51 protein-coding genes and 2 pseudogenes (2 of these 53 cut by a window edge) are annotated in these 56,731 nt (G+C 71.0%); 35 read left to right on the top strand and 18 right to left on the bottom strand.

The annotated features are described in order from the left end of the window. The 3 genes from AC6F7H_RS04060 to AC6F7H_RS04050 form a co-directional block, all read left to right on the top strand. Positions 1-707: the 3' portion of a TIGR02679 family protein gene (locus AC6F7H_RS04060; RefSeq protein ID WP_500755252.1), read on the top strand. The gene continues 661 nt to the left of window position 1, outside the view; 707 of the gene's 1,368 nt are visible here — the last part of the coding sequence; its start codon lies beyond the left edge, outside the window; it ends in the stop codon at positions 705-707. Positions 708-1,090: 383 nt separating this feature from the next. Beyond that, a complete protein-coding gene (locus AC6F7H_RS04055) occupies positions 1,091-2,035 on the top strand; it encodes an SDR family oxidoreductase (RefSeq protein WP_500755251.1) in 945 nt (314 codons plus the stop codon). 109 nt (positions 2,036-2,144) lie between these two features. After that, the gene (locus tag AC6F7H_RS04050) at positions 2,145-2,468 is read left to right on the top strand and encodes a hypothetical protein (protein ID WP_500755250.1); all 324 of its coding nucleotides are present in this window, start codon (positions 2,145-2,147) and stop codon (positions 2,466-2,468) included. Between the two features lie 284 nt (positions 2,469-2,752). Here AC6F7H_RS04050 and AC6F7H_RS04045 read toward each other — a convergent pair whose 3' ends face one another. Together AC6F7H_RS04045 and AC6F7H_RS04040 are read right to left on the bottom strand one after the other, a co-directional pair. Then, entirely contained in the window at positions 2,753-4,741 is a 1,989-nt protein-coding gene (locus AC6F7H_RS04045) for an ABC transporter ATP-binding protein (protein WP_500755248.1), read from the bottom strand. Positions 4,742-5,193: 452 nt separating this feature from the next. Next, on the bottom strand, positions 5,194-6,327 hold the full coding sequence (locus tag AC6F7H_RS04040; RefSeq protein ID WP_500761644.1) for a glutathione-independent formaldehyde dehydrogenase: 1,134 nt from the start codon (positions 6,325-6,327) through the stop codon (positions 5,194-5,196). 162 nt (positions 6,328-6,489) lie between these two features. On the opposite strand from AC6F7H_RS04040, the gene AC6F7H_RS04035 reads away from it, so the two are divergent. Continuing rightward, positions 6,490-6,681, top strand: coding sequence for a hypothetical protein (locus tag AC6F7H_RS04035; protein ID WP_109378217.1), 192 nt, complete (start codon positions 6,490-6,492; stop codon positions 6,679-6,681). A 27-nt stretch (positions 6,682-6,708) separates the two neighbouring features. Here AC6F7H_RS04035 and glpK read toward each other — a convergent pair whose 3' ends face one another. The 5 genes from glpK to modA all read right to left on the bottom strand — a co-directional run bounded on the left by glpK (position 6,709) and on the right by modA (position 12,141). Next, positions 6,709-8,226, bottom strand: coding sequence for a glycerol kinase GlpK (gene glpK, locus AC6F7H_RS04030; RefSeq protein ID WP_500755247.1), 1,518 nt, complete (start codon positions 8,224-8,226; stop codon positions 6,709-6,711). A 63-nt stretch (positions 8,227-8,289) separates the two neighbouring features. After that, positions 8,290-9,180 (bottom strand): MIP/aquaporin family protein, encoded by an 891-nt coding sequence (locus AC6F7H_RS04025; protein WP_500755246.1) that lies wholly within the window; start codon positions 9,178-9,180, stop codon positions 8,290-8,292. Between the two features lie 188 nt (positions 9,181-9,368). Next, entirely contained in the window at positions 9,369-10,469 is a 1,101-nt protein-coding gene (locus tag AC6F7H_RS04020; protein WP_500755245.1) for an ABC transporter ATP-binding protein, read from the bottom strand. Then, positions 10,466-11,329 carry a molybdate ABC transporter permease subunit gene (gene modB, locus AC6F7H_RS04015; RefSeq protein WP_500755244.1) on the bottom strand — a complete coding sequence of 288 codons (864 nt, stop codon included), beginning with the start codon at positions 11,327-11,329 and terminating at the stop codon, positions 10,466-10,468. Before modB ends, AC6F7H_RS04020 begins: the two co-directional genes overlap by 4 nt. Continuing rightward, on the bottom strand, positions 11,326-12,141 hold the full coding sequence (gene modA, locus AC6F7H_RS04010) for a molybdate ABC transporter substrate-binding protein (RefSeq protein ID WP_500755242.1): 816 nt from the start codon (positions 12,139-12,141) through the stop codon (positions 11,326-11,328). Before modA ends, modB begins: the two co-directional genes overlap by 4 nt. A gap of 342 nt (positions 12,142-12,483) precedes the next feature. Here modA and AC6F7H_RS04005 point away from each other — a divergent pair, with 342 nt between their 5' ends. The 4 genes from AC6F7H_RS04005 (at position 12,484) to AC6F7H_RS03990 (ending at position 16,570) form a co-directional block, all read left to right on the top strand. Beyond that, positions 12,484-14,013 (top strand): pectate lyase family protein, encoded by a 1,530-nt coding sequence (locus AC6F7H_RS04005; protein ID WP_500755241.1) that lies wholly within the window; start codon positions 12,484-12,486, stop codon positions 14,011-14,013. 128 nt (positions 14,014-14,141) lie between these two features. Further along, a complete protein-coding gene (locus AC6F7H_RS04000) occupies positions 14,142-15,365 on the top strand; it encodes an MFS transporter (protein ID WP_500755240.1) in 1,224 nt (407 codons plus the stop codon). Positions 15,366-15,418: 53 nt separating this feature from the next. After that, positions 15,419-16,000 (top strand): sugar O-acetyltransferase, encoded by a 582-nt coding sequence (locus AC6F7H_RS03995; protein WP_500755238.1) that lies wholly within the window; start codon positions 15,419-15,421, stop codon positions 15,998-16,000. 12 nt (positions 16,001-16,012) lie between these two features. Beyond that, entirely contained in the window at positions 16,013-16,570 is a 558-nt protein-coding gene (locus AC6F7H_RS03990; protein ID WP_109378225.1) for a TetR/AcrR family transcriptional regulator, read from the top strand. Between the two features lie 79 nt (positions 16,571-16,649). Here AC6F7H_RS03990 and AC6F7H_RS03985 read toward each other — a convergent pair whose 3' ends face one another. Continuing rightward, positions 16,650-17,423, bottom strand: a complete 774-nt coding sequence (locus AC6F7H_RS03985) for a GntR family transcriptional regulator (protein WP_500755236.1) — start codon at positions 17,421-17,423, stop codon at positions 16,650-16,652. A gap of 379 nt (positions 17,424-17,802) precedes the next feature. Between AC6F7H_RS03985 and AC6F7H_RS03980 the strand changes: the two genes are divergently transcribed. From AC6F7H_RS03980 to AC6F7H_RS03965, 4 genes are all read left to right on the top strand, one after another. After that, a complete protein-coding gene (locus AC6F7H_RS03980; RefSeq protein ID WP_500755235.1) occupies positions 17,803-19,077 on the top strand; it encodes an extracellular solute-binding protein in 1,275 nt (424 codons plus the stop codon). Positions 19,078-19,165: 88 nt separating this feature from the next. Continuing rightward, the gene (locus AC6F7H_RS03975) at positions 19,166-20,152 is read left to right on the top strand and encodes a carbohydrate ABC transporter permease (protein WP_500755234.1); all 987 of its coding nucleotides are present in this window, start codon (positions 19,166-19,168) and stop codon (positions 20,150-20,152) included. After that, a complete protein-coding gene (locus tag AC6F7H_RS03970; RefSeq protein WP_500755233.1) occupies positions 20,149-20,979 on the top strand; it encodes a carbohydrate ABC transporter permease in 831 nt (276 codons plus the stop codon). The genes AC6F7H_RS03975 and AC6F7H_RS03970 overlap by 4 nt, the downstream gene beginning before the upstream one ends. Positions 20,980-20,988: 9 nt before the next feature. Then, the gene (locus tag AC6F7H_RS03965) at positions 20,989-22,479 is read left to right on the top strand and encodes a glycoside hydrolase family 3 protein (protein ID WP_500755231.1); all 1,491 of its coding nucleotides are present in this window, start codon (positions 20,989-20,991) and stop codon (positions 22,477-22,479) included. Between the two features lie 97 nt (positions 22,480-22,576). Here the strand turns inward: AC6F7H_RS03965 and AC6F7H_RS03960 are convergent, their stop codons facing one another. Beyond that, the gene (locus AC6F7H_RS03960; protein ID WP_500755230.1) at positions 22,577-23,164 is read right to left on the bottom strand and encodes a YdeI/OmpD-associated family protein; all 588 of its coding nucleotides are present in this window, start codon (positions 23,162-23,164) and stop codon (positions 22,577-22,579) included. A gap of 64 nt (positions 23,165-23,228) precedes the next feature. Then, the gene (locus tag AC6F7H_RS03955) at positions 23,229-24,878 is read right to left on the bottom strand and encodes an MFS transporter (protein ID WP_500755229.1); all 1,650 of its coding nucleotides are present in this window, start codon (positions 24,876-24,878) and stop codon (positions 23,229-23,231) included. Positions 24,879-25,222: 344 nt separating this feature from the next. Between AC6F7H_RS03955 and AC6F7H_RS03950 the strand changes: the two genes are divergently transcribed. Further along, positions 25,223-25,864, top strand: a complete 642-nt coding sequence (locus tag AC6F7H_RS03950; RefSeq protein ID WP_500755228.1) for a TetR/AcrR family transcriptional regulator — start codon at positions 25,223-25,225, stop codon at positions 25,862-25,864. A gap of 29 nt (positions 25,865-25,893) precedes the next feature. Here the strand turns inward: AC6F7H_RS03950 and AC6F7H_RS03945 are convergent, their stop codons facing one another. Further along, on the bottom strand, positions 25,894-26,670 hold the full coding sequence (locus AC6F7H_RS03945; protein WP_500755226.1) for an IclR family transcriptional regulator: 777 nt from the start codon (positions 26,668-26,670) through the stop codon (positions 25,894-25,896). Positions 26,671-26,767: 97 nt separating this feature from the next. On the opposite strand from AC6F7H_RS03945, the gene AC6F7H_RS03940 reads away from it, so the two are divergent. The 4 genes from AC6F7H_RS03940 (at position 26,768) to AC6F7H_RS03925 (ending at position 30,861) form a co-directional block, all read left to right on the top strand. Continuing rightward, positions 26,768-27,937 (top strand): cupin domain-containing protein, encoded by a 1,170-nt coding sequence (locus AC6F7H_RS03940; protein WP_500755225.1) that lies wholly within the window; start codon positions 26,768-26,770, stop codon positions 27,935-27,937. Next, positions 27,934-28,779, top strand: a complete 846-nt coding sequence (locus AC6F7H_RS03935) for a fumarylacetoacetate hydrolase family protein (protein ID WP_500755223.1) — start codon at positions 27,934-27,936, stop codon at positions 28,777-28,779. Before AC6F7H_RS03940 ends, AC6F7H_RS03935 begins: the two co-directional genes overlap by 4 nt. Then, positions 28,779-29,489 carry a maleylpyruvate isomerase family mycothiol-dependent enzyme gene (locus AC6F7H_RS03930; RefSeq protein WP_500755222.1) on the top strand — a complete coding sequence of 237 codons (711 nt, stop codon included), beginning with the start codon at positions 28,779-28,781 and terminating at the stop codon, positions 29,487-29,489. Before AC6F7H_RS03935 ends, AC6F7H_RS03930 begins: the two co-directional genes overlap by 1 nt. A gap of 64 nt (positions 29,490-29,553) precedes the next feature. Beyond that, a complete protein-coding gene (locus tag AC6F7H_RS03925) occupies positions 29,554-30,861 on the top strand; it encodes an FAD-dependent oxidoreductase (RefSeq protein ID WP_500755221.1) in 1,308 nt (435 codons plus the stop codon). Between the two features lie 133 nt (positions 30,862-30,994). Here the strand turns inward: AC6F7H_RS03925 and AC6F7H_RS03920 are convergent, their stop codons facing one another. The 3 genes from AC6F7H_RS03920 to AC6F7H_RS03910 form a co-directional block, all read right to left on the bottom strand. Then, on the bottom strand, positions 30,995-32,014 hold the full coding sequence (locus tag AC6F7H_RS03920) for a hemolysin family protein (protein ID WP_500755220.1): 1,020 nt from the start codon (positions 32,012-32,014) through the stop codon (positions 30,995-30,997). Further along, positions 32,011-33,357, bottom strand: a complete 1,347-nt coding sequence (locus tag AC6F7H_RS03915) for a hemolysin family protein (protein ID WP_500755219.1) — start codon at positions 33,355-33,357, stop codon at positions 32,011-32,013. The genes AC6F7H_RS03920 and AC6F7H_RS03915 overlap by 4 nt, the downstream gene beginning before the upstream one ends. Positions 33,358-33,579: 222 nt before the next feature. After that, on the bottom strand, positions 33,580-34,065 hold the full coding sequence (locus tag AC6F7H_RS03910; RefSeq protein ID WP_500755217.1) for a tellurite resistance TerB family protein: 486 nt from the start codon (positions 34,063-34,065) through the stop codon (positions 33,580-33,582). Positions 34,066-34,300: 235 nt separating this feature from the next. Here AC6F7H_RS03910 and AC6F7H_RS03905 point away from each other — a divergent pair, with 235 nt between their 5' ends. From AC6F7H_RS03905 to AC6F7H_RS03870, 8 genes are all read left to right on the top strand, one after another. Then, positions 34,301-34,717, top strand: coding sequence for a cell division protein SepF (locus AC6F7H_RS03905; protein WP_500755215.1), 417 nt, complete (start codon positions 34,301-34,303; stop codon positions 34,715-34,717). A 112-nt stretch (positions 34,718-34,829) separates the two neighbouring features. Beyond that, on the top strand, positions 34,830-36,089 hold the full coding sequence (locus AC6F7H_RS03900; protein WP_500755214.1) for an AAA family ATPase: 1,260 nt from the start codon (positions 34,830-34,832) through the stop codon (positions 36,087-36,089). A gap of 55 nt (positions 36,090-36,144) precedes the next feature. After that, the gene (locus tag AC6F7H_RS03895; protein ID WP_500761642.1) at positions 36,145-36,450 is read left to right on the top strand and encodes a nucleotide pyrophosphohydrolase; all 306 of its coding nucleotides are present in this window, start codon (positions 36,145-36,147) and stop codon (positions 36,448-36,450) included. A 191-nt stretch (positions 36,451-36,641) separates the two neighbouring features. Next, positions 36,642-37,118, top strand: a complete 477-nt coding sequence (locus AC6F7H_RS03890) for a DUF6099 family protein (RefSeq protein WP_500755213.1) — start codon at positions 36,642-36,644, stop codon at positions 37,116-37,118. A 75-nt stretch (positions 37,119-37,193) separates the two neighbouring features. Next, on the top strand, positions 37,194-37,904 hold the full coding sequence (locus tag AC6F7H_RS03885; RefSeq protein WP_500755212.1) for a VanZ family protein: 711 nt from the start codon (positions 37,194-37,196) through the stop codon (positions 37,902-37,904). A gap of 68 nt (positions 37,905-37,972) precedes the next feature. Further along, positions 37,973-38,668, top strand: a complete 696-nt coding sequence (locus AC6F7H_RS03880) for a response regulator transcription factor (protein WP_500755210.1) — start codon at positions 37,973-37,975, stop codon at positions 38,666-38,668. After that, positions 38,661-39,740, top strand: a complete 1,080-nt coding sequence (locus tag AC6F7H_RS03875) for a sensor histidine kinase (protein ID WP_500755209.1) — start codon at positions 38,661-38,663, stop codon at positions 39,738-39,740. Before AC6F7H_RS03880 ends, AC6F7H_RS03875 begins: the two co-directional genes overlap by 8 nt. A 174-nt stretch (positions 39,741-39,914) precedes the next feature. Beyond that, positions 39,915-40,838, top strand: coding sequence for an LLM class F420-dependent oxidoreductase (locus AC6F7H_RS03870; protein WP_500755207.1), 924 nt, complete (start codon positions 39,915-39,917; stop codon positions 40,836-40,838). A 32-nt stretch (positions 40,839-40,870) separates the two neighbouring features. Here AC6F7H_RS03870 and AC6F7H_RS03865 read toward each other — a convergent pair whose 3' ends face one another. Both AC6F7H_RS03865 and AC6F7H_RS03860 read right to left on the bottom strand, forming a co-directional pair. After that, positions 40,871-42,175 carry an IS630 family transposase gene (locus AC6F7H_RS03865; protein ID WP_500755205.1) on the bottom strand — a complete coding sequence of 435 codons (1,305 nt, stop codon included), beginning with the start codon at positions 42,173-42,175 and terminating at the stop codon, positions 40,871-40,873. Between the two features lie 191 nt (positions 42,176-42,366). Then, positions 42,367-42,666 (bottom strand): ATP-binding protein, encoded by a 300-nt coding sequence (locus tag AC6F7H_RS03860; protein WP_500755203.1) that lies wholly within the window; start codon positions 42,664-42,666, stop codon positions 42,367-42,369. A gap of 316 nt (positions 42,667-42,982) precedes the next feature. On the opposite strand from AC6F7H_RS03860, the pseudogene AC6F7H_RS03855 reads away from it, so the two are divergent. From AC6F7H_RS03855 to AC6F7H_RS03840, 4 genes and pseudogenes are all read left to right on the top strand, one after another. After that, a pseudogene (locus AC6F7H_RS03855) lies at positions 42,983-43,836 on the top strand (IS5 family transposase). After that, positions 43,833-44,231, top strand: coding sequence for a hypothetical protein (locus AC6F7H_RS03850; RefSeq protein WP_500755201.1), 399 nt, complete (start codon positions 43,833-43,835; stop codon positions 44,229-44,231). The pseudogene AC6F7H_RS03855 and the gene AC6F7H_RS03850 overlap by 4 nt, the downstream one beginning before the upstream one ends. A 270-nt stretch (positions 44,232-44,501) precedes the next feature. Next, a complete protein-coding gene (locus AC6F7H_RS03845; RefSeq protein ID WP_500755200.1) occupies positions 44,502-45,299 on the top strand; it encodes a DUF5707 domain-containing protein in 798 nt (265 codons plus the stop codon). Positions 45,300-45,774: 475 nt separating this feature from the next. Continuing rightward, positions 45,775-46,188: a hypothetical protein gene (locus AC6F7H_RS03840; RefSeq protein ID WP_500755199.1), complete on the top strand. Its 414-nt coding sequence runs from the start codon at positions 45,775-45,777 to the stop codon at positions 46,186-46,188. A gap of 325 nt (positions 46,189-46,513) precedes the next feature. On the opposite strand, the pseudogene AC6F7H_RS03835 reads toward AC6F7H_RS03840, so the two are convergent. Then, positions 46,514-46,852 (bottom strand): annotated as a pseudogene (locus AC6F7H_RS03835) (UTRA domain-containing protein); the annotation flags it as partial. A 31-nt stretch (positions 46,853-46,883) separates the two neighbouring features. Here AC6F7H_RS03835 and AC6F7H_RS03830 point away from each other — a divergent pair. The 4 genes from AC6F7H_RS03830 to argF all read left to right on the top strand — a co-directional run bounded on the left by AC6F7H_RS03830 (position 46,884) and on the right by argF (position 53,460). Further along, the gene (locus AC6F7H_RS03830) at positions 46,884-48,359 is read left to right on the top strand and encodes a 3' terminal RNA ribose 2'-O-methyltransferase Hen1 (RefSeq protein WP_500755198.1); all 1,476 of its coding nucleotides are present in this window, start codon (positions 46,884-46,886) and stop codon (positions 48,357-48,359) included. Then, on the top strand, positions 48,356-50,920 hold the full coding sequence (locus tag AC6F7H_RS03825) for a polynucleotide kinase-phosphatase (protein WP_500755197.1): 2,565 nt from the start codon (positions 48,356-48,358) through the stop codon (positions 50,918-50,920). Before AC6F7H_RS03830 ends, AC6F7H_RS03825 begins: the two co-directional genes overlap by 4 nt. Positions 50,921-51,141: 221 nt before the next feature. Beyond that, positions 51,142-52,365: an arginine deiminase gene (locus AC6F7H_RS03820; protein WP_500755196.1), complete on the top strand. Its 1,224-nt coding sequence runs from the start codon at positions 51,142-51,144 to the stop codon at positions 52,363-52,365. Positions 52,366-52,452: 87 nt separating this feature from the next. Then, positions 52,453-53,460 (top strand): ornithine carbamoyltransferase, encoded by a 1,008-nt coding sequence (gene argF / locus AC6F7H_RS03815; RefSeq protein WP_500755194.1) that lies wholly within the window; start codon positions 52,453-52,455, stop codon positions 53,458-53,460. Positions 53,461-53,481: 21 nt separating this feature from the next. Here the strand turns inward: argF and AC6F7H_RS03810 are convergent, their stop codons facing one another. Continuing rightward, entirely contained in the window at positions 53,482-53,916 is a 435-nt protein-coding gene (locus AC6F7H_RS03810) for an ATP-binding protein (protein ID WP_500755193.1), read from the bottom strand. Positions 53,917-54,135: 219 nt separating this feature from the next. Here AC6F7H_RS03810 and AC6F7H_RS03805 point away from each other — a divergent pair, with 219 nt between their 5' ends. Both AC6F7H_RS03805 and AC6F7H_RS03800 read left to right on the top strand, forming a co-directional pair. After that, positions 54,136-54,963, top strand: a complete 828-nt coding sequence (locus AC6F7H_RS03805; protein ID WP_202280823.1) for an enoyl-CoA hydratase family protein — start codon at positions 54,136-54,138, stop codon at positions 54,961-54,963. Between the two features lie 2 nt (positions 54,964-54,965). Continuing rightward, on the top strand, positions 54,966-56,731 hold the 5' portion of the coding sequence (locus AC6F7H_RS03800) for a bifunctional salicylyl-CoA 5-hydroxylase/oxidoreductase (protein WP_500755192.1). 538 nt of this gene lie beyond the right edge of the window; 1,766 of the gene's 2,304 nt are visible here — the first part of the coding sequence; it begins with the start codon at positions 54,966-54,968; its stop codon lies off the right edge, out of view.

Raw genomic sequence — 56,731 nt, 5'->3', positions numbered from 1 at the left:
GGAACCTCTCGGGCGCTCATGCCCTGGATGAGGGGACGCCGCTCGCCACGCTCGTCCTGTCCGGCATCCGTTCCCTCACCGGCTTCCCCGACGGCTCCGGTGCGCAGTGGCTGCGGGAGGCATGGGCCTCGGCGGGGCTGCTCAAGGACGACTTGTCATCGACCGTCCTCACCCTCAACCTGCGCGGTACTCCACCCCTCGACCGGATGGCCGACGCGGGGGAGCCGGCGGTGCTGACGCTCCGCTCCCTCACCCGTCACGCACCGGTTGCCGCCGTTTTGGTGACGGGAACCGTCCACATCTGCGAGAACCCGGCTGTGCTGTCCGCCGCCGCCGACACCCTCGGCCCGGCGTGCCCGCCCATGGTGTGCCTCCAGGGGCAACCGTCGGCCGCCGCACTCACCTTGTTGCGCGACCTGTCCGCACGGGGAGCCGGCCTTCTCTACCACGGCGATTTCGACTGGGGTGGAGTACGCATCGCCGCAGCACTGGCGGGAAACGTCCCCTGGCAGCCGTGGCGTTACGAAGCCGTCCACTACCGAGCCGCAGTGGCCGCGGTGGCCGAAGCCCCGGACCTGACGGGCCCGCCCGCCGCGACTCCCTGGGACCCTGCCCTGGCCGTCGCTCTCGTCGAGCACGGTGTCCGGATCGAGGAGGAAGCGGTGCTGGACGACCTGCTCGCGGACCTCGGACCAGGATCCCGTTGAGGTGCGTCCCCCACGTGTGGCGAGCACGGAATCCGACGAGTACCGAGCCGATGGCGACCAGGGCTCCCTTGTCATCGGACGTCTTTCCGATGCCGCACCGTGTGGAGTGCGTGGCGATCCTGGAGCCTGCGGGAAAGAGCGGCTGACCTGCGGTTCAGTGGTGGCGCCGGTGGTTTCGACCTGTTTCACAGGTATCCAGCGGGTCGAGCCGATCGGGCTCGCCCCACCTGGAGATATGTGCTGGAGTGACTGGTGGGAGCGGCTGCGTGCTGCCCGGCCGTCGGGACTCCTGACGCCCGTACGACGCTCGATTCCTGTCGGCGAGGCCGACCGGGGCAGTGTGTTGTGACGCCCGTGACGGGCGGGGGAGAGGAGAGGAACGCATGCGTACCTTCACCGGCACACGCGTACACACCGCGGCTCATGACAGCCCCTTGCGCGGGCGCGTCGCCGTGGTGACCGGGGCGGCCCGCGGCGTCGGGGAGGCCCTCGCCCGGCGCCTGTCCGCGGACGGCATGCGCGTCGCCCTGCTGGGCCGCGAGGAGAAGACCCTCCACCGGGCGGCGGCCGCACTGACCTCTCCGAGCGTCTGCGTCGAGACGGACGTGACCGACCAGGCCGCGCTCGACGAGGCCGCACGGCAGGTCGAGGAGCGGCTCGGGCCGGCCGCCGCCGTCGTGGCCAACGCGGGGATCGCCACGGGCGGCCCCTTCAGCCGTACGGCGGCCGACCTGTGGCGGCGCGTCGTCGACGTCAACCTCGTCGGGTCGGCGAACACGGCCAGGGCCTTCCTGCCGCAGCTCACCCGCACCCGCGGCTACTTCCTGCAGATCGCCTCGACCGCCGCCTTCGGGTCCGCGCCCATGATGAGCGCGTACTGCGCGTCCAAGGCGGGCGCGGAGTCCTTCGCCCAGGCCCTGCGGGGTGAGGTGGAGCCCGACGGGGTAGCCGTCGGCATCGCCTACCTCCACTGGACCGGCACCGACATGGTCGTCGGCATCGACGACCATCCGGTCCTGCGGGCCCTGCGCCGGCATCAGCCGTGGTTCGCACGCCGAGTGCACAGCCCCGATCAGGTGGCCGACTGGCTCGCCACCGGCATCGCGCACCGCGCCCGGCACGTCTACGCCCCGCCGTGGCTGCGCTGGTGCCAGCCTCTGCGACCGGTCTTCCCGTACGTGGTCGCCCGCATCGCCCGCCGCGAACTGAGGGAGCCGTCCACCGGCGAGCTCGGGGCCGATGTCGGAGTACTGGGCGCGGGCGGCCGCGCCGACTGGGAGACGTTCCTGTCCACCACCCGTCCCGGGACCGCTCCGGGAGGAGAGTAGGGGTCCCGGCGGCGGACGGTCCCGGTCGAACGCCTTGAACGGCGTCCTCGTCGCCTCGACCGGATGATCGGGACAGCCGAGCGAGGCGGCGAGGGGCAGAAGGGACGCCATGGACGCGGGCCGGGCTCCGGAGAAGACCTCCGACGGGCACTTCGTCGTCGTCCGGGGACGGAGACGGCGGGCGACGGATCCCTCCGTTCCGGAGGAGACCGCGGCCCGTCTGCGCCGTCACCTCATGGCGGCCCGGCGCGCGGTGCGTGCCGCGACGGCCGCGGGCGACGCCCGGGCCGAACGCTCCGCACGCGGTCGTGTCCACCGGGCGAAGGTGGCGTTGGGGGAGCGGGGTACACCGTGGTGGGAGCAGTCCGGGAGCGACCGCCGGCAGCGGTGGGAGCAGGGGCTGACGCAGCTCGACGCGGACGCGCCGCGCTGAGGCGCCGGCAGCTCCTCGGCCGGGTCGGCTGCCGCGTTCACCGGACAGCGGAGGGGACGGACCGGCGACGCCGGCCGATCGTCGTCGCCGCCCCCGCACCGGACGTGGGTGGGTTGCCGCTCCCGCACGGCACGCAGCGCCCGCGGGTGCGTCCCGACCGGGGCCGGGTCGGCTGCCCGGTTCACGGGCTGTGCGCCAGGCACGGGGCAGCGCGGGCCTTGGGCATGGAGTCAGGTGGCGGGAGGAGGGGCCGGCATGGTGAGCGGGCCTTTCGGGCGGAGGCTTCAGGCGGGGTCCGTGACGGGGGGTGAGGTGGGGCGGGGGATGGCGCCGACGAGGATGTACTGGGCGGCCTGGGCGTCGAACATCGCGGCGTAGCGCCCTCGGGCGGCCATGAGTTCGTCGTGGCCGCCGTGCTCGGCCAGGCGCCCCTGGTGCAGGACGTAGATGCGGTCGGCGTGGCGGACGCCGGACATGCGGTGCGTGACGAGGACGACGGCGCGGTTCGGTGCGGCGAGCCGACGGATGCGGTCGAACGCCTCGATCTCGGCTTCCGGATCCAGGGCGGAGGTGGGTTCGTCCACGATGAGGACGCTGTCCGCCGGCGAGGTGGAGCTGCGCCAGTGGGTGCGGGCCAGGCCGATCTTCTGCCATTCGCCGCCGGACAGTTCGACGGCTCCGCGGAACACGCGGGCCAGCAGGCTCTGCAGCCCGTCGGGGAGTTTGGCGACGACCGAGTCGGCCCTCGCGTAGTCGACGGACGCCTGAAGGTCTTCTGAGGAGGCGGCGTGGCCGGGACGCCCGATGCGGATGTTCATCGCGGCCGTCACCGGCCAGCGTTGGAAGTCCTGGGTGAGCAGTGCGACGCGGTCGAAGACCTGGGAGCGTTCCAGGCCGGCGATGTTCGAGTCGCCCCACCGCACGGTTCCCTCCTGGGGCAGCAGCAGGCCCGAGAGGATCTTCATGAGGGTGCTCTTGCCGGAACCGTTCTCGCCCACCACGGCCGTGACCGAGCCCATGGGCAGGGTGAGCGTCACCTGGTCCAACGCCGGGGCCTCGCGGTCGGGATAGCGGTAGGTGACCCGGTCGAGGGTGACCTGCTCGATCTGTTCCGGAACCGGATCGCCGGTCTCGGGGATGGCGCGTCGGGCGGCCTCGGTCAGGAAGCGTCCGTGATCGCGGACGTAGAGGGACTCCTCGTGCAGCGTGTTGATGTTCATCACCAGGGCACCCAGGCTCGCCGAGCCGGAGCGGACGGCGATCACCGCGGTGCCGGCCACCGCCAGGCTCATGTGCCCGCTCATGATCAGCCAGATCATGGTTCCGTAGGTGGCCGCCATCGCCACTCCGGACAGTGCCGCGGCCGCCCACTCGGTGACCGCCTTGCTGGAGGCCAGCCGTTCCTGCTCGGCCTCGGCGCTTCGGGCCATGCGCTTGTACCGGCTCAGCAGGAAAGGGCCGACGCCGTGGATGCGCACCTCCTGGGCGGCGGTGCGCTCGGTCAGGAGGTTGCCGATGAGGCGGCTGGCCCGCAGGTGCTCGATCCAGCTCATCACCGACACATAGCGCTCCTGGGCCACGCGCATGGCACCCCAGCCGCGCGGCGCGGCGATGAGGATCAGCATGGGCAGCAGTGCCGGGTGCAGGACGGTGAGCACGCCGGCCGTGGCCACCAGCGAGATGGTGCTGTTCAGCGCGGCGACACAGGCGCTGATCATGCGGCGGGCGGAAGCCGGGCCGTACTGGGCGATGTCGATCAGGCGGCGGAAGTCCGGGTCGTCGATGGCCTCCAGTTCGACGGAGGTGGCGGCCGCCAGGTACCGGGTGGTGGCGATCCGCTCGACGAGCGGTTCCAGGCGGCCCGCCCGGGACGTGGACCACCCGGCGAGAACCGAGTTGGCGACGGCGATCGCGGCGACGACGAGCAGACCGGGCAACAGGGCGTGCAGTCGTTCCACGGCGCTGCCGGAGCCGAGGAGGGCGTGCATGACGGCGTTGACGGCGAGCAGTCCGACGGCAGCGGCGACGCCCTGCCCGACCTCGCTGATCCCGACGGCGATGAGCGCCCGGCGGTCAGCCTTCCACGCCATGCGCAGGGTCGCACCGACCAGGGTCGGCATCGATCGGAGGGCGGAGAGCATGGTCAGGTCCAGCCGTGCGTGCTCGTGTCGGGACCAGCCCATGTCGTAGCGCAGCGGGCCGCCGAACAGTTCGCGCTCTGCGTCGGACACCTCCGGCTCGGCCGGCTGGACCTTCCCGAAGAACCTCTTCACAGTGCGCCTCCCAGGGGTGAATTCGCAGTTCGCCAGAGAGAGTTGCGCGATGGCCGTCCCTTTGAACAGGGAGCAGTCACCACCGCCGGTTGCACACCCCCGGGTACACGCCCGCGCACACCCCGGCCTTGCTCGGCTGCGCAAGGAGCAATGGTGAGAAGGAACGCTGCGGACCGAACCCCGGCCCGCGTTCGTCAGGGCGTCGTTCCACTCGGTGCGGAAGCGGCGGAGGCTCTCGGCGGCCCGCCACACGTCGATGTCGGTCCGTCCGTCCCCGTCCTGCTCGAAGCGGATCGGGTCGGCCGCCAGTTCGGCGGACCGGGACAAACCCATGGGGTGTGGTGAACGGCTCGTCCGGCACCGGTCGTTGGCCGGCAGGGAAAAGCGTGAGCACCCGATCGGTTCGGTGCTCACGCTTTTCGCTTCCCGGGCCGAAGCGGTGTGGTGTGGTGTTACGGGTGCAGCACCACCTTGGTGTAGCCCTCGATGCGCTTGTCGAACTTGTCGTAGGCCGACGCCGCCTGGTCCAGGGGCAGTTCGTGGGAGACGACGAAGCTGGGCTTCGCCCTGCCCTCGATGATCATGTCGCGCAGCTGCCGGTTGTAGCGCTTCACGTTGCACTGTCCCGTACCCATCCGCAGGCCCTTCTCGAAGAGCTTGCCGATCGCGACGAGGAGCATGCCGCGCTTGGCCTGTTCGTCCGGGCCTCCGGGATCGGACGGGACGTAGAGGCCGGGCACGCCGAGCGCTCCGGTGGCCCGGACCGTCCCGACGAGCGAGTTCAGGACGGTCGCCGGTTCTTCGTGGTCCGCGCCGTGCGCCGACGCCTGGTAGCCGACCGCGTCGACGCCCTTGTCCGTGCCGATGCCCTCGGTCTGGTCCTTGATCTGCTCCACCGGGTCGCCCTCGGCGAAGTTGATCGGAACCGCGCCTATCTCCTCGGCCTTCTGCAGCCGCTCGGGGACCCGGTCCACGGAGAACACCTTCTTCGCGCCGCGCAGCAGGGCCGAGTAGGCGGCCATCAGGCCGACCGGCCCCGCGCCGTACACCGCGACGCTCTCGCCGGGGCGGACCTGGGCGAGTTCACAGCCGTGGTAGCCCGTGGGGAAGATGTCCGCGAGCAGGATGAAGTCGGTTTCGTGCTCCTTTCCCGCCGGCAGCTTCAGGCAGTTGAAGTCGGCGTAGGGAACACGCAGGTACTCGGCCTGGCCACCCTTCCAGGGCCCCATGGCGACGTAGCCGTAAGCGCCGCCCGGGAAGCCGGGGTTGACGGTCAGGCAGTACCCGGTGAACCCCTCGGCGCAGTTGGTGCAGAAGCCGCAGGCGACGTTGAAGGGCATGACCACGCGGTCGCCCTCCTTGAGCGAGGTGACGCCCTGGCCGACCTCCTCGATGATTCCCATGTTCTCGTGGCCGAAGACGATGCCGGGCTCGGCAGCGGTGCGGCCTTCGTACATGTGCAGATCGGAGCCGCATATCGCGGTGGAGGTGACCCGTACGATCACATCGTTCGGATGCTGGATGCTGGGCTTCTCGACTTCTTCGACCGCGACGCTGAACGGCTCCTTGTACACGACGGCCTTCATGGTTGCGACCTCCACTCGATGGCGTACGTGCTCGATCGTCACGCCCCGCCCGCTGTCCGCGTGACTCATGTCTCATGATTCTCCGGTCCCCTCGATCGGGCAAACCGGTAATCTCCGGATATATCTATATCCGGCGCCGTGCCGAGAAGGGAGTGGTGGAACATGGCAGCACAGAGGCTGGGGACCCTGCTCGTCCCCGTGCCAGGGTTGTCCGGCACCACGTACCCACCGGGGACGGTCGTGACGGTCCGTGGTCGCGGCGCGACAGTGGACGCCTTCGTCAACGGCGACTGGCTCCCCTTGTCATGGTGGGAGTTCTCCGACGGCCTCCGCGAGGACATCGCCGACCGCTGACAGCCGCACCGGCCACCGGTGGTCGGGTCAGGTGACCTCGACCCAGTCCAGGGTGCGTTCCACGGCACGCTTCCAGTCCCGGTAGCCGTCCTGGCGCTGCTCCTCGCTCCACACCGGACTCCAGCGCTTCGACTCCTGCCAGTGCGAGCGCAGCTCGTCGGTGTCGCGCCAGAACCCGGTGGCGAGCCCGGCGGCGTAGGCGGCGCCCAGCGCGGTGGTCTCGGCGACCACCGGACGGCTGACCGGCACACCCAGCACGTCGGCCTGGATCTGCATGCACAGATCGTTCGCGGTCACGCCGCCGTCGACCTTGAGCACGTCCAGGTGCACGCCCGAGTCCTGCTCCATGGCATCGACCACGTCACGGCTCTGGTAGCAGATGGCTTCCAGCGTGGCCCGTGCGATGTGGCCCCCGGTGTTGTAACGGGCCAGGCCGACCATGGCGCCGCGGGCGTCGGAGCGCCAGTACGGGGCGAACAGGCCGGAGAAGGCCGGGACGAAGTACATCCCGCCGTTGTCGTCCACCGAACGTGCCAGTTGTTCGCTCTCCGGGGCGCTCGTGATGATCTTCAACTGGTCGCGCAGCCACTGCACGGCCGCGCCGGTGACGGCGATGGACCCCTCCAGCGCGTAGACCGCCGGGCTGCCGGCGAACTGGTACGCCACCGTCGTCAGCAGCCCGTGCTGCGAACGCACCAGATCCGTACCGGTGTTGAGCACCAGGAAGTTGCCGGTGCCGTAGGTGTTCTTGGCCTCGCCGGGGGAGAAGCAGACCTGGCCGACGGTCGCCGCCTGCTGGTCGCCGAGTACGCCGGTGATCGGAACGGCGGCACTCAGCGGCCGTGAGGTGCGGGCCTGGCCGTACGCCTCGGGATGGGACGAGGGGTTGATGGTGGGCAGCATCGCGCGCGGGATGCCGAAGACGTCCAGCAGTTCGTCGTCCCAGTCCAGGGTCTCCAGATTCATCAGCATGGTGCGGCTGGCGTTGGTCACGTCGGTGGCGTGCACCCCGCCGTTTGGTCCGCCGGTGAGGTTCCACAGCACCCAGGCGTCCGTGTTGCCGAACAGGGCGTGGCCCGCCTCGGCGGCCTTGCGCAGTCCGTCCACGTTCTCCAGCAGCCACTTGATCTTGCCGCCGGAGAAGTAGGTGGCCGGCGGCAGGCCGGCCTTGTGGCGGATGACCTCGCCGTGGCCGTCACGCTCGAGGGCGGCGGCGATGCTGTCGGTGCGGGTGTCCTGCCAGACGATGGCGTTGTAGTACGGGCGGCCGTTGCGCGGGTCCCAGACCACGGTGGTCTCGCGCTGGTTGGTGATGCCGATGGCCCTGAGGTCGGTGGCCGACAGGTTCCCGGCACGGAGGGCGTTCTGGATCACCGTGTTGGTGCGCTCCCAGATCTCCACCGGGTCGTGCTCGACCCACCCCGACCGCGGCAGGATCTGGTGGTGCTCGAGCTGGTGCTTCGCCACCTCGTTTCCGTCGTGGTCGAAGATCATGAAGCGTGAGCTGGTGGTGCCCTGGTCCACCGCGCCGACGAATTCGGGCATCGTGGCCACTCTCCTCGTGGTCGTACGGGAAGGGGTGCGGGCGCGTCCGTCCGTGGCAGGGCACTAGGAGGGCTCCTCGGTGGCCGGGCCTTCCTCGGTCGCACCGAGCCGGGCCTTGAGCACCGGGCTGATGAGCAGGTCGTACACGCCGGTCCCGATGACTCCGCCGATGAGGGGGCCGACAATGGGGATCCACCAATAGCCGCTGAACCATTGGTAGGTTCCGGGTAGGGAGATGGAGCCCCAGCCTTCGAAATAGGTGAAAAGCCTGGGGCCGAAGTCCCGGGCAGGATTGATCGCATATCCGGCGTTGGTGCCGAATGTGAAACCGATCCCGACGACGATCAGGCCGATGAGAAACGGGCCGAGATTGGACCCGGGAGCCAGGTTTCGGGTGTCGATGAGCGCGCAGATCAGCAGCAGTAGAATCCCGGTGCCGATGATTTGGTCGAGCAGGGGGCCCCACCAGGAATCTCCGAAGTATTCGGCGGGGAACGTGGCGAAGATCGAAAATGTCGCCAGTGATTCGTCCCGCGGGATTCCCGCCTTGGCATTGGCCGCGTCGATCGCCCACCGGTAGGACGCGTAGACGAGCGCGGCGCCGACGAACGCCCCCGCGACCTGCGCCAGCCAGTAGGGCAGGACCTTCCGCCAGGGGAAGTCCCGCCGGGCGGCGAAGCCCAGCGTCACCGCGGGATTGATGTGGGCGCCGCTGATACCGCCGGCCACATAGATGCCGAACACCACGGCGAGCCCCCAGCCCCACGAAATGATGATCCAGTTGGCGGGACCGAAGGCCACCGTTTCTCGACCTGATCCGGGCAGGCCGACAACGGCGACGGCCACCGACCCGGCGCCCAGGAGAATCAGGACGAACGTTCCCAGGAATTCTGCGGTCATCTCGCCGACGAGGCCTTCTCGATAGCCGCGTCGACGGGCAATTCGTTCAGCCATCGGTTCTCCTCGACTGGAATGGCGCAGTCTTGACCCCCATTACCGGAAGCTTATGGTCGCCGGGGGTATCCCGCCTGCGCGGCGCCGGAATTCCCTCCCATGGAGTAATGGCGCCTTTCCGTTCTCGGCTCGAGGTGATCCGGCCGGGGCGGCGAGAAAGCCGCGCCGGGCGTGTTGCCTGTGGCCGGTCAGACCGGGTAAGCGTGGGTCTGGGTCGCCTTCACCGTGGCCCAGACGTCCGTGCCGGGCTGCAGGCCGAGTTCGGCGGCGGCGACCGTGGTGAGGTCGGCGGTCAGGGGAAGCTCTCCGGCGAGGGCGACGCGGATCTGGTCGCCGTGGGTCTCCATGCCGGTGACCTCGCCGTGCCAGAGGTTGCGGGCGCTGGAGCCGGTGGGGCGGTCGCGGTGGAGGGTCACGGCGCCGGGCGGGAACGCGACGAAGACCTGGCCGGTGAGGTCCTCGGTGGTGGTGAGCGTCGGACCGGAATCCAACCGCACGGTGTGGCCCCGGGCCCGGCCGGTGTAGAGGTTCAGACCGACCAGTCGGGCGATGTAGTCGGTACGCGGGCGGCGGGCGATGTCCTGGGGCGTTCCCTCCTGGACGACCCTGCCGTGCTCGACGACCACCAGGCGGTCGGCCAGCACCATCGCGTCCAGCGGGTCGTGCGTGACCAGGACGGCGACGGCCTCGAACGCGGCCAGGTGACGCCGGAGCTGGGCACGCACGTCCAGACGGGTGCGGGCGTCCAGGGCGGCGAGGGGTTCGTCGAGGAGGAGCAGCCGGGGGCTGGTGGCCAGGGCGCGGGCGAGCGCCACGCGCTGGGCCTGGCCGCCGGAGAGGCGGCGGGGCTTGGCACCGGTGTGGTCCGCCAGACCCATGCGCTCCAGCCACTCGGCGGCCGTCGCCCGTGCCTGCGCCTTCGTGGCGCCCTGGCAGCGGGGACCGAAGGCCACGTTGTCCAGCGCGGTCAGGTGGGGGAAGAGGAGGTAGTCCTGGAAGACCACGCCGACGGGGCGGGATTCGGGTGGCCTACGGTCCAGCCGCGCACCGTCCAGGTGCAGATGGCCGGCGGTCAGGGGCGCGAGGCCTGCGAGGGCGCGCAGGGCCGTGCTCTTGCCGGCGCCGTTCGGACCGAGCAGGGCGACGACCTCGCCCGGGGCGGCGGTGAGCGCGATGTCGAGGCGGAAGGTGTCGTGGTCGACGACGAGCCGGGCGTCGAGGCCCTCGGGTCCGCGGGTACCGGGGCCGTCGCCGGTGAGGACGTGCCGGGGCTTGTCGGTGCGGGTCATGACGCGGTCAACCAGCGGTCGCGCAGGCCGGCCAGCACCGCGATCGAGACGGCGAGCAGGACCAGGCTGAGGGCGATGGCCGCCTCCGGGTCGCTCTGCAGGGCGAGGTAGACCGCCAGGGGCATGGTCTGGGTGCGGCCGGGGAAGTTGCCGGCGAAGGTGATCGTCGCCCCGAACTCGCCCAGCGCCCGCGCCCAGGCCAGCACGGAGCCCGCCGCGACGCCCGGCGCGATCAGCGGCAGCGTGACCCGGCGGAACGCGGTGAAGCGGGAGGCGCCCAGGGTGGCCGCGGCCTCCTCGTAGCGGCGGTCGGCGGCGCGCAGGGTGCCTTCGACGCTGATGACCAGGAACGGCATCGCCACGAACGCCTCCGCGAGCACGACACCGGCGGTCGTGAAGGGCAGGGTGATGCCGAACCAGGCGTCCAGCCACTTCCCGACGATGCCGTTGCGGCCGAGCGCCATCAGCAGGGCCACACCGCCCACCACCGGGGGCAGGACCAGGGGCAGCGTCACCAGGGCCCGGACCAGACCGCGGCCGCGGAATTCCGTACGGGCCAGCAGCCAGGCCAGCGGTACGCCGACGACCAGGCTCACCGCCGTCGCCGCGGTGGCGCACACCAGGGAGAGCCGCAGGGCCTGCCACACCTCGGGGCTGGTCAACTGCTCGGGCAGGCTCCGCCACGGGGCCCGGACCAGCAGGCCGAGCAGGGGCACCAGCAGGAACGCCAGACCGAGCAGCGCGGGCAGCAGCAGGGGCAGCGGTACACCCCGGCCGCCGCCCGCCGGTGTGCGGCGGAGCCGCGGACCGGCGCCCTTGCGGGCGGCGGCCGGGGCGCCCGGGGTGCCCGCGGGGGTCACGGCGTGAGGAACCCTGCGTCGGCCAGGACCTTCTGGCCCTCCTCGGAGCGCACCAGCGCGATGAACGCCTCGGCCGCCCCGGCGTTGGGCGCGTCCTTGAGCAGGGCGATCGGGTAGTCGTTGACGGCCTGCGCGGCCTCGGGGAAGTCCACGCCCTCCACCTTGTCACCCGCCGCGAGCACATCGGTCCGGTACACGAGGGCGGCGTCCGCCTCCTTCAGCTCGACCTTCGTCAGGGCGCTCCTGACGTCCTGCTCGTACGACACCGGGGTGAGCTCCAGACCACTGGCGTCCAGCGCCTTCTGCGCGGCGGCCCCGCACGGCACCTCCTTGTCGCACAGGACGACCTTCAGCTTCGAGCCGGTCAGGTCCTTCAGCGAGGAGACGCCCTCCGGGTTGCCCGGCAGGGTGGCGATCTCCAGCCGGTTGCGGACGAAGGTGGTCGGGGTGCCGGAAACGCCACCCGCGTCCGTGACGGTCTTCATCGTCCCGGGGCTGGCGGAGGCGAAGACGTCGGCGGGGGCGCCACTGGTGATCCCGGCGGCGAGGCTGTCGCTGCCGCCGAAGTTGAACGTGACCTCGGTGCCGGGGTGGTCCTTCTCGAACTCCTCGCCCAGCGTCGTGAAGCTCTCCGTGAGGGAGGCGGCGGCGAAGACGGTCACCGTGCCGGACGGCTTGCCGGACGAAGAGCCCGAGGAGGGGGCGTCGGGGGACGGCGAGCATGCGGTCACGGCGCCCAGGAGCAGCAGCGCGGCGGTGCCCGCACCGGCCACCCGCCTCGTCCGACGGGTCCGGGGAGCGGGACGGGTCATCACAGGGCTTCTCCCTCTGCCTACTGCTTGCTTCTCACGGACCGATCCAGGGGAACGCGTCCGCTGATCATACTGCCGCAGATGCGAGGGGGAAATCCCTTATCGATGCGCACGCGCTGCCGAAACCGTGCATCAAGGCTGCATGTGCGGCTTCAGAGGGAAGATGGGCGACGTCTGGTGTATGAGATATGAGAAGGCGCACTCATGGCGTCCGGAGCCTTGTCAGCCCGGACGGGGGCGCCCTATTCTCGCGGCGAGAAAGCGCTTTCCATCGGATCGATGGCGTTCGACGGCACCCTGCATGACATGTCCATGACGTTAAGTGAACAGGGAGAGCTCCGCATGAAGAGATCAGCAGCACTGCGGTTCCACGCGACGCTGGCCGCGGCGGCCCTCGCGGCCGCCACCGGACTGGTGGTGTCGATGCCCTCGGCATCGGCCGCGACCGGCAGCGCCACCGGCTACGCGACCCAGAACGGCGGGACCACCGGCGGTGCGGGCGGGCAGACGGTCCGGGCCACCACGGGCACCGCGATCCACACCGCCCTGTGCAACCGCGCCAGCAGCAGCACCCCGATCATCATCGAGGTCCAGGGCACCATCAATCACGGCAACACCAGCAAGGTGTCGGGCGGCAGCTGCAACACCGCCGCCGGTGTGATCGAGCTCAAGCAGATCAGCAACGTCACGATCGTCGGGGTCGGCAGCGGTGCCGTCTTCGACCAGCTGGGCATCCACATCCGGGAGGCCCGCAACATCATCATCCAGAACGTGACCGTCCGGAACGTCAAGAAGTCCGGCTCGCCCACCTCCAACGGCGGCGACGCCATCGGCATGGAGAGCGACGTCCGCAACGTCTGGGTCGACCACGTCACCCTGGAGGCGTCCGGCGGGGAGTCAGAGGGCTACGACGGCCTCTTCGACATGAAGGACAACACCCAGTACGTGACCCTGTCGTACAGCACCCTGCGCAACTCCGGCCGCGGTGGCCTCATCGGATCCAGCGAGAGCGACCGCTCCAACGGCAACATCACGTTCCACCACAACCTGTACGAGAACATCGACTCCCGTGCGCCGCTGCTGCGCGGCGGCGTCGCCCACATGTACAACAACCACTACAAGCGCCTCAACGACTCCGGCATCAACTCCCGGGCCGGGGCGCGCGCCAAGGTGGACAACAACTACTTCGAGGACTCCAAGGACGTCCTCGGCACCTTCTACACCAGCGAAGCCGGCTACTGGCAGGTCGGCGGCAACGTCTTCGACAACGTGACCTGGTCCGCCCGCAGCGGCGACAACCAGCCCGCCGGCCCCGACCCGACGTCCAACACCTCGGTCGGCATCCCCTACTCCTACAAGCTCGACGCCGCCAACTGCGTGCCGGACGTGGTGAGCCGGACGGCGGGCGCCAACAAGGGCCTGAAGGTGTCGGACGGCAACTGCACGCCGCAGAACCCCGCCCCGACCGACCCCACCGACCCGACGGACCCGACCGATCCCCCCACCGGGACCAACCTCAGCCGCGGTGCCGGTGCCGACGGCTCCAGCAAGGCCAGTGGGACGAGCTACGGCAACGTGATCGACGGCAACCTCGGCACCCACTGGTCGCCGAGCGGCTCGACCGGTTCCGTCTCGGTCAAGTGGTCGTCCGACACCGCGGTGTCGAAGGTCAACATCCGGGAGGCGGCGGGCTCCGAGGGTGCCGTCCGGTCCTGGCGGCTCCTCAACCACGACACCGGTGCCGTCCTGGCCTCCGGCGGCAGCGCGGGCGTCGTCTCCTTCGCGCGGACCTCGCTGCGCAAGATCACCTTCGAGATCACCGGCTCGAACGGCACCCCGCGGATCGCCGAGTTCGAGACCTACAACGGATAGGGGCGGGTGAGCCACCGCCCCGCCCGTCGGGTGCCGAGCACCGGCTCGGCACCCGACGCCTCGTGTTTTCGGACAGTGCCGCCCGAAAAGAGTGTACGTTCGTACGCTCCCTGGATAAGGTCAGGCACATGACCACTGACGTACTGCGTCGGCCCGCCCTGGCCGAGCGGCAGGCTCGCGCAGCCGTTGCCGTCCTCTTCTTCACCAACGGGGCCCTGTTCGCGAACCTTCTGCCCCGCTATCCGCAGATCAAGGCGGATCTCGGCATCGGGAACGCCGCCTACGGGCTGGCCGTCGCGGCGTTCCCGACGGGGGCCATCGTCGCCGGTCTGGCGGCGGGGGTCCTCATCCGCCGCCTGGGGTCGGCGCGGGTGGCGGTGGTGAGCACCCTGCTGACCGGGGCGGGGATCCTCGTCGCGGGCGTGGCGCCTTCGGTGGTGCTGTTCGCGGGAGCGCTGTTCCTGGCCGGAGCGATGGACGCGATCACCGATGTCGCGCAGAACGCCCACGGTCTGCGGGTGCAGCGCCGCTACGGGCGCTCCATCATCAACTCCTTCCACGCCGTCTGGTCGATCGGAGCCGTCACCGGCGGCTCCATGGCCGCCGCCGCCATAGCGCTCGACCTCTCGCGCGGGGCGCACCTGACGATCTCGGGGGTGGTGTTCGGTCTCGCCGCCTGTGTCGCCCTGCGGTTCGCCCTGCCCGGACCCGACACCGAGCCGGTCGAGGAGGCGGACGAGAAGGGCGCCGAGAGCGGGGCGCCGCAGCGGAACGGGCGTTCGGCCGTGGCCTCACGCGTCCGCTACGTGATGATCGCGCTCGTCCTCATCGCGACGGCCGGCACGCTCGTCGAGGACGCGGGCAACTCCTGGGCCGCGCTCTACCTCTCCGGCTCGCTGAACGCCTCGGCGGCGCTGGCGGCATCCGGCTTCATCGCCCTGGTGGGCGCCCAGTTCGTCGGCCGGATCCTCGGCGACCGGCTCGTCGACCGGTTCGGCCAGCGCGCGGTGGCCCGCGCCGGTGGCCTCATCACGGCGGTCGGCATGGGGCTGGCGCTGGCGGTGCCCACGGTGCCCGGAACGATCCTCGGCTTCGCCGCGGCGGGGTTCGGCGTGGCGACGCTGGTGCCCGCGGCCATGCTCGAGGCCGACGAACTGCCCGGCCTCAAGCCCGGATCGGGGCTCACGATCGTCTCCTGGCTGATGCGGCTGGGATTCCTGCTCTCCCCGCCGGTCGTCGGGCTCGTCGCCGACAAGGCCGGCCTTCGGGTGGGACTGGTGGTGGTGCCCCTCGCGGGCGCGCTCGTGGTCGTGTGCGCGGGGGTGCTGCGGGCCGGCAGCGTCAAGCGGTAGTCTTCGGCACGGGGAGTGTACGTTCGTACGCTTCGGGGTGTACCGTCGTTCCCATGGCGACGGACTACTTCGCACAGGACCCCCGTACCCACCTGGAACGGATGCGGGCGGGCGACCTCTACATCGCCGACGACCCCGAGATCGCCCGCCGGCAGCAGCAGGCCGTACGTCTGGCCGCCCGCTACCAGGCGGCCTATGCCGAGGACGCCGAGGCGGCGGGATCGATCCTCGCCGAACTGCTCGGTGCGGTGGGCGAGCAGGCGCACGTGCGTCCACCCCTGTACGTCGACTACGGCAGCAACATCACCATCGGGGCGCGCACCTTCGTCAACTACAACCTGACCGCGCTGGACGTCGCCGCCATCAGCATCGGCGAGGACTGCCAGATCGGCCCCGGCGTCCAGCTCCTCACCCCCACGCACCCCCTGGAACCGCAGCCCCGGCGCGACAAGCTGGAGGCCGCGCAGCCGATCACCATCGGCGACAACGTCTGGATCGGCGGGGGAGCGATCGTCCTGCCCGGCGTGACCATCGGGGACAACTCCGTGATCGGAGCCGGTTCGGTCGTCACCAAGGACGTGCCGGCGAACGTGGTCGCCGTCGGCAGTCCCGCCCGTCCGGTCCGGACCCTCTGAGGCGCGACGCCCATGGCCACCGGACACACCGACCCGCAGCGGCGCGCACGCATCATCGCCGCCACCCTCGACCTCATAGCCGAGGAGGGGCTCGCGGCGGTCTCCCACCGCAAGATCGCCAAGCGGGCCGGGGTGCCGCTGGGGTCGATGACGTACCACTTCAGCGGGATCGACGAGTTGCTGCGGGAGGCGTTCAGCGACTTCACCGGCCACATCGTCGCCGTGTTCGACACGTACCTCGCGGCGCCGACCGGCCGTGAGGAGGCCCGTACGGCCGTGGCCGACCTCGTCCACGCCCTGTCCGAGGGCAGCTCGCGCGACCTCGTGCTGACCCAGGAGCTGTACTCGCTCGCCGCCCGTCGGCCCGCCTACCGGGAGCTCACCCATGAGTGGATGCGCCGCAGCCGCAGCCACCTGGAGAAGCACTTCGACCCGGACACCGCCCGCCAACTCGACGCCCTCATAGAAGGACTGACGCTCCATCGCGCTTTGTCGCGGGAGCCGCACGACCGGTCCCTGACCCTCGAGGCGATCGCCCGCATCACCACGACGGACCGCCGGGAGCCCTGAGCGGCGCCGCGCCCGGCCCCCCAGCCGCCCGTGCGGCACAGTCCTGACCACTGTGCCGCACGGGCCCGATCGGATCGGCTCACGGCGTCGGAGGCGTCGGCGGTGTCAGGGTCGCCGTGAACCGGTAGCGCGAGCCGCGGTACACCGCGCGGACCCACTCGACCGGTGTGCCCCGCTCGTCCCGTGAGTGGCGGGACAGCAGCAGCATCGGCAGGCCCACGTCGGTGTGGAGCAGGCCGGCCTCCCGCGGTGTGGCGGGGGAGGTCTCGATGGTCTCGTCGGCCTCCGCCAGGCGTACCCCGTACACCTCGGTGAGCGTCGCGTAGAGCGAGGTGCGGCGGGCCAGGTTCCGGCGCAGGCCGGGGAAGCGGCGCGCGGACAGATGGGTCGCCTCGATCGCCATGGGCTCGCCCCCGGCCAGCCGCAACCGCTCCACGCGCAGCACGCGCTCACCCCGTTCCACCCCGAGCAGGGCCGCCAGCTCCTCGCCGGCCGCGATGTGGTCGATGTTCAGGACCCGGGAGGCGGCGGTGAGCCCCTGGTTGCGCATGTCCTCGGTGTACGAGGTCAGTTGGAGGGTCCGGTAGATCTTGGGGCGGGCGACGAAGGTGCCCTTGCCCTGGATGCGGACCAGTCGCCCCTCGCTCACCAGCTCCTGCAGCGCCTTGCGCACGGTGGTGCGGGAGGTGCGGAACTCGAGGGCGAGGAAGCGCTCGGCCGGCAGCGGCGATCCCGGCGCGCGCGCCTCGGTCATCCGCAGTAACCGTTGCTTGACGCGGTAGTACTTCGGCACGCGGTCGGTGCGGTCCGGTGTCCCCATGACGGTCTGGGCGCTGCTGAGGTCGGTGCTCATGACCTGCCTTCCGGCTGCGGTGTCCGGCGCGCGGGCGGCAGGCGCCGACCGCGGTGCACGTCGGCGGGCGGCCGGGTTCGGCGCCGCACACCCGGCGGTCCCGTTATAACCGCACGCCCCTCTTTGGTCTAGTCCAACCTTCGACACGTCTCTGTTTGGGGGAGTTCGGGAGGAGTTGCAGGTCCGTGCGGGGGTGCTGGAAGCGGTCAGGGCGATTGGCGGCGCGACCCTTGACAGGGTCATAGGTCTAGGCCAAGCTCCCCCTGCTGGTCTAAACCATTTAGAGGAAGCCGGGTCCCAGCCCGCCGAGTGTCGCGCCGTTGCGAGGGTCACCGTCGAAGGCGTGGGTGTGGAAGGCGTTCCTGAGGAGGGGTGGCGCGTGAAGCGCAAGCTGATAGCCGCGATCGGGGTCGCGGGCATGTTGTTCTCCGTCGCCGCGTGCGGGGGAGACGACGGTGACGGCAAGAGCACCGGGGCGAACGGGTACGAGGGCCAGACGCTCACCGTGTGGGTGATGGACGGCTCCTCGCCGGACCAGTGGCAGAAGGACCTGACCACGGAGTTCGAGGCGAAGACCAAGGCGAAGGTCAAGTTCGAGGTCCAGCAGTGGAACGGCATCCAGCAGAAGCTGACCACCTCCCTGTCCGAGGAGAACCCGCCCGACGTCTTCGAGATCGGCAACACCCAGACCCCGGCCTACGCCAAGACCGGCGGCCTCGCCGACCTCGCCGACCTCAAGTCCGAGATCGGCGCCGACTGGACCGAGTCCCTCAACGAGTCGTCGATCTACGACGGCAAGCAGTACGCGGCACCGTGGTACTTCGCCAACCGCGTCGTCCTCTACAACAAGAAGGTCTGGGCGGACGCGGGCCTCAAGGACACCCCCAAGACCCGCGACGAGTTCTACGACGCACTCAAGACCATCGGTGACAAGACCGACGCCGAACCGATCTACCTGCCGGGCCAGAACTGGTACCACTTCGTCGGCCTGGTGATCGGCGAGGGCGGCGAGCTCGTCAAGAAGGACGGCGACAAGCACGTCTCCAACCTCGGTGACCCGAAGGTCGCCGCCGCCGCGGAGACCTACAAGAAGTTCCAGGCCCTGTCGAAGGCGCCCAAGGACAAGGACGAGGCCACCCCGCAGCAGGGCCAGGTCTTCGCCAAGGGCAACGTCGGCGCCTTCATCGGCATGGGCTGGGAAGCCGGCATCGCCATCGAGGCCAACCCGAAGATCGAACAGGACATCGGCTACTTCACCATCCCGGGTGCCACGGCCGACAAGCCCGAGGGCGTCTTCCTCGGCGGCTCCAACCTCGCCGTCGCCGCGGGCAGCAAGAAGCAGGACCTCGCCCAGGAGTTCCTGAGGATCGCCCTGTCCGACAAGTTCGAGGGGCAGCTGGCCAAGCTCAACGGCGTCATCCCCAACAAGGAGTCGCTGCAGGGCAACCTCGAGGGCAACGCCCCCGCCGAGGCCGCCGCGCCGGCCGCCGCCGTCGGCGGCACCACGCCGCTGATCCCGGAGTGGGCCGCGGTCGAGAACGCGCCCAACCCGATCAAGACGTACCTGACCGCCGTCCTGAGGGGCAAGTCCCCGGCCGAGGCGGCCCAGCAGGTCGAGGGCGAGTTCAACAAGCGCCTGGCGCAGCAGCAGTAGAAGCGCACGCGCTCCGACCGGAGCGGGGGCCGGCCACTCGACGGCCCCCGCACCGCGTCCGGGTACGTCGAGAAGAGAGATCGCGAGCATGACCGTGCAGACCGAACGGCCGCCCTCCGGCCCGGCGGACCTCCGCAAGGCGGACGACGGGGCGGCACCCGGCAGGCCCCCCTCGCGAGCCGGCGCGCTCGCCCCGTACCTGTTGCTGCTGCCCGCCTGCGCGGCCACCGTGCTGCTGCTCGGCTGGCCGCTGCTGAAGGACGTGCTGCTGTCGTTCCAGAACCTCAACATGGGGCAGCTGATCCAGCGCGTCACCGAGTGGAACGGCGTCGACAACTACAAGGAGACCCTCACCAGTGGGGACTTCTGGCGGGTCACCCTCCGCTCGGTCCTGTTCACGGCGGTCAACGTCGTCCTGATCATGGTCCTGGGCACCCTGGTCGGCCTGCTGCTCGCCCGCCTCGGCAGGCGGATGCGGGTCACCCTGCTGCTCGGCCTGGTACTGGCCTGGGCCATGCCCATCGTGGTGGCCACCACCGTCTACCAGTGGCTGTTCGCCCAGCGCTTCGGCGTCGTCAACTGGGTCCTGGACGAACTCGGCTGGCACTCCATGGCCGACTACAGCTGGACCAGCAGCCAGATGTCGACGTTCTTCGTCGTCACTGTGCTGATCGTGTGGATGTCCGTCCCGTTCGTCGCGATCAACCTGTACGCGGCGACCACCACCATCCCGAACGAGCTCTACGAGGCCGCGTCCCTCGACGGCGCCGGCGCCTGGCGCAGCTTCACCGCGGTCACCCTGCCGTTCCTGCGGCCGTTCCTCTACGCGACGACCTTCCTGGAGATCATCTGGGTCTTCAAGGCGTTCGTCCAGGTCTATCTCTTCAACAGCGGCGGCCCCGACCGGCTCACCGAGATCCTGCCCGTCTACGCCTACGTCGAGGGCATGGGCAACCAGCACTACGGCATGGGCGCGGCGATCGCGGTCCTGACCATCCTGATCCTGCTCGGCCTGACCGCCTACTACCTCAGGATCGTGCTCAAGCAGGAGAACGAAGAGGAGGCCGGGCTGTGAAACGCTCGCTCTTTGCCCGGGTCTGGCCCAACGCCACGGCCGTCGTCCTGTTCGTCGGCTGCGTCTTCCCCGTGTACTGGATGTTCGCCACGGCCTTCAAGCCGACCGGCGACATCATCTCGGAGAACCCGGTCTGGTTCCCGACCGACGTCACCTTCGAGCACTTCAGGACCGCGACCGGCGTCGACCACTTCTGGACGTACGTCCGCAACTCGCTGACCGTCACCGTCCTGGCCGTCGTCTTCTCGCTGGTCATCGCGCTGGCCGGCTCCTTCGCCCTGGCGCGGATGCGGTTCAGGGGGCGGCGCGGCTTCATCATCGGCTTCATGCTGGCCCAGATGGCGCCCTGGGAAGTCATGATCATCGCGATCTACATGATCGTGCGGGACGCCTCGATGCTGAACAGCCTCGTGCCGCTCACCCTCTTCTACACGATGATGATCCTGCCCTTCACCATCCTGACGCTGCGCGGCTTCGTCGCCGCCGTGCCGAAGGAGCTGGAGGAGTCGGCGATGGTCGACGGCTGCACCCGTGCCCAGGCGTTCCGCCGGGTCATCCTGCCGCTGCTCGCCCCGGGCCTGATGGCCACCTCGCTGTTCGGCTTCATCACCGCCTGGAACGAGTTCGCGCTGGTCCTGGTGCTCAACAAGGACGCCGAAGCCCAGACCCTGCCGCTGTGGCTGTCCAGCTTCCAGACCCAGTTCGGCGACGACTGGGGCGCGACCATGGCCGCCTCGTCACTCTTCGCCGTCCCGATCCTGATCCTCTTCGTCTACCTGCAACGCAAGGCCGTCAGCGGCCTCACCGCGGGCGCCGTGAAGGGATAACGCCACCCGATGACGACATTCACCACCGGCACCGACACCCTCACCCGGGACGCCCTGGCCGTCCTGCAACCGGGCTTCGCCGGCACCACCGCGCCCGACTGGGTGCTGCGCCGCCTCTGCGAGGGCCTCACCTCCGTCGGCCTCTTCGGGCGCAACATCGCCTCGCCCGAGCAACTGGCCGCCCTGACCGGACAACTGCGCGCCGAACACCCGGACGTGCTCGTCGCGATCGACGAGGAGGGCGGTGACGTCACCCGTCTGGAGGTGCGCACCGGCTCCTCCTTCCCCGGCAACCACGCCCTGGGCGTGGTGGACGACACCGACCTGACCAGGGCGGTGGCCGCGGAGCTGGGCCGCCGGCTCGCGGCCTGCGGGGTGAACTTCAACTGGGCTCCCTCCGCCGACGTCAACTCCAACCCGGACAACCCGGTCATCGGCGTGCGCTCCTTCGGCGCCGACACCGGCCTGGTCGCCCGGCACACGGCCGCCTACGTCGCCGGCCTTCAGTCGGCGGGCGTGGCGGCGTGCACCAAGCACTTCCCGGGGCACGGTGACACGGCCGTCGACTCCCACCTCGCCCTGCCGCGCATCGACGCGGACGCCGCCGTGCTGGCCGAACGCGAACTGGCGCCGTTCCGCGCGGCCATCGCGGCCGGCTCGCGCGCCGTGATGAGCGCGCACCTCCTGGTTCCCGCGCTGGACCCGGACCATCCGGCGACGTTGTCCCGGCGGACACTGACCGACCTGCTGCGCGGCGAACTGGGCTACGACGGTCTGATCGTCACCGACGGCATGGAGATGCAGGCCATCGCCGGCCGCTACGGCATCGAACGCGGCAGTGTGCTGGCCCTCGCGGCCGGCGCCGACGCGATCTGTGTGGGCGGCGGTCTGGCCGACGAGGAGACCGTACGGCGGCTGTGCGACACCCTGGTCGAAGCCGTCCGCTCGGGCGAGTTGCCCGAGGAACGCCTGGCCGACGCGGCGGAGCGGGGCCGCGCGCTGGCCCGCTGGGGCGCAGAAGCGCGCCGGTCCCCGGCACCGGCGGTCGCACCGGATCCGGAGATCGGCCTCGCGGCGGCCCGCCGCGCGGTGGCCGTCACCCGCACCGGGCCCTCCGCACCGGTCACCGCACCCGTGTACGTGGCCACCTTCAGCCCCGAGGCCAACATCGCCGTCGGCGACGAGACGCCCTGGGGCGTCGGAGCGGAGCTGGAGCGGCTGCTGCCCGGCACCATCACCGGCCACTTCACCGGCACCGACGCCGGTGCGCGGGTGCTCGAGGCCGCGGCCGGCCGGCGGGTGGTCGCCGTGGTCCGCGACGAGCACCGGCACCCGTGGATGCGCACCGCCCTGGACACCCTGCTCGCCGCCGCGCCGGACACCGTCGTCGTGGAGATGGGCGTCCCGCAGTCCGCGCCGCGCGGCACCCCGCACATCGCCACGCACGGCGCGGCCCGCGTCTGCGGTGTGGCGGCGGCGGAGGCGATCGTCGCGGGCTGACCCGGAGAGGCGGTCCGGGCCCCGGTGCCCGGGCCGCCTCTCCGGGTGCCGGGAGCGGGTTCCTGGCAGACCGTCACGTGGTCACGGCGTCACATCGTCACGGATGGAGCTTCTCCCCCTCGGCGAGCATGGCGACGAACTTCTCGATACGGGCCGCCCTGGTCTGCGGGCGCTTGGCGTCCTGCACGCGGTAGAGGATCGCGTACCGGTTGCGGCTGTCGAGGGTGCCGAAGAAGTCGCGGGCCGCCGGGACCGCGTCCAGCGCGGCCCGCAGGTCGTCGGGGACGGTCGCGGTGCTCTGGCTCGCGTACGCCGCCTCCCAGCGGCCGTCGGCCCGGGCCCGCTCCACCTCGCGCAGTCCGGGCTCCCGCATCCGGCCGGCCTCGATGAGCGCGGTGGCCTTCTGCCGGTTGATCCTGGACCATTTACTGCGTGGCCGCCGGGGAGTGAACCGCTGGAGCCAGTGGGTGTCGTCCAGCTTCTTCTTGTGCCCGTCGATCCAGCCGTAGCACAGCGCCGACTCCAGGGCGGCGGCGTAGTCGGGGCCGGGCAGTCCGGAGTCCTTCCGCGGGATCCGCAGCCAGACCCCGGGCAGTTCGTCGTGGTGCTCCTCCAGCCACTTCTCCCACTCGCCCTGCGTCCCGACGGCGAGGACCGGATCCTCCGTGTGCGCTTCATCAGCCATGGCACACAGGGAACCCGGTCCGCGTCCGCGGGGGCAACGACACGGACCCCGCCGGTGCGGCGGTCTACTGCGCCGGAGCGGTGGTCGGGGCCTGGGGCCGGTCCGACGGGTCCTGCTCGGCTGTGTGTTCCGTGTGCTCCGTGTCCAGGATGCGGGGGGCGCGGATGCCGGCCATGCCGATCACGGTCACGGCCGCGGCCACCGCGGCGGCGACCCCGCACACGGTGTAGGCGAGGCCGAACCCGCTGCCCAGCGCGTCGAGGGCGATGCCCTGCGCGGCCGCTCCGGGGGCGTCCGGCGGCAGGCTGTTGACGGCGATCGGTCCGGCGGCCCGGCCGATCTCCGTGGCGGCGCCCAGCTGGTCGGGCGGCAGGTTCGCGCCGGCCAGCTTCGAGGCGAAGGTCTCGCCCGCGTGGCTGAGGGCGACCGCGCCGACGACCACCGGGCCCAGGGCGAAGCCGAGGTCGCGCAGCATGTTGGTGGTGGCGCTCGCCATGCCGGCCAGCCGGCCCGGCACGCTGTTCAGCGCGACGGCCGTGATCGAGCTGACGGCCAGTGCGAAGCCGATACCGATGAGCAGGGTGGGCACGACGAACGGGGTCAGGCTCCGGTCGGTGACGTCCAGTCGGGCGCACAGGAACGACCCGACGGCCATCAGGCTGAAGCCGGAGGTCAGCAGCCAGTTCGGGGAGACCCGGTGGAGCAGCCGGGAGACGACCGGGATCAGGACGAACGCCGGTCCCTGGAGCAGCAGGAAGGGGAGGGCGACGCGCAGCGGGTCCTGGTGCTGCACGGGGCCGAGCCACATGCTCGTCGCGAAGCACGCGCCGAGGAAGGCGATCATGCCGATGACCGCCACGACCGACCCCACCGCGAAGGCGCGGTCCTTGAACAGGGAGAGGTTGAGGATCGGGGACTCGGCACGGCGCTCGATCAGCAGGAAGGCGATCAGGAAGCCCGCGCCGACGGCGAACGCGCCCACGATGTCCGGCGCGCCCCAGCCCTTCTCGGGTCCCTCCACGGCCGCGTACAGCACCAGGATGAGACCGATCGCGAAGGTGATCTGGCCCGGGACGTCGAGCCGGCGTCCCTCGGCGGCCTTCGACTCGGTGGCCAGGGCCAGCGAGAGCACCATGCTGACGAAGGCCAGCGCGACGAGGACCAGGAACGAGCCCCGCCACGACCCGACCTTGGCGAACGCCCCGCCGATCAGGGGGGAGAGCGCCGCACCGGCCGACAGGAAGCCGCTCCACAGCGCGATGGCGCGGGCCCGCTCCAGGGCGCTGCGGGCGACGTCCGCGATCATGGTGAGCGAGCCGGGGAACATGGCGCCGGCACCGAGACCGTTCAGCGCGGCGCCGACCCACAGCCACTGCACGGTGGGCGAGACGGCCGAGACGATGCTTCCGGCGACGACGAGCGCCGCACCCGAGGCGATGAGCCTGCGGCGTCCGAACAGGTCGCCGAGGACACCGAAGGTGAACTCGAAGACGACCACGGCGATCATGAAGGACGCCGTGATCCAGGTCAGCTGGGACCCGTGCGTGCCGAGATCCTGCTGGAAGAGTCCGTTGAGCGAGGCCGGCAGGGCGTTGGCCAACTGGGCCACGAACACCGCGGCGCTCGCGGCGGCGAGCGTGCCCGCGTAGCCCGGCTTCCGGGCGGCCCCCGCGGAAGGGCCGGGGGACGTCGTCGTCCCGTTGTTGAGCGTCACTGCAGTCTCCCTGACTGGGATGGTGAGACGGCCCGGCCCTTGTGGCCGGTTCCGGTGGGTGTGACGGGGTGGGCGCGACCCGTCGGACCACGTGGTGACGTGGTGTGGAGTGGGGGGAGGGACGCAGACCGGGCTTCCGGGAGGTGGCGAACGAAGCGCGGTGACGGCGAGAATGGCACTAGCTTTACGTCACGTCAAGGAAATGTATGGTGCGTACGATAAACGATCGTGAAGTAAGGCGGGCGCCGTCGAACGGGAGACCGGCGATAGGATGAGCGCCATGACCGCCCCCACGGCCGAACCGTCCCCCAAGCCGTCCGACGCCAGGAAGCGGGGGCGCTGAGATGGCCGGGCTGCGCGAGGCGCAGAAGCAGATGACCCGCAAGCTCCTGCTGGACTCGGCGCTGGAGCTGTTCCGCACCAAGGGCTACGCCGCCACCACCGTGGACGACATCGCCGCCGCGGCGGGCACCACCCGGGTGACGTTCTACGCGTACTTCCCGTCCCGCAGCGACCTGATGCGGGCACTCATCGGCGAGCTGAACGAGAAGCTCGAACGCATCGACTCACCCGTCCACGGCTCGACCGCCCGGCGCCTGGTCGAGGTCGTCCACGACGGCAGCCGCGCGGCGATCACCGAGTGGCTGTACGGCATCTCCGGCCGCTGGGAGTCGATCCGCCCCTACACGGTGGCCGCCTTCGAGGCGGCGGCGGTCGATCCGGAACTGCGCGGCCTGGTGAACGCGTGGCTGGAGGAGGCCGTCAGCGACATCGAGGAGGGCCTCGACCAGGCCGACCGCTTCCCTCCCGAGAGCCGCCACCTGCGCGGTGTGCTCGCGATGGCCCAGCTCGACCACGTGGCCCGCACCTGGACCCCCGGCCACTGGGGCGCCGACCGCGCGTCCGTGGTCGACGTCCTGGCCGAGAGCTGGACCGGCCTGCTGAGCACCGGCGCCCCGGACGTACCGGAAGCGCGGCACGACTGACCGCGGGGCGGGGAGGAGCCGCCGGGCTCTCAGGCCGTCCCGGCCAGGTCCGCGCTCAGGGCCCGGGCCGCCGCCTGCAGGGTGCCGACCAGGAACTGCAGGTTGAGGGGGTCGTAGCGGGTGCCCGGCAGGGAGATCGACAGACCTGCCTGGACCGTGCCCCCGGCGTCACGGACCGGGACCCCGACGGCCACCAGGCCCCGCTCGGAGCGGCCCCGGTTCACGGCGAAGCCACCGCGGGCGATGTCCTTCAGCTCCGCGGACAAGGAGCCGAGATCCGGGCGCTCCTGGAGCCGGTCGCGGTAGTGCTCGGCCGCGTACACCTCCGCCAGCTCCTCCTCGCTCAGTTCCGCGAGCAGCAGCAGGCCGCCCGTCGTCCGGTGGGCCGGGAAGACCATCCCCTCCCGGGACCCGACCCGCAGCGCCCGGTCGCACTCCACGCTGGCGATGAACCGGGCCGTGTCCCCCGTGCGGATGGTGAGGTTCGTGGTCTCGTTCAGCAGGTCCACCACCCGGCGCAGGTGGGGCAGGGCCGCAGTGCGGAGCCGGGACACCAGGGAACGCGAGTGCGTCGCCAGCTCCAGCACCGGACCCACGTGGTAGACCCGGTTCTCGTCCCGGACCGCGAAGTCCCGGTAGACCAGCATGGCCAGCAGCCGGTGCGCGGTCGACCGGGCCACCCCGAGCCGCTCGGCGACCTGCGTGACGGTCAGCGAGCCCTCCAGCTGGAGCATCGTCGCGGCCCGCAGCGCGTGGTCGACGCTGGCGATGGCGTACGGCGGCGGCGTCTTGAGCGGCTTGTCCACGGCGAACCTCCCGGTGCGGCCTGTTCCGAATGTCGTCAGTGTTCTGCTCTCCAGAATTTACACGTCCGTTCTGTGGACGTGGAGGAGAGTGACATCTGTGACCACCTCCTTCAGCACCCCCCCTGCCACGGGCTCCCCCGTCCGCCTGAGCGCCGTCAGCGCCGCGGACCAGCCCGACGTCACCCCGGCGCTCGAGGAGCTGTACCGGGGCTTCGAAAGCGAACTGCTCGTCCCGCTGTGGACCGAGATCGGTGACCTCATGCCGGCTCACCCGCGCTCCCGCGCCGTACCGCACCTGTGGCGCTGGGAGCGGCTGCGGGAACTGGCCGCCCAGGCCGGTGAGATCGTCCCGGTCGGCCGGGGCGGCGAGCGGCGCGCCATCGCACTGGCCAACCCCGCCCTCGGCGGCCGCCCCTTCGCCACGCCCACCCTGTGGGCGGCCATCCAGTACCTGATGCCCGGCGAGGACGCCCCCGAGCACCGTCACACCCAGCACGCCTTCCGCTTCGTCGTCGAGGGCGAGGGCGTGTGGACGGTCGTCGGCCGCGACCCGGTGGCCATGCGGCGCGGCGACTTCCTCCCGCAGGCCGGGTGGAACATGCACGCCCACCACAACGCCACCACCGAGCCGATGGCCTGGATCGACGGTCTGGACATCCCGTTCCAGTACACCAGCGAGTCCCAGTTCTTCGAGTTCGGCCGCGACGAGATCAGCGACGCCGAGCGGATCACCCCGGACCGGTCCCGCTCCGAGCGCCTGTGGGGCCACCCGGGACTGCGCCCGGTCGCCGCCGGCTCGGCCGCCCCCGGCACGCCCCTGCTGGCGTACCGCTGGGAGCACACCGACCGGGCGCTCACCGACCAGCTCGCCCTGGAGAAGGAAGGGTTCGACGGCACGGTCGAGCCCGGCCACGCCGCCGTCCGGTTCACCGACCCGTCGACCGGCGCCGACGTGCTGCCCACCATCCGCGCCGAGGTGCACCGTGTGACCCGCGGCGCCGAGACCGCCCCGGTGCGCGAGACCGGCTCGTCCGTCTACCAGGTCTTCGACGGCTCCGGCACCGTCACCGTCGGCGACGTGTCCTGGTCCGTGACGCGCGGCGACCTGTTCGTCGTCCCGTCCTGGCAGCCGCTCTCCGTACGCTCCGAGGCCGGTGCCACCGACTCCGACTCGGGCGCCCTGGACCTGTTCCGGTTCAGCGACTCCCCGATCTTCGAAGCCCTCCGGCTCGACCGCACCCACGTGGAAGGAACCACCCGCTCATGAAGCTCGCCACCCTCCGTACCGACGGCACCACCAAGGCCGTCCGGCTCGACGGTGACGTCCTGGTCGACCTCGGGTTCCCCGATGTGGGCACCCTGCTCGCGCAGGACGACTGGGCCGAGCGCGCCGCCGCCCCCGCCGCCGGCGCGACGACCTACCCCGCCGAGGGCGCCGACCTCGCCCCCGTGGTCCCGCAGCCCTCCAAGGTCGTGTGCGTCGGCCTCAACTACCGCAACCACATTCAGGAGATGGGCCGGGACCTGCCCGAACACCCCACCCTGTTCGCGAAGTTCGCCGACTCCCTGATCGGCGCGGGCGACGACATCGTCCGCCCCGAGGAGACCGACCAGTTCGACTGGGAGGTCGAGCTCGCCGTCGTCGTCGGCAAGCAGGTCCGCCGCGCCAAGGGCGAGCAGGCCGAGCAGGCCATCGCCGGCTTCACCGTGCTGAACGACATCACCACGCGTGACTGGCAGTTCCGCACCCGCGAGTGGCTCCAGGGCAAGACCTGGGACTCCACCACCCCCGTCGGCCCGTACCTGGTGACCCCCGACGAGCTGCCCGGCGGCGTCCGCCCCGCGCTCGACGTCAAGCTCACCGTGGACGGCGAGGTCATGCAGTCCGACAACACCGGTGACCTGCTCTTCGACCCGGTCGCCCTGGTCGAGTACGTCTCCACGATCATCCGCCTCAACCCCGGCGACATCATCGCCACCGGCACCCCCGGCGGCGTCGGCCACGCCCGCAAGCCCGCCCGCTACCTGCTCGGCGGCGAGACCGTGGTCACCGAGGTCCAGGGCATCGGCCGGCTGGAGAACAAGGTCGTCGAGGAGAAGCAGGCCTGATGTCCCGCACGTTCGACGACGCCCGCCGCTGGGCGGAGCTCGGCACGAACCTGGTGCTCGAGGCCACCGCCGGCTTCGACGACACGGCCTACGACGAGCCCAGCGGCCTGCCCGGCTGGCGGCGCAGGCAACTGGTCGCCCACGTCGCCGCCAACGCGGACGCCCTCGGCAACCTCGTGCACTGGGCCGCCACCGGCGAAGAGACCCCGATGTACGCGTCCCCCGAGGAGCGGGCCGCCGGCATCGAGCGCGGCGTCGGGATGCCCGCCGCCGAACTCACCGGATGGCTGCGCCGGTCCGCCGCCGACCTCGCCGCGTCGACGGCGGGGCTCAGTGACGGCCAGTGGCAGAACCCGGTCGTGACGGCACAGGGCCGTACGGTGCCCGCCACCGAACTGCCCTGGATGCGCTCCCGCGAGGTGTGCGTCCACGCCGTCGACCTGGACACCGGCATCACCTTCGCCGACCTGCCGGCCGACTTCCTCGCCGCGCTCTGCGACGACGTCATCGCCAAGCGAGCCAAGGCCCCCGGCCCGGCGCTGCGCCTGACGGAGACCGACACCGGAGAGGTCCGGGAACTCCCCGGCGACGGCGAGCCGACCGTGCTCACCGGCCCGCTCGCCGAGATCACGGCCTACCTCACCGGGCGCAGGCACGCCCTCACCGCCCCCGAGGGCGGCCCGGCACCCACTCTGGGTCCCTGGCTCTGACCGACGGCGCCGGATCCCGGCGCGGCCAGGCAGAGCAGGGTCCCCTGCTCAGACAGGAAAAACGATGACCACTGCAACCCCTCCCACCGAAGGCCGACCCGACGCCATCATCGTCGGCGGTGGCATCGGTGGCCTCAGCACCGCCTTCGCCCTCGCGCGGGAGGGGCTGCGCATCCGCGTTCTCGAACGGGCCAAGGAGTTCGGCGAGGTCGGCGCCGGCCTCCAGATCGCGCCGAACTGCACCCGCATCCTCGACGAGTACGGCCTGCTCGACGAGGCCAAGGAACTCGGCGTGGTCCCCGAGGGCATGGTCATGCGCGACGCGCTCGACTCCAGCGAGCTGGTCCGCCTCGACCTGGGCGAGCTCGAGCGCCGCTACGGCTTCCCGTACATGGTCATCCACCGCAGCGACCTGCACGCGATCTTCCTGCGTGCCTGCCGGCGGGCCGGCGTGGACCTGGTCACCGACCAGACGGTCGTCGACTACGAGAACACAGCCGACGGCGCCCGCATCACCCTGGCCGACGGCCACACCGAGGAGGCGCCGCTCGTCATCGCCGCCGACGGACTGCGTTCCGTGGCCCGGCAGAAGCTGGTCGGCGACGACGTGGTCAGCTCCGACTACGTGGCCTACCGGGCGGCCGTCCCGATCGAGCAGGTCCGGGACAACGGCATCGCCGAGAAGGACGTCACCGTCTACATCGGCCCCCGCTGCCACTTCGTCCAGTACGCGCTGCGCGGCGGCGAGATGTTCAACCAGGTCGCCGTGTTCCAGTCGCCCAAGGCCCTCGCCGGGCGGGAGGACTGGGGCACCCCCGACGAGCTCGACGCGGCCTTCGAGGGCACCTGCGAGACCGTGGGCAAGGGCATCCCGCTGATGTGGCGGGACCGCTGGTGGCAGATGATGGACCGCGACCCGATCGACACCTGGGTGCACGGCCGCATCGCCCTGCTCGGCGACGCCGCCCACCCGCCGCTGCAGTACATGGCACAGGGCGCGATCATGGCGATCGAGGACGGCTGGGTCCTCGCCCGGCACGTCGCCCGGCTGCGCGCCGAGGGTGACGCCGGGTCGGCCGTCGACTGGGACGCCGCGCTGGCCGCGTACGAGGCGGTCCGTGTCGAGCACTGCCGCCGGGTGCTGACGACCGCCCGCGCCTGGGGCGAGCTGTGGCACCTCGACGGCACGCCGCGGCTGCAGCGCAACGCGATCATGCGTGGGATCGACCCCGCCGAGTGGGCCTTCACCGACTGGGTGTACGGACCCACCGCGCTGTTCCCGGACGAGGAACCCGCCATGTTCACCCCCGTCCCGCTGGCCTCGGCCCGCGTCGAGGAGAGCGCCCCGGCAGCGACCGGCGCCGCGGCCTAGGCCACGGAAGCCGGCGCAGCCCCGCTCGCGGGCGGCACGGCCCGCTGACGGGAGCCGAGCACGAGAGCGCCGGCCGGTCCGCATGTCGCGGACCGGCCGGCGCTCCGTCGTGCTCACACCCGGCGGCGTGCGGTCAGCCCCCGGCCGGCTGCATCAGCCGGGCCAGCAGGTCGTCCAGGGTGACCAGACCGGTGAGCCGGCCCGCGTCGTCGCGGACCACCGCCAGCGTGCCCCGGCGCCGGCGCAGCACGTCGATCGCGTCGGCGACCGTCGTGGTGTCCGTCAGCTCGGGCACCGGGCGGGCCAGCTCACGGGCGCTGGTGGCGCGACCGCGGGCCCGGGCGACCAGGGCGTCGCGCGCGTGGACCGCGCCGAGGACGGTGCCGCCCTCGCGGACGAGCAGCCGGGTGCGGTCGTGCGCGGTGGCCACCCGCAGCACCTCGTCGACACCCGCGCCACCCTCGACGGACGTGATCTCCTCGGCCGGGATCCGCAGGGCGGCGACCGGGGTGTCGGGCTCGGTCAGCGAGCGGGTGAGCAGCTGCGAGTCCGTCTTGCTGATCAGACCGAGCCGCTCCGACTCCACCACCAGATGGGTGAGCTGTTCCCGGTCGTGGACCGAGGCCAGCTCGTTGCGCGGACTCACCCGGCACAGCCGTACCAGGGCGTTGCTCACCACGTTCAGCACGTGGATCAGCGGCCGGACGGCCTTCACCACCGCACGGAACGACGGGGCGAGCAGCATCGCGGAACGCTCCGGGTGGGCGATCGCCCATGACTTGGGGGCCATCTCGCCGACCACCATGTGCAGGAACACCACCACGGTCATCGCGACGGCGAACGCCACACCGTAGCTGACCGCGCTGGGCAGCCCCAGGGAGTGCAACAGCGGGTCCAGCTGGTGCGAGATCGCGGGCTTGGAGACCGAGCCCAGACCCAGCGTGCACACCGTGATGCCCAGCTGGGCACCGGCCAGCATGAGCGACAGCTCGCGCATTCCGGCCAGTGCGGCACCGGCGCCGCGCCGTCCCTCGGCCACCGCCTTCTCCATCCGGTGCCGCCTGGCGGCGACCAGTGCGAACTCGGCCGCCACGAAGAACCCGCTGCCGATCAGCAACAGCACGGTCACGAAGAGAGCCATCGGGAAACTCATGCGGGCTCCTCCGTCGTGTGCTCTTCCCGGGCCAGGGGCGTGATCCGCACCCGCTCGGCGACATGCCGGTCCAGGGTGCGCACGTCGATCACCGCGCGGCCGCCCCCGGGCAGCTCGACGGCGATCCGGTCACCCACGATGGGGAAACGGCCCAGCCGGTCCACGATCAGCCCGGCCACCGTTTCGTAGTCGTCCTCCTCGGGCAGCCGGACGCCGGTCGCCTCGGCCACCTCGTCCAGCCGGCGGCCCGCGTCCACGAGCCAGCCCTCGCCGTCGGCCACCGCGAGCTCGGTGACCTTGTCGGACTCGTCGGCGATGTCACCGACCAACTCCTCGGCGATGTCCTCGTAGGTGACGATGCCGGCCACCCCGCCGTGCTCGTCGAGGACGACCGCGAACTCGTCGTCCTGCTCGCGCATCCGCGCGACCGCGTCAGGCAGCGGAAGCGTGTCCGGCAGCAGCAGGGGCCGCCTGGCCATCGCCCCGGCCGTGGCGCCCGCGAGCCGCCCGGCGGGCACCGCCATCAGCTCGCGCACGCCCAGCACCCCCGCGATGTCGTCGGGGTGGTCGCCGAGCACGGGGTAGTTGGAGTGGCCGTGCGCGGCGATCAGGGCGACCGCCTCGTCGGCGTTCGCCTCCCCGCGCACGAAGACGGCGTCCGCGCGCGGCACCATCACCGCGTGCAGGGTGCGCTCGGAGAACTCCAGCGCGTGGTCCAGCAGGGTGGCGGTGTCCTCGGGCAGTGTCCCGTGCTCGTGGGACTCGCCGATCAGGTGACCGAGCTCCTCCAGCGTGGCGCCGTGGTGCAGCTCCTCGACCGGCTCGATGCCGAAGCGGCGCAGCAGCCGGGAGGCCGCGTTGTCGAAGATCCGCACCACCGGTCCGACGACCTTCAGATACGCCAGGGTCGAGCCGGCCAGCGCCTTCGCCAGCCGCTCGGGCACGGCGATGGCGAGGTTCTTCGGGGCCAGCTCGCCGAGCACCATCTGGACGATCGTGGCCAGCACGAAGGCGAGCACGACGGCGATGCCGCTCACGGCCGAGTCCGGCAGCCCGAGGCCGGACAGCGCCGGCCTGAGCAGCGCGGACACCGACGGCTCGGCGATGAAGCCGACGACCAGACCGGTGACGGTGATGCCGAGCTGGGCGCCCGACAGCATGAAGGACAGCCGCTCCAGCACCTTCAGCGCGCGGGCGGCCCCGCGGTCCCCGGCCTCGGCCTCGCGGGCGAGCGCGAGCCGGTCCACGGAGACGTAGGCGAACTCCTGGGCGACGAAGTAGCCGGTGCCGGCGGTCAGCACGAACACGGCGAACAGGCCCCACAGGGCCTCCACGGCACTCATCCAGCACCACCCCGCCGGGTGCCGATCTCAACAATCACGTGACGGGGCGGTCCGGGACTGTGTCCCGGGGGGTCCGTCGATCTGCCGGACACGTACGTGGCTCCTGGTATTCCTGGTATTCCTGCGGTTCAGGTCTGTCGGCGGTCCAACGATTCCGACGGGAGCCGTGTTCCCGCGACGGGCCGGACCGCACCCCAAGGGGTGCGGTCCGCGGCCTGCGGCTCACAGGTCGAACTCGTGGGGCGGCAGCCCCAGCGCGAAGCACGCCTCGCGGACGACCGCCTGCTCGTTCTGGTCGAAGTCGCCGTCGGCGCCGCCGATGACGATGCCGATCTGGATCACGGCGCGAGCCTCGGCGGGCTTCTTCTTCGCCTTCGCGACCTCCTGCAGCACGCTCACCTTGCCGAAGGCGAAGTCCGCGATCAGCTTGTCGAGGTTCTCCTCGAAACGGCGGCGCAGATCGTCCGCGGGGAAGTTCCGCAGGACGTCGTTGGTGGAGATGAGCTGGGCCACCCGCTGCCGCTCGGAGGGATCGACGGAGCCTCCCCCACTGCTTAACGCGTGGGAGGTGCCCCCAGCGGCGGCGACCAGGGCGCACATGGCCATGCTCGCGTCGCGGAACGCGCCGCTCTTCAGGTCGTTCTTCTTCGCCTCGAGCTGGGTCTGCATCTGCGACGCGGACTCCTTGATGCGGTCCCACAGGGCCATGCGTACTCCAGGTGTTCGGGTGCGGGGCGCCGGCTTCACGCCGTGCGGTCTGCCGGGCCCCGGACGGTGTCGACAGTGAGTATCTACAGCAGTGTAGAAGTCAGCGGATCCGGTCCGAGACGGAAGGCCACACCTCGGGCGCCCCGAGGTGGCAGAGTGTGTCGCATTGGGCCGAACGGGTGACCATGCGTAAGAATTGCCCGATGCAGACCATCAGCGCGAGCCGGGACGGAGCATGCCGGTGAACAGCCACGACGTCACCGACGAACAGTGGGAGGGACTGGCCCAGGTCGTTCCGCTGCGGGGCCGGGACGCCTGGCCGTCCTCCGCGGGCCACCGGTCCATGCCGGAGGCCGAGACCGAGACGCGCCGCCGCCTCGTCGTCCTGCGGGTGAACGTGTTCGCGGACGCCCGCGACGTCGCGGAGACCCTGATGGCCGGGATCCCCGTCCTGCTCGACCTGACCAGTGCGGAGGGCGACGTCGCCAAGCGGGTACTGGACTTCAGCACGGGCGTCGTCTTCGGCCTGGCGAGCGGCATGCACCGCGTCGACCGCAACGTCTTCCTGCTGACCCCGGCCGGCACCGAGGTGACCGGACTGATGGAGGGCATGGGGATCCCCGGGAACGGGCAGGGCTTCCGGCAGGGGTGAGCCGCCGGGAGTCGGCCGGGGCTGCCGGGAGCCGACCGGGGTATCGCCCGATCGGGGGAAGACCGCACAAGCGGAACGGTTCGCCCCGTACCGGAACCCTTACCTTCCGCACATGACCCCGCTGCTCCCGTCGCCGTCCTCCGTCCCTTCACCCAGGCCCGCGCTGGTCCCCTCGCCGCCGCCGTCCTCTGCTTTCGAGCCGTCCCTGCCTGCCGCGTCCACCGCGCCTTCCGGCACGGACGCCACCCAGGGACACCCCGACCGGCCGCACGTCACCGAGCTGCTGCTGTCCGCGTTCGCCGGACACCGCAACGTCGGGCTCCCGCTCGGCCCGTTCACCCTGCTCGCCGGGTCCAGTGGCAGCGGCAAGACCAGCGCGCTGCGGGCCTACGAGGCGCTCGCCCGGCTCGGCGGCGGGGCCGAGCTGTGGGAGGCGTTCCCCGAGCCGGACGCGTGCGTGCCGGAGCGGGCCCGTGCCGACGCACAGCGCCGCCGGGGCTTCCGGATCGGCTGCACCGCAGACGGCCCCGAGGGCCCGGTCCGGCTGGAGATCGCCGTGCAGGCCGAACCGGAGCTGCGGATCGTGGGGGAGCGGCTGACGGCGGACGGGGTGGTCCTGCTGGAGACCGCGCTGCGCGACCCCGGCCGGCGCACCGTGCAGGCCGCGTGGCACACGGCCGGGTCGACACCGGTCACCCGGGCCCCGCTGCCCGACGACCGGCTCGGCACCGCGCTGCTTCCCCTGCGCGTCGCGGGCAAGACGCCCGGACAGCGCAGAGTGCTGGCCGCCGCCGAACAGATGGTGGTCGCCCTGCGCTCCGTCTTCGCCTGCGACCCCCGCCCCGACCGCATGCGCGAGCCGGTGCCGCTCGGCAGCGGGCGGCTGCTCGGCGGCTGCGGCAACCTCACCGACGTGCTGTGGCGCACCCAGGCCGAGTGCGCGATCCGGTACGGGCTCCTGGTGTCCGCCGTGCGCGCGGGATGCGCCGGCCCGGTCGCCGGACTGCGCGCCGAACCGTACGGCGCGGGACTGGTCCGCGCCCTGCTCGACCGGGGCGACGGCATCCGCACCGACCTCGTCCGGCTGGGGGACGGAGAGCTGCGCTACGTCGCCCTCGCGCTGGTGCTGCTCACCGGGCCCGGCGTGCTGGAGGTCGACGCGCCCGGCGAGGTGCCCGCCGCGCTGCAGACGCTCACCGTGCTCGCCGACGGGCTCGACCGGGGGCTGGACCCGCTCCAGCGCGCCGAACTGCTGCGACTGGCGGCGCGGATGTGCGAGCGCGGACACATCCGGCTGGTCGGCGCGGTGAGCGACGCGTCCTGGGCCGCGGGGGTGGACGGAGTGACGGTGGTACACCTGGACCGTGACTGACTCGACCGGCCCGACCGACCCGGACCACCCCACCGGCCCGCGCGCCCCCCTCGACATTGCCGGACTCCAGCGCAGGCTCGCCGAGTTCGCCGCCGCGCGGAACTGGCAGCCGTACCACACGCCGAAGAACCTCGTCACGGCGCTCAGCGTGGAGGCGTCCGAACTGGTCGAAATTTTCCAGTGGTTGACGCCCGAGGAGTCGGCCCGGGTGATGGACGACCCGGACACCGCGCACCGCGTCAGCGACGAGGTGGCCGACGTGCTCGCGTACCTCCTCCAACTGTGCGAGGTGCTCGGCGTCGACCCGCTGACCGCGCTGGACGCCAAGATCGACCGCAACGAGCGCCGCTTCCCGGTCTGAACCGCCCTCGCGCGGAGATGAACTCTCCTCCGTCACGTTCCGTGGTAGATATGTCGACCGTTTTTGAATTGTTGTCCCCAGATCTCCACCTTCTCCGTGGCTTTTTGACTGAACAAGACTCACTCTGGGTAATGAGCAGGGAAGTTGGGTGGACGCGTGGGCAGCGCGTCGGACAGACAGGGGCAGCGCACATGGACGCTGTGCGGCTGATAGCGGAGAGCAGACGGGCCCTGGCCACCGCCGGTGATGTGCCGGGGCTCTCGGCGGAGGTGTGGCAGGCCCAGGCCCTCGCCCAGGCGATAGGGAGCCGCCTCGCGGTCGCCGGCCCACCCGAACTGCGGGACGAGGCACTGGGGCTGACCGAACGGGCGGGCCGTGGCTGCGGTGTCCTGGACACCCCGCCCCTGGCCCCCGTCGACCTGCGCGCGGCCCGGCTCACCGAACTGGGCGACGCCCGGCAGACCCTGACCCACCTCGGCGGACTGCTCGGCGAGGTCGGTATCGCACTGGTCGGCCTCGCCTGCTCCGCGGACGACGAGTCCGCGTACTGGCAGTGCGTGGAGGCCATCGACGCGGCGGACGAGTCCCGCGACCGCGTCCTGGAGATGCTCCGCAAACTGGCGGACCGCGACCGCGCCCTGTCGGAGCACGAGACGGAACGCACCTGAAGACCGTCCCGGTATCGCGGGCGTATCGAAAATCGCATACGCCACCGCAACGGCCCTCCGTCTCTCATGGGGGGCATGAACCACAACGCATCCCTGTCGGCACCGCCCCGCCGCACACGCAGGATCGTGCTCCTCTGCCTGGCGGTCCTCGGCCTGGCGAGCGCCGTGTTCGCCGTGCGGCGGCCGCTCATGATGTCCGCCCCGATGTGCATGGCCGGGCGGTGGCACGGCTGCTTCGACACGTTCAACGGCGTGGTGCTCATCACGCTGGTCACGCTGCCGTTGGCCGTGCTGGTGGTGTGGGCTCTGGCGCGCCGTCGGCGGGCCGTCGGCGTCACATCGGCGTGGCGGATGTCGCTGGCCGAGGTGGGCATGGTCCACGGGACGGTGCCGTTCCTCTGGATGACCATGATGCCGGGCGCCGGGGCCGGCATCGTCCCCGGCCGGGTGAGCCTGGTACCGCTGCGGGACCTGCTCACGATGGGGACGCTCGGAATCGCCGGCAACCTGCTGGTCTTCGCATCGCTGGGATTCTTCGCCCCGATGCGGTGCGCGGCGCTGGCGTCCGTGCCGCGGATCCTGGCGCTCGGGGCGGGCTGCTCGGTCCTGGTCGAAACCGCACAGTACGTCCTGCGGCTGGACCGGGTGTCCTCCGTGGACGACGTCCTGGTCAACGCCACCGGCGCCGCACTGGCCGCACTGGCGTCACGCCGCTGGTGGCGCACCACGGCCGAAGCGCCGTCGGACCGGCCTCGCCCCGAGCCCGCGCCGGCACCGGCAGGCTGAGCCGAGTCCCCGGTGTGCACACGTCTTCACATACGCCGACGACATGCCGTGCTGCTTAGGCTTCGGACATGCGCGTACTGATCGTGGAGGACGAGCCCTACCTGGCCGAAGCCGTCCGTGACGGCCTCCGGCTGGAAGCGATCGCCGCCGACATCGCCGGCGACGGCGACTCCGCCCTGGAACTGCTCGGCGTCCACTCCTACGACCTCGCGGTCCTCGACCGCGACATCCCCGGCCCCTCCGGCGACGAGGTCGCCCGGCACATCGTCGCCTCCGGCAGCGGCATCCCGATCCTCATGCTCACCGCCGCCGACCGGATCGACGACAAGGCGTCCGGGTTCGAGCTCGGCGCCGACGACTACCTCACCAAACCGTTCGAGCTGCGCGAACTCGTCCTGCGGCTGCGGGCGCTCGACCGCAGGCGCGCGTACGCCCGGCCCCCGGTCCGCGAGATCGCGGGCCTGCGCCTCGACCCCTTCCGCCGGGAGGTCTTCCGCGACGGACGCCACGTCGCGCTCACCCGCAAACAGTTCGCCGTGCTCGAAGTCCTCGTCGCCGCCGAAGGCGGGGTCCTCAGCGCCGAAGAGCTGCTGGAACGGGCCTGGGACGAGAACGCCGACCCCTTCACCAACGCCGTCCGCATCACCGTCTCCGCACTGCGCAAACGGCTCGGCGAACCATGGGTCATCGCCACGGTGCCGGGTGTCGGCTACCGCATCGACACCGGCCCCGACACCACCCGCCCCGGCAGTACGCATGCCTAGACGCCCAGGGCTCAGCGCCCGACTGAAACTCACCCTCAGCTACGCCGGGTTCCTCGCCGTCGCCGGCGCCCTCCTGCTGGCCGTGGTGTGGGTGTTCCTGCTGCGCTACGTGCCCGACAGCCCCAAGGGCCTCCTCGGGATCTCCCCCAACCGCTACCTCCTCGTGCGCACCTTCGCCCCCGCCGCGGCCATGGCGATGGCCTTCCTGCTCGTGTTCGGCCTCGTCGGGGGATGGATCCTCGCCGGCCGGATGCTCGCACCGCTCACCCGGATCACGGACGCGGCACGGACGGCCGGGAACGGATCGCTGTCCCACCGGATCCGCATGGAGGGCCGCCAGGACGAATTCCGCGAACTCGCCGACACGTTCGACACCATGCTCGAACAACTCGAGTCACACGTCGCCGAGCAGCAGAGGTTCGCCGCGAACGCCTCCCACGAACTGCGCACCCCGCTGGCCGTCTCACAGGCGCTGCTCGACGTCGCCCGCAGGGACCCCACCCGGGACCAGGGCGAACTCCTCAAACGCCTGCGGGCCGTCAACGCGCGCGCGATCGGCCTCACCGAGGCCCTCCTGCTGCTCAGCCGCAGCGACCGCGGAAACTTCACCCGCGAGAGCGTCGACCTCTCCCTCCTCGCCGAAGAGGCCGCCGAAACCCTGCTCCCCCTCGCCGAACAACGCGGGATCACACTCGACGTCACCGGCGGACCGACACGGACCGGCGGCTCCGCGGAACTCCTGCTGCGCATGGTGACGAACCTCGTCCAGAACGCCGTCGTCCACAACCTCCCCGCCGGCGGCACCGTGACGGTCCACACCGAGGCGCAGGGCGACACGAGCGTGCTGCGGGTCGAGAACACGGGGCACCCGCTCCCACCAGAACTGATACCGACCCTCACCGAACCCTTCCAGCGCGCAACGGAGCGCGTACGCACCGACGAGCACGCCGGCGCCGGCCTCGGCCTCGCCCTCGTGCACAGCATCGTCCGCGCCCACGACGGAACCCTCGACCTCGCCCCCCGCCCCGCCGGCGGTCTCCTCGTCACGGTCCGGCTGCCCGGCACGCCGTAGGCACCGTCCCCGAGCGGAGCCGGACCGTTGACGGGGAGACCGGTCGAGCAGGGGCAGAACGCCCGGGCGCGCCTGGGAACGGTCACCGTCCGTCGCCGCGATTCACCCGACCACCGGTCGCGGGCGCACGGGACCGATCCGACCGCACCGGGTCCGACCAGGCAGGATGGAGACATGGATCTCCGTATTTTCACCGAGCCCCAGCAGGGGGCGACCTACGACACCTTGCTCACCGTCGCCAAGGCCACCGAGGACCTGGGCTTCGACGCCTTCTTCCGCTCCGACCACTACGTCAAAATGGGCTCCGGCGACGGCCTGCCCGGCCCCACCGACGCCTGGATCACCCTGGCCGGCCTCGCCCGCGAGACCAAGCGCATCCGGCTCGGCACCCTGATGACCGCCGGCACCTTCCGCCTCCCCGGCGTCCTCGCCATCCAGGTCGCCCAGGTGGACCAGATGTCCGGCGGCCGCATCGAACTCGGCCTGGGAGCAGGCTGGTTCGAGGAGGAGCACACGGCGTACGGCATCCCCTTCCCCAAGGAGAAGCTCGCCCGCCTGGAGGAGCAACTGGAGATCGTCACCGGGCTGTGGGCCACCGAGCCCGGCCAGACCTACGACTTCCACGGCACCTACTACGACCTCACGAACTCCCCGGCGCTTCCCAAGCCCGCCCAGTCGAAGGTCCCGGTGCTCATCGGCGGCCACGGCGCCGTCCGCACCCCGCGCCTCGCCGCGCGCTACGCCGACGAGTTCAACATGCCCTTCGCCTCCCTCGAGGACAGCGAGCGCCAGTTCGGCCGGGTACGCGCCGCCGCCCAGGAAGCAGGCCGCGCCCCCGACGACCTCGTCTACTCCAACGCCCTGGTCGTCTGCGTCGGCAAGGACGACCGGGAGATCGCCCGCCGCGCCGCCGCGATCGGCCGCGAGGTCGACGAGCTCAAGGCCAACGGCCTGGCGGGCTCACCCGCCGAGGTCGTCGACAAGATCGGCCGCTACGCCGAGATCGGCTCCCGCCGCATCTACCTCCAGATCCTCGACCTCTCCGACCTCGACCACCTGGAACTGATCTCCTCCCAGGTCCAGTCCCAGCTGAGCTAGTGTGCTGCGCCGCAAATCACGCGGGTAAGTTGCTACCTGTTTGGCGGGTTGATTTTGGTGAGGTAGTCGGCGAGAGATTTCAGGATCTCGTCGGCGGTCTTGACCCAGGTGAAGGGTCGCGGGTTCTCGTTCCAGGTGTCGATCCACGCCTTGATGTCGTCCTCGAGGGCTTTGACGGAGGTGTGTACGCCGCGCCGGATGAGCTTGTCGGTCAGCAGACCGAACCAGCGCTCGACCTGGTTGATCCAGGAGGAGCCGGTCGGGGTGAAGTGGACGTGGAAGCGCGGGTGCTTGCCCAGCCACGCCTTGATCTCGGAGGTGTTGTGGGTGGCGTAGTTGTCGCACACCAGGTGCACATCGAGTTCACGCGGTACCGCCTTGTCTATCGTGGCCAGGAACTTCTTGAACTCGACGGCCCGGTGACGGCGGTGGAGCTCGCCGATGACGGTGCCGTCGGCGATGTTGAACGCGGCGAACAGGCTGGTGATGCCGTGCCGCAGGTAGTCGTGGGTGCGGCGTTCGGGCATGCCCGGCATCATCGGCAGCACCGGCTGCGAGCGGTCCAGCGCCTGGATCTGGCTCTTCTCATCGACGCAGAGGACCACCGCCCGTTCGGGCGGGTTGTGGTAGAGCCCGACCACGTCCACGACCTTGTCGACGAACTGCGGGTCGGTGGACAGCTTGAAGGAGTCCTGCAGATGCGGCTTGAGGTCGAACCTCTTCCAGATCCGCCCGATGGTCGACTTCGACAGGCCGGTGCGCTTCGCCATCGCCGCCCGCGACCAGTGCGTGTCCTGGCCCGGGGTGGACTCCAGGGTCGCCACGATCACTTCTTCGACCTGGTCGAGCAGGATCGACGGCGGCCGGCCCGGCCGGGGTTCGTCGTGCAGGCCGTCGAGGCGTTCGGCGATGAACCTCGCCCGCCAGCGGTCCACGGTCGACGCGTCGATACCGAGATCGGCCGCGGCCTGCCGGTTCGTCCCGCCCTCGGCGCACCGCAGCACGATCTTCGCGCGCAGTGCCAGGTACTGCACGGTCTTCGCCCGCCTCGCCCAGCGCACCAGCTGGTCCCGCTCGGCCTCGCTCAGGACCAGCTCCGCCTTCGGCCGGCCGATCCGGCCCGCGTCCTGCAGCCCGGCCAGCCCCTCGGCCGCGAACTTCCGGCGCCACTTGCCCACCGTTTTGGCCTGAACGTCAACGAGCCGCCCCACGGCAGCATTCGACATCCCGTCGGCGCACGCCAGAATGATCCGGGCCCGCTCGGCGGCTCTCCGGTCCCGCGCCCCGGCGCGGCGCACCAACTCGGCACGCTCGTCCTCGGACAACGTGATCGACACTGCAGAAGGACCCGGATGCGACACGCGAAAAGGGTAGCAACTTACCCGCGTGATTTGCGGCGCAGCACACTAGCCCCTCAGGCCGTGCGGACAGACCACCCGCACGACTCACACCCGCAGGCCTGCACGCACTCACGGCAGGCCTGCGGACGGAGTCTCGCCATCCTCGGTCGTGCTCTCGCAGAAGCGGGTCACTGGGACGGCTCGCGCTTCAGCTCGCCCCAGACCTGCTTGCCCCAGTGGTACAGGTCGGTACCCCAGCGCTCGGTCAGAGAGTCGACCAAGACCAGTCCACGCCCCCGAATTTGGTCACCATTGGAGTCGGTCCGCATCGTCGGGACGGCCTTGGAGCGGTCGACGACCCCGAGACGGACCCAGTTCTCGGAGGGACGCGAGACGATCACACGGATCGACGCGAGGCGGCCGTGGTCCACTGCATTGGAAACCAACTCGGTGATGACCACAGTGGCGTCGTCGGTCCGGTCCTCCAAGCCCCAGGCGGCGAGAGCGGTACGAACCGGCGCGCAACGGCTGCGCTCTCCGGCTCCCGTGGAAGACTCGCGGAGCTCCGGTAGTTGTCCTTTGACAGCGAAGATAGTCGCTCAGGGGTGACCTGACCTGGGCGGACTAACTTGCGTGTCAACGAGGCGGACGTCGAGGCCCGGACAACTGCCCGGTCCCCGCTCAGCTCTTGCGCTCACTCAGAGGGAGTTAAGTCCCGTTCCAGATGATCTGGTGTCGCCCGTTCGTGGGTGATGGGACGGTTCCACCCTCGTGTCATGTCGTGTGCATGATGGGGTCGCGGGCATGGAACGGATGCCGTACGCAACCGACTTGACCGAAGAACAGTGGTCGCTGATCGAACCGCTGGTCACCGCGTGGAAGCAGGACAGGGTGGCGCGGTCGGCGACCGGAGACCCGGGCTCCTGCGACCTGCGGGAGGTCGTGAACGCGATCTTGTACCAGAACCGGACGGGCTGCCAGTGGCGCTACCTGCCTCATGACCTGCCCGCCTGGTCGGCGGTGTTCTACTGCTTCACCCTGTGGCGCAAGGACGGCCTCGATCAGCGGATCCAGGAGATCCTGCGCTGCCAGGTGCGGGAGCGGGCCCGGCGATGAGAGGACCCGTCCCTGGTGATCATCGACACCCAGTCCGTCCGCGTGGCGGCCGGGGTGCCGAAGGAGACGACGGGACTGGACGCGAACAAGAAGACGCCCGGCCGCAAGCGGGGACTCGCCGTGGACGTCATGGGCCTGATCATCGGCGTGGTGGTCCTGGCCGCGAGCGCGCACGACAACGAGGCCGGCATCGCCCTGCTGGACCAGGCGGCCGAACGATGCGGGATACGCCTGGAGAAGGCCCTGGTCGACCAGGGCTTCAAGGACGCCGTGATCATCCACGGAGCGGTGAAGGACATCACCGTCGAGGTGGTCCGGCGCAACCCCGACGACCAGGGCAAGGGCTTCGTCCCGCAACCGAAACGGTGGATCGTCGAGCAGGTCAACGGCACCCTCATGCTCCACCGCCGCCTCGCCCGCGACTATGACCACCGGCCCGACAACGCCGCCTCCCGCGTCTACTGGGCCTCCACCGCCGGCATGCTCCGCCGCCTCACCACCCCACCCCCGCCTGGCGCGCCGCGGTGGAGCTGGCCGCGTGAACGTCTCCGAACTCCTGCGGCTGCTGCAGACCGAACACGACGAGACCGCAGCCCGCGCCGACAACCTGCGCGAGCAGATCGAGCAGCTCACCACCGCCCTCGCCGAAACCGAGGCCCGCCTGGCCGAGCTCGCCGCCACCCGCAAGGTCATCGACGGCCTCGCCCCGCCCGACCAGGAAACGGCCTCCGCGGAGACCGCCACCGTCTACCAGCGCATCGTGACTGCCTTCAGCGAACACCCCGATAAGGTGTTCCGCGTCCGCGATCTGCACGAACACCTCGGCCTGCCCACCGACGAGCCCTCGATCAACGTCACCCGCTCCCGCCTGGGACGACTCGTCCGCCAGGGATTCCTCGAGCAGCCCGGACGTGGCCGCTACCAGAAACGGACTTAACGCCCTCTCAGAGGCACTACTGGTCGAGGTTGGCTGCTGTGGTTGCTGTACTTCCTTGCTGTACAGCTCGCTTCGTCGCCGCGTTCTGGGCATGAGCCTCACGCCGCAGCCGACACTCATAGTCCGCGATCTGTTGGGGCACGGGTCTGCTCATTGCAGCTCGGATAAGCCGCTCGTTCTCCCGATTTTATCTTTGTGTACAACCTTTTACGTTCGCCCCAGGTCTGGTCTGTGAGGTCAGCAGACCCACAGACCAGACTTGGGGAACAAATGCGTATTCGTGCCACTGTTGCCGCTGTCTCCGGCGCCCTGGCCCTGTCCGCCCTCGCCGTGCCGGTCTCTCAGGCGAGCAACCCTTCGTTCGCACTGACGCGGGCGAACGCCGCCCCGGTGATCAGCAAGGTCGTTGTCAACAGTGGAAAGCCGATCGTGCTTGGTACCACCGCCACCAAGAAGGTGACGGTCTCCGTCACCGCGTCCCACTCCTCGGGCATCGAGGACGCTCTCTCCTACATCTGGAGGGGCCGCGACAGCAACCCGAACCTGTACGGCTTCGGGTTCCACCCGGACGGGGAAAGGGCCAAGTGCAAGGCCGCGAACGCAACAACCTCGACCTGCACCCTCACCATCACGGTCGATCCCGGATACCTGTGGAACACCAACGCCACGACCTGGCGGGTCTACGCCAGCGCATGGGGCAAGGACGGGAACTTCACCGAGAATGACAGGTTCTCCTCGGTCAGGTTCCAGCGACTGTCGCGGCTGACGGTCAACGCCTCCCCGGAGCCCGTGAAGAAGGGCCGCACCATCACGGTCACGGGCAAGCTGGACCGGGCCAACTGGGACACCCGTAAGTATGCGGGCTACGCGTCCCAGTCGGTCAAACTCCAGTTCCGGAAGAAGAACAGCAGCACATACACCACCGTCAAAACGGTGAAGAGCTCCAACACCGGCACGCTGAAGACCACGGTCAAGGCGGTGGAGGACGGCTACTGGCGCTGGAGCTTCGCCGGTACGACCTCGACTCCCGCAGTCAACGCCACCGGTGACTTCGTCGACGTGAAGTAGTCCCGCAGCGCGCGGTAGCGAGAGAACCGAAGGGCCCGGCAGGCCGGGCCCTTCGTCGTCGTTTCCGCGAGGGGGCGTTTCCGCCGAAGAAAGCGCCGGCGCGCTCGGGATCCTGGAGCACCGGTTTGGAAGATCGCGTATGCGTGTGCGCGTTGACCTAGCGAGACGCTGACCTGGGCGTTTCTGAAGTGGTCGATGCGACTCCCCGCTGTTCCCCGTGCAGTACCCCCTCATCGGGCACGCAGGGGGCACGTGTGCCCGTCTGCCGGGCTGCTGGCAGTGAGGCGCCGTTTTGCGTTGGTACCTCTTCTGTGTCACTCGTCTGCACCGTCGGGGGCGACGGCGAGCAACTGTCCGCTGAGGCTGGGATCTGACAGAAGCGCGGCGCGCAGCCTGTTCAGGAGGAGCCGACCGCGCAGATGGGATCGCGGCGCGGCAGGCATGCGCTGCTGAAGAAATGCGAAGGTACCTCCGCATGCCACACCACGCCGCGACGGTGTCGGCGGCTACCTGGATGGCCAGGTGGGCAGGAGCTCTGCTGTGCCTCGCGGTGGCCGCCATCCACGTCGTGGACCAGGGCGGCATCACGGCAACGAGGGACCCCCACTACATCGGCGTCGCCTACCACGTCCTGGAGATCGCGGCAGTGGTCGCCGCCGTGCTGCTCCTCATCGGCCTTGTTCGAGTGGGATGGTTGCTGGCAGCCGTGGTCGCCGTCGGCCCCTTGCTGGGCTACATCCTCTCCAGGGGTCCGGGGCTGCCCTACTACAGCGACGACGTCGGCAATTGGACGGAACCGCTCGGGCTGGTCAGCCTGGCTGTCGAAGGAGCCCTGCTCCTGCTGTCGGTGCCGCTCTTCGCGCGGAGCCTGCGCCGCAGGACCTACTAAAGCTGCGCCAGTAGCTTGTACACGCTGGTGTACAGATTGCGTGCGGTTCTGTCCCGACCTGCGGTTATGTCTCGGTGGTGACTTGGGCCACACGTATATCGCGACCCACCACCCACCCCGGCTCCCATCCCGTCCGCCGCAACGTGCCCGCAGTCGGGGACGGCGCCCCCTCCATCCCGGTGCCGGCCGATCCCCCGCCGGAGGCATTGCCTTGACCGCGGGCCGCTCTATGCGGTGATCGACTCATGGCCTCCGGCCCTATCCATCAGTGGGCGCGCGTCGGCGCAGCGCAGCCGGGGCTTGAACCTGGGAAGAAGGTGGTGACTCAGTCGTTGGTCGGGGTGGTTTTCGGGCTTGCGTCGAAGTCGTACTTCAGGACGTAGGAGGCGGCGTCCAGTGTTGTCTTGTTGACCTCGACGGAGTGGTCCTTGTCCGTGAAGGCGGTGCGGCAGATGAGGGTGACCGGAGTGCCCGCGGACATGCTCAGCTGGGCCGCCTCGTCCTTCGAGGACATGCGTGAGCGGATCTCTTCGCGGAAGTGCGCCGGCTCGTGTCCGAGTTCGGCGAGCCTTGCGTATGTGCCGCCCGGCCCGGTGTCCTCTGTGGTCGGACGTCTGCCGGCCTGGTGGGGTCTGCTGCTGTTCGCGAGATAATCGAGTATCGGTATGGGCCCGACGCCGCCCATACTCGGGTACGTGTTCCTGATGATCAGTACCACCGGCGTCCCCGAGCGCCCCGCGACCGACCTGGGCTTCTTGCTGCACAAGCATCCCGGGAAGGCGCAGGCGTTCTCCACCTCCTACGGCACGGCGCACGTCCTCTACCCCGAGGCGGACGACGAGCGCTGCACGGCGGCGCTGCTGCTGGAGGTGGACGCGGTGGCGCTGGTCCGGCGGGGCAGGGGCAAGGGCCGGGGCGGTGCTCCCGACGCCGCGCTCGCGCAGTACGTCAACGACCGCCCGTACGCGGCGTCCTCGCTGCTCGCCGTCGCGCTGAGCGCGGTCTTCTCCAGTGCGATGCGCGGCGTGTGCAAGGCCCGCCCGGAGCTGCCGGGGCAGCCCCTGCCGCTGCGCATCGAGGTACCCGCGCTGCCCGCGCGCGGCGGCCCCGCCCTGGTCGGCCGGCTCTTCGAGCCGCTCGGCTGGACGGTCACGGCCGAGCCGGTGCCGCTGGACACCGAGTTCCCGCAGTGGGGCGACTCGCGGTACGTACGCCTCGTCCTGGAGGCGGACACCCTCACCCTCGCCGAGGCCCTGCGCCACCTCTACGTCCTGCTCCCCGTCCTCGACGACGCCAAGCACTACTGGGTGGCGCCCGACGAGGTGGACAAGCTGCTGCGCGCCGGTGAGGGCTGGCTGCCCGGCCACCCGGAGCAGAAGCTGATCACCAGCCGTTACCTCACCCGCCGCTGGTCGCTGACGAGGGAGGCGACGGAACGGCTCGAGCTGGTCCGGCTGGCCGAGGCGGACGACAGCGAGGTCGAGGAGATCGACAACGCCGTGGGGGAGGAGACCGAGGCCGAGGAGAAGCCGACCCCGCTCGCCGTGCAGCGCCGGGACGCGATCGTCGCCGTGCTGCGCGCGTCCGGGGCCACCCGGGTGCTCGATCTCGGGTGCGGGCAGGGCCAGTTGGTGCAGGAGCTGCTGCGCGACCCGGCCTTCACCGAGATCGTGGGCCTCGACGTGTCGATGCGGGCGCTCACCATTGCCTCCCGGCGGCTCAAGCTGGACCGCATGGGGGAGCGGCAGGCAGCGCGGGTGAAGCTCCTCCAGGGCTCGCTGGCGTACACCGACAAGCGGCTCAAGGGGTACGACGCGGCCGTGCTCAGCGAGGTGATCGAGCACCTCGACCTGCCGAGGTTGCCCGCCCTGGAGTACGCCGTGTTCGGCGCGGCCCGCCCCCGCACGGTCCTCGTGACCACCCCGAACGTCGAGTACAACGTGCGCTGGGAGAGCCTGCCCGCCGGGCACGTCCGGCACGGCGACCACCGCTTCGAGTGGACCCGTGAGGAGTTCCGTGCCTGGGCGGCCGAGGTCACCGAACGGCACGGCTACGACGTCGAGTTCGTACCCGTGGGGCCGGACGACCCCGAGGTCGGGCCGCCCACCCAGATGGCCGTTTTCGTGACCGTGGACAAGACTGTGGACAAGAAGGAGGCGAAGGCGGCATGAGCAGCGAGAGCACTGCCGAAGCCCGAAGCGCCGGGGGCCGGGTCCTGCCCGTCACCGACCTCTCCCTCGTCGTCCTCGTCGGGGCCTCCGGCTCGGGCAAGTCCACCTTCGCCCGCCGCCACTTCAAGCCCACCGAGGTCATCTCCTCCGACTTCTGCCGCGGCCTGGTCGCCGACGACGAGAACGACCAGAGCGCGTCCAGGGACGCCTTCGACGTCCTGCACTACATCGCGGGCAAGCGGCTCGCCGCGGGCCGCCGCACCGTCGTCGACGCCACCAGCGTCCAGCAGGACGCCAGACGCCAACTGATCGACCTGGCCAGGCAGTACGACGTGCTGCCGATAGCCATCGTGCTCGACGTGCCCGAGGAGGTGTGCGCCGAACGCAACGCGGCCCGCTCCGACCGCGCGGACATGCCCCGCCGGGTCGTCCAGCGGCACATCCGCGAACTCCGCCGCTCCCTGCGGAGTCTGGAGCGCGAGGGCTTCCGCAAGGTGCACGTCCTGCGCGGTGTCGCCGAGATCGAGGACGCCACCGTCGTCACCGAGAAGCGGTACAACGACCTCACCCACCTCACCGGCCCCTTCGACATCATCGGTGACGTCCACGGCTGTGCCACTGAACTGGAGTCGCTGCTCGGCGCGTTGGGCTACACCGACGGCGTGCACCCCGAGGGCCGCACCGCGGTCTTCGTCGGTGACCTCGTCGACCGCGGACCGGACAGTCCGGGCGTGCTGCGCCGGGTGATGTCCATGGTGAAGTCGGGCAACGCGCTGTGCGTGCCCGGCAACCACGAGAACAAGTTCGGCCGGTACCTGAAGGGCCGCAAGGTCCAACACACCCACGGCCTCGCGGAGACCATCGAGCAGATGGACCGGGAGAGCGAGGAATTCCGGTCCGAGGTAAGGGAGTTCGTCGACGGCCTGGTCAGTCACTACGTCCTCGACGGCGGCCGGCTGGTCGTCTGCCACGCCGGGCTGCCGGAGAGGTACCACGGCCGTACCTCCGGCCGGGTCCGCAGCCACGCCCTGTACGGCGACACCACCGGCGAGACCGACGAGTTCGGCCTGCCCGTGCGCTACCCGTGGGCCGAGGACTACCGGGGCCGGGCCGCCGTCGTCTACGGCCACACCCCGGTCCCGGAGGCCACCTGGCTCAACAACACCATCTGTTTGGACACCGGCGCCGTCTTCGGCGGCAAGCTCACCGCGCTGCGCTGGCCGGAGCGGGAACTGGTCGAGGTGCCGGCCGAGCGGGTCTGGTACGAGCCCACCCGCCCGCTGCGCACCGAGGCCCCCGGCGGGCAGGACGGCCGTCCGCTGGACCTCGCCGACGTGCACGGCCGCCGGGCCGTGGAGACCCGGCACGCCGGCCGGGTGGCCGTGCGTGAGGAGAACGCCGCCGCCGCGCTGGAGGTCATGAGCCGCTTCGCGATCGACCCGCGCCTGCTGCCCTACCTCCCGCCGACCATGGCCCCCACGGCCACCTCCCATCTGGACGGTTACCTGGAGCACCCGGTCGAGGCCTTCGCCCAGTACCGGGAGGACGGGGTCGAGCGTGTCGTGTGCGAGGAGAAGCACATGGGGTCGCGGGCGGTCGCCCTGGTCTGCCGGGACGCGGACGCGGCCGCCAGGCACTTCGGCGTCGAGGACGGTCCGGCCGGATCGCTCTACACCCGTACCGGCCGCCCGTTCTTCGACGACGCCGCGGTCACCGAGGAGATCCTCGGCCGGCTGCGCACGGCGATCACCGAGGCCGGGCTCTGGGACACGCTCGAGACGGAATGGCTGCTGCTGGACGCCGAGTTGATGCCGTGGTCGCTGAAGGCGTCCGGGCTGCTGCGCGCGCAGTACGCCGCCGTGGGCGCCGCCTCCGGCGCGGTGTTCCCGGGCGCGCTGGCGGCCCTGGAGAAGGCCGCCGCCCGGGGCGTGGAGGCGAAGGAGCTCCTGGACCGCCAGCGTGAACGCGCCGACGACGCCGCCGCGTTCACCGACGCCTACCGCCGCTACTGCTGGCCCACCGACGGACTGGACGGCGTACGCCTCGCCCCGTTCCAGATCCTCGCCGTCCAGGGCCGCAGCCTCGCCGCCCTGCCGCACGACGAGCAGCTCGCCCTGCTTGACCGTATGGTCGAGCACGACGCCACCGGCCTGCTGCGGACCACCCGCCGCCTGTACGTCGACCCCGCCGACCCGGAGTCGGTACGGGCGGGCGTCGACTGGTGGCTGGAGATGACCGGACGCGGCGGCGAGGGCATGGTCGTCAAACCGGTCGGCGCCCTGGTCCGCGACCCGAAGGGCCGCCTGGTGCAGCCCGGCATCAAGTGCCGGGGCCGCGAGTACCTGCGGATCATCTACGGCCCCGAGTACACGCGCCCCGAGAACCTGGCCCGGCTGCGCGGCCGGTTCCTGGGCCACAAGCGGTCCCTGGCCGTCCGCGAGTACGCGCTCGGCCTGGAGGCCCTGGACCGGCTCGCCGAGGGTGAGCCGCTGTGGCGGGTGCACGAGGCGGTCTTCGGCGTACTGGCACTGGAGTCGGAGCCGGTGGACCCGCGACTGTAGCGGCCCCCGTCGCACTCCTCGCCGTCGGCCGTCCGGCCGCCGCCCCCGACCGGGGGCCCGCCACCCGGCGGCCCCCGGTCCGCCCCGGCGGCTCCCGGTTCACCCCGGCCTGCCCAGGTCCGCCCCGGTTCGTTCGGGCCGCCGCGTACCGGCCGGGAAAAGCCGGTTTCCGTCCCGTCCGCGGAGGGGTGAATCTCCGTGCGGGTGGTCAGGATGGAGATATGACCTACCACGTCGACTCCGAGGCCGGACGGCTGCGCCGCGTCATCCTGCACCGGCCCGATCTCGAGCTCAAAAGGCTCACCCCCAGCAACAAGGACGCCCTGCTCTTCGACGACGTGCTCTGGGTGCGCCGGGCGCGCGCCGAGCACGACGGGTTCGCCGACGTCCTGCGCGACCGGGGGGTCACCGTCCACCTCTTCGGTGATCTGCTCGCCTCGACGCTGGACATCCCGGCGGCCCGCGAGCTCGTCCTGGACCGTGTCTTCGACGAGAAGGAGTACGGCCCGCTGGCCACCGACCACCTCCGCGCGGCGTTCGAGCCGCTGCCCGCGGCCGAGCTCACCGAGGCGCTGGTCGGCGGGATGACCAAGCGGGAGTTCCTGGACGTCCACCCCGAACCGACGTCCGTGCGCTTCCACGCCATGGAACTCGACGACTTCCTGCTCCGCCCGCTGCCCAATCACCTCTTCACCCGGGACACCTCCGCCTGGATCTACGACGGTGTCTCCATCAACGCCATGCGGTGGCCCGCCCGGCAGCGCGAGACCGTGCACTTCGAGGCGATCTACCGGCACCACCCGCTGTTCCGCGGGAAGGACTTCCACGTCTGGTCCAAGGGGCAGGCCGACTACCCGTCCACCATCGAGGGAGGGGACGTCCTGGTCATCGGCAACGGGGCGGTGCTGATCGGCATGAGCGAGCGGACCACCCCGCAGGCCGTGGAGATGCTCGCGCACAAGCTGTTCGCCGCCGGTTCCGCCGAGACCATAGTCGCCCTCGACATGCCGAAGAGGCGCGCCGTCATGCACCTGGACACGGTGATGACGATGATCGACGGCGACACCTTCACCCAGTACGCCGGCCTCGGCATGCTCCGTTCGTACACCATCGAACCCGGTTCCGAGGACAAGGAACTCAAGGTCACCGACCATCCGCCGGAGCACATGCACCGCGCCATCGCCGCCGCGCTCGGGCTCAGCGAGATCCGGGTGCTGACCGCGACCCAGGACGTCCACGCCGCCGAGCGCGAGCAGTGGGACGACGGCTGCAACGTCCTGGCCGTGGAACCGGGCGTCGTCGTCGCCTACGAGCGCAACGCCACCACCAACACGCATCTGCGCAAGCAGGGCATCGAGGTGATCGAGATCCCCGGCAGCGAACTCGGCCGGGGCAGGGGCGGACCGCGCTGCATGAGCTGCCCGGTCGAGCGGGACGCGGTGTAGGGGCGCCGACGGGTGTTTGCATATAAATTCTGAGTTTCGTATAGAGTTCCACGTGTCAACCTGTACCTGCACCTCTGGAGCGCCCCCATGGCGACAGTCCCGACCGCCCTCGCCGGCCGCCACTTCCTCAAGGAGGTGGACTTCACCGCGCAGGAGTTCCTCGGCCTGCTCGACCTGGCCGCGGAGTTGAAGGCCGCCAAGAAGGCCGGGACCGAGACCCGGTACCTCCAGGGCAGGAACATCGCGCTGATCTTCGAGAAGCCCTCGACGCGCACCCGCTGCGCCTTCGAGGTGGCCGCCGCCGACCAGGGCGCCGCCACGACGTACATCGACTCGAGCGGCTCGCACATCGGGAAGAAGGAGTCCGCGAAGGACACCGCGCGGGTGCTCGGTCGGATGTTCCACGCGATCGAGTTCCGGGGCGACTCCCAGCCCACCGTGGAGACCCTCGCCGAGCACGCGGGCGTGCCCGTCTACAACGGCCTGACCGACGAGTGGCACCCCACCCAGATGCTCGCCGACGTGCTCACCATGACCGAGCACAGCGGCAAGCCGGTCACGGAGATCGCCTTCGCCTACCTCGGCGACGCCCGCTTCAACATGGGCAACTCCTACCTCGTCACCGCGGCCCTGCTGGGCATGGACGTGCGCATCGTCGCCCCGAAGGCGTACTGGCCCGCGCAGGAGGTCGTCGACCGGGCGCGGGTGCTCGCGGAGTCCAGCGGGGCCCGCATCACGCTCACCGAGGAGATCGCCGAGGGGGTCGCGGGCGCCGACTTCGTCGCCACCGACGTCTGGGTCTCCATGGGGGAGCCCCAGGAGGTCTGGGACGAGCGGATCGCCGCCCTCGCGCCGTACGCGGTGACCATGGACGTCCTGCGCGCCACCGGCAACCCCGACGTCCGCTTCCTGCACTGCCTGCCGGCCTTCCACGACCTGGGCACCCTGGTCGGGCGCGAGGTGTACGAGAAGCACGGGCTGGAGTCGCTGGAGGTGACCGACGAGGTGTTCGAGTCGGACCACTCGGTCGTCTTCGACGAGGCGGAGAACCGGATGCACACGATCAAGGCGGTCCTGGTGGCGACCCTGGCCTGAGGTTCGGGCCGGCCGGCGTTCTCAGGAGGGCCGGCGCTGGTGCGGCACCACCGGCAGCCGGAACCACACCGCCTTGCCGGACTCGGTGAGGCGGTGACCGCACGACGAGCTCAGGGCGCGGATCAGCAGCAGCCCCCGCCCGTGCTCCTGCCAGGGGTCAGGCGTGCCGAGGGTGGGGCGGGCCAGGTCGCCGGGCGGGGCCGGGTCGCCGTCGTGCACCTCGACCTGGCAGCCGGTCGGCAGCAGCTCCACCACCAGCTCGATCGGTGTGTTCCCCGAGGTGTGCTCCACCGCGTTGGCCACCAGCTCGGCGGTGAGCAGTTCCGCCGTGTCGCTGTCCGCGGCGTGCCGCCGTTCGGCCAGCGCCGTACGGACCAGTGCACGGGCGACGGGCACGGCCGCGGTGGTGTGCGGCAGTGCGACGCGCCAGGAAGGGGAGGTCAGGGATTCGTACACGTGGATCCGATCGGGGAGAGCAGGCAGGCGGTCCTGCTTTCAATCACTCAATCGTACGGGGCCCCGTACGAGCCCTTTCAGGGGTACCCAGGTCCATCTATCGCGTACTCCTGACGACAGTCATAGATGAATGATAGCTTCGCGGGGTAGAGCTCAGTGAGCAGGGCCGCAGCCGCAGTGCGAGACCACGCGGCGCGCCCGCCCGAGGAGGCCGCCCTCATGAGTCCCTTCACCGGCTCCGCCGCCCGCACCCCCCGCTGGGAGCACCTGCGCGTCGACCTCGCCGACGGCGTCGCCACCGTCACCCTCGCCCGCCCCGACAAGCTCAACGCGCTCACCTTCGGCGCCTACGCCGACCTGCGCGACCTGCTCGCCGAGCTGTCCCGGGAGCGGGCGGTGCGGGCCCTGGTGCTGGCCGGGGAGGGGCGCGGCTTCTGCTCCGGCGGTGACGTCGACGAGATCATCGGCGCGACCCTCGGCATGGACACCGCCCAGCTCCTCGACTTCAACCGGATGACGGGGCAGACCGTACGGGCGATCCGCGAGTGCCCGTTCCCGGTGATCGCCGCGGTGCACGGCGTCGCGGCGGGCGCCGGCGCCGTCCTCGCCCTGGCCGCGGACTTCCGGGTCGCCGACCCCACCGCCCGCTTCGCCTTCCTCTTCACCCGGGTCGGCCTGTCCGGCGGCGACATGGGCGCCGCCTATCTGCTGCCCCGGGTGGTCGGCCTCGGCCACGCGACCCGGCTGCTGATGCTCGGAGAACCGGTCCGGGCGCCCGAGGCCGAGCGGATCGGCCTGATCAGTGCCCTCGCCGACGACGGTGGTGCCGACGAGGCCGCCCAGGCGCTCGCCCGCCGCCTGGCCGACGGCCCGGCACTGGCGTACGCCCAGACCAAGGCACTGCTCACGGCCGAACTGGACATGCCCCTGGCCGCCGCCGTCGAGCTGGACGCCGCCACCCAGGCCCTGCTCATGAACGGCGAGGACTACGCCGAGTTCCACGCGGCCTTCACCGAGAAGCGCCCCCCGAAGTGGCGGGGGCGGTAGCCGTGCCGGACACCGGAGCCGGGACGGACACCGGCGTCCGGAGGGTCGCGGTGATCGGGGGCGGGCCCGGCGGCCTGTACGCGGCGGCGCTGCTCAAACGCCTCGACCCCGCGCGCGAGGTCACCGTCTGGGAGCGCAACGCCCCCGACGACACCTTCGGCTTCGGCGTCGTCCTGTCCGACGAGACCCTCGGCGGCATCGAGCACGCCGACCCGGTGGCCCACGCGGCGCTCCGGGCGGACTTCGTCCGCTGGGACGACATCGACATCGTCCACCGCGGGGTGCGCCACACCTCCGGCGGCCACGGCTTCGCCGCCCTCGGCCGGCGCCGGCTGCTGGAGATCCTCCATGAACGCTGCCGCTCCCTCGGCGTCGACCTGCGCTTTCGCGCCGAGGCGCCGGACCCCGCGCACCTGGCTGGGGCGTACGACCTGGTGGTGGCCGCCGACGGGGTGCGCAGCGGCACCCGCGCCGCCTTCGCGGACGCCTTCCGGCCCCGGATCACCGAGCACCGCTGCCGCTACATCTGGCTGGCCGCGGACTTCGCCTTCGACGCCTTCCGCTTCGAGATCGCCGAGACCCCGCACGGCGTGATGCAACTGCACGGCTACCCCTTCTCCACCGATGCCTCCACGGTGATCGTCGAGATGCGCGAGGAGGTGTGGCGGGCCGCCGGGTTCGGTGAACTCGACGAGGAACAGTCGATCGAGTGCTGTGCCAAGGTCTTCGCCGACGCCCTCGGCGGCCGCCCGCTGCGGTCCAACAAGTCGACGTGGACGACCTTCCGCACGGTCGTCAACGACCGCTGGTCGCACGGCAACGTCGTGCTCCTCGGCGACGCCGCCCACACCGCCCACTTCTCCATCGGCTCCGGCACCAAGCTCGCCGTCGAGGACGCCCTGGCCCTGGCCGCCTGCCTGCGTGAACACCCCACGCTGCACGCCGCGTTGAAAGCGTACGAGACGGAACGGCGGCCCGTGGTCACCTCCACCCAACGGGCGGCGCGGGCCAGTCTGGAGTGGTTCGAGGACCTGGAGCTGTATCTCGCGGAGCCGCCCCGGCAGTTCGCCTTCAACCTGCTCACCCGCAGCCGTCGCGTCACCCACGACAACCTGCGCCTGCGCGACGCCCGCTTCACCGGGGCCGTGGAGCGCGAGTTCGGCTGCCCGCCCGGCACGCCCCCGATGTTCACCCCGCTGCGGCTGCGCGAACTGACCCTGCGCAACCGGGTGGTCGTCTCACCCATGGACATGTACTCGGCCACCGACGGCGTCCCCGGCGACTTCCACCTCGTCCATCTGGGCGCCCGTGCGCTGGGCGGAGCCGGGCTGGTCATGACGGAGATGGTGTGCGTGAGCGCCGAGGGACGCATCACGCCCGGCTGCGCCGGTCTCTACACCGAGAGCCAGGCCGCGGCATGGCGGCGGATCACCGACTTCGCGCACTCGGCGGCACCCGGCACCGCGATCGGCGTGCAGCTCGGCCACAGCGGCCGCAAGGGCTCGACCAAGCTGATGTGGGAGGGCATGGACGAGCCGCTGGACACCGGCAACTGGCCCCTCGTCGCCGCCTCCCCCCTGCCCTACCGGCCGGACAGCCAGACCCCGCACGAGCTGACCGCCACCCAGCTCGACGACATCCGTGAGCAGTTCACCTCGGCTGCCGAGCGGGCCGCGCACGCCGGGTTCGACCTGCTCGAACTGCACTGCGCCCACGGCTATCTGCTCTCCGGCTTCCTCTCCCCGCTGACCAACCGCCGCACCGACGC

Source organism: Streptomyces sp. MMS24-W38 (assembly GCF_059889265.1).
Note: the sequence above shows the minus strand (reverse complement) of the source record. Positions and strands in the feature narration are given on the sequence as shown.

Coding starts and splice junctions, on each gene's coding strand:
- AC6F7H_RS04050 (WP_500755250.1), top strand. CDS start 2,145: ATGGACGCGGGCCGGGCTCCGGAGAAGACCTCCGACGGGCACTTCGTC.
- AC6F7H_RS04025 (WP_500755246.1), bottom strand. CDS start 9,180: ATGGCTGAACGAATTGCCCGTCGACGCGGCTATCGAGAAGGCCTCGTC.
- AC6F7H_RS03915 (WP_500755219.1), bottom strand. CDS start 33,357: ATGAGTGCCGTGGAGGCCCTGTGGGGCCTGTTCGCCGTGTTCGTGCTG.
- AC6F7H_RS03870 (WP_500755207.1), top strand. CDS start 39,915: ATGGATCTCCGTATTTTCACCGAGCCCCAGCAGGGGGCGACCTACGAC.
- AC6F7H_RS03885 (WP_500755212.1), top strand. CDS start 37,194: ATGAACCACAACGCATCCCTGTCGGCACCGCCCCGCCGCACACGCAGG.
- argF (WP_500755194.1), top strand. CDS start 52,453: ATGGCGACAGTCCCGACCGCCCTCGCCGGCCGCCACTTCCTCAAGGAG.
- AC6F7H_RS03805 (WP_202280823.1), top strand. CDS start 54,136: ATGAGTCCCTTCACCGGCTCCGCCGCCCGCACCCCCCGCTGGGAGCAC.
- AC6F7H_RS04040 (WP_500761644.1), bottom strand. CDS start 6,327: ATGAAGGCCGTCGTGTACAAGGAGCCGTTCAGCGTCGCGGTCGAAGAA.
- modA (WP_500755242.1), bottom strand. CDS start 12,141: ATGACCCGTCCCGCTCCCCGGACCCGTCGGACGAGGCGGGTGGCCGGT.
- AC6F7H_RS03845 (WP_500755200.1), top strand. CDS start 44,502: ATGCGTATTCGTGCCACTGTTGCCGCTGTCTCCGGCGCCCTGGCCCTG.
- AC6F7H_RS03880 (WP_500755210.1), top strand. CDS start 37,973: ATGCGCGTACTGATCGTGGAGGACGAGCCCTACCTGGCCGAAGCCGTC.
- AC6F7H_RS03995 (WP_500755238.1), top strand. CDS start 15,419: ATGGCGACGGACTACTTCGCACAGGACCCCCGTACCCACCTGGAACGG.
- AC6F7H_RS03985 (WP_500755236.1), bottom strand. CDS start 17,423: ATGAGCACCGACCTCAGCAGCGCCCAGACCGTCATGGGGACACCGGAC.
- AC6F7H_RS03975 (WP_500755234.1), top strand. CDS start 19,166: ATGACCGTGCAGACCGAACGGCCGCCCTCCGGCCCGGCGGACCTCCGC.
- AC6F7H_RS03950 (WP_500755228.1), top strand. CDS start 25,223: ATGGCCGGGCTGCGCGAGGCGCAGAAGCAGATGACCCGCAAGCTCCTG.
- AC6F7H_RS03990 (WP_109378225.1), top strand. CDS start 16,013: ATGGCCACCGGACACACCGACCCGCAGCGGCGCGCACGCATCATCGCC.
- AC6F7H_RS03910 (WP_500755217.1), bottom strand. CDS start 34,065: ATGGCCCTGTGGGACCGCATCAAGGAGTCCGCGTCGCAGATGCAGACC.
- AC6F7H_RS03930 (WP_500755222.1), top strand. CDS start 28,779: ATGTCCCGCACGTTCGACGACGCCCGCCGCTGGGCGGAGCTCGGCACG.
- AC6F7H_RS03925 (WP_500755221.1), top strand. CDS start 29,554: ATGACCACTGCAACCCCTCCCACCGAAGGCCGACCCGACGCCATCATC.
- AC6F7H_RS03960 (WP_500755230.1), bottom strand. CDS start 23,164: ATGGCTGATGAAGCGCACACGGAGGATCCGGTCCTCGCCGTCGGGACG.
- AC6F7H_RS03935 (WP_500755223.1), top strand. CDS start 27,934: ATGAAGCTCGCCACCCTCCGTACCGACGGCACCACCAAGGCCGTCCGG.
- AC6F7H_RS03920 (WP_500755220.1), bottom strand. CDS start 32,014: ATGAGTTTCCCGATGGCTCTCTTCGTGACCGTGCTGTTGCTGATCGGC.
- AC6F7H_RS03900 (WP_500755214.1), top strand. CDS start 34,830: ATGACCCCGCTGCTCCCGTCGCCGTCCTCCGTCCCTTCACCCAGGCCC.
- AC6F7H_RS03890 (WP_500755213.1), top strand. CDS start 36,642: ATGGACGCTGTGCGGCTGATAGCGGAGAGCAGACGGGCCCTGGCCACC.
- AC6F7H_RS03875 (WP_500755209.1), top strand. CDS start 38,661: ATGCCTAGACGCCCAGGGCTCAGCGCCCGACTGAAACTCACCCTCAGC.
- AC6F7H_RS04055 (WP_500755251.1), top strand. CDS start 1,091: ATGCGTACCTTCACCGGCACACGCGTACACACCGCGGCTCATGACAGC.
- AC6F7H_RS04005 (WP_500755241.1), top strand. CDS start 12,484: ATGAAGAGATCAGCAGCACTGCGGTTCCACGCGACGCTGGCCGCGGCG.
- AC6F7H_RS03965 (WP_500755231.1), top strand. CDS start 20,989: ATGACGACATTCACCACCGGCACCGACACCCTCACCCGGGACGCCCTG.
- AC6F7H_RS04000 (WP_500755240.1), top strand. CDS start 14,142: ATGACCACTGACGTACTGCGTCGGCCCGCCCTGGCCGAGCGGCAGGCT.
- AC6F7H_RS03820 (WP_500755196.1), top strand. CDS start 51,142: ATGACCTACCACGTCGACTCCGAGGCCGGACGGCTGCGCCGCGTCATC.
- AC6F7H_RS04020 (WP_500755245.1), bottom strand. CDS start 10,469: ATGACCCGCACCGACAAGCCCCGGCACGTCCTCACCGGCGACGGCCCC.
- glpK (WP_500755247.1), bottom strand. CDS start 8,226: ATGCCCGAATTCGTCGGCGCGGTGGACCAGGGCACCACCAGCTCACGC.
- AC6F7H_RS04035 (WP_109378217.1), top strand. CDS start 6,490: ATGGCAGCACAGAGGCTGGGGACCCTGCTCGTCCCCGTGCCAGGGTTG.
- AC6F7H_RS03905 (WP_500755215.1), top strand. CDS start 34,301: ATGCCGGTGAACAGCCACGACGTCACCGACGAACAGTGGGAGGGACTG.
- AC6F7H_RS03840 (WP_500755199.1), top strand. CDS start 45,775: ATGCCACACCACGCCGCGACGGTGTCGGCGGCTACCTGGATGGCCAGG.
- AC6F7H_RS03825 (WP_500755197.1), top strand. CDS start 48,356: ATGAGCAGCGAGAGCACTGCCGAAGCCCGAAGCGCCGGGGGCCGGGTC.